This is a genomic window from Persicitalea jodogahamensis, from assembly GCF_014651615.1.
Lineage (GTDB): Bacteria > Bacteroidota > Bacteroidia > Cytophagales > Spirosomataceae > Persicitalea > Persicitalea jodogahamensis.
In genome coordinates this window covers 57,672-115,342 of record NZ_BMXF01000004.1, presented here as the reverse complement: position 1 = coordinate 115,342, position 57,671 = coordinate 57,672, and the positions used below count along the sequence as shown (strand labels likewise).

The following is a 57,671-nucleotide window of genomic DNA, read 5'->3' as shown; positions in this document are numbered from 1 at the left end:
CGGTCGGGGCTGTAAAGGGCGAAACGCTTAGGGAGCGCCCGGTTGCCTCGCTCAACCAGGCACTAAGCGGACGAATCACCGGGGTGAATGTTTCGACCAACTCGGGTCGTCCGGGGGGGCGGGCCAATATCCGTATTCGGGGCAATACGTCGGTGAGCGTGGCCAATAACCCGCTTTATGTCATCGACGGGGTCATCCTCAACGCCACCGACCTGGCTAACGGAAGTACCCCAATAGACTTCATCAACCCCAACGACATCGCTTCGGTGGAGGTACTTAAAGATGCTTCCGCCACGGCGATTTATGGGGCGCGCGGAGCCAACGGCGTAATACTGGTGACTACCAAACGCGGCAGCGATGGCGGCCGGGTGAGCTACGATACGGAGTTCAGCGTGGGCGTTTTACCGAAGAAAATCCCTTTACTCAACTCGGAGGAATTTTTGCTTGCCGAAGACATCGCCTACCAGAACGCCCAAAAGTACGATCCGGTGGGCTGGGCAGGCGGAAAATTCACCGATCCAAAGACCAAGCGCACTGACCCTTTACTGTTCGACGCCAATGGCAAGCCTTTGTACGATACCGACTGGCAGGATGAAGCGTTTCGACGGGCCAAAACCCAGAACCACCAATTGGCTTTTTCCGGTGGAAACAGCAAGGATAATTTTGGGCTGTACCTGGGGTACCGTAACGAAGAAGGACTGATGAAAGAATCTTTCCTCAAACGCTATTCGGGTCGTTTTACCATGGACAGTCAAATCAAGAAATGGCTGAAAGTGGGCGGCTCCCTGGGCTATAACGACCAGAACGAGAACCAGGTTGATCCGTTGGGCGGGGGTGGCATCATTCCCATGCGTCAGGTACTTGAAGAGCTTCCCATTATTCCGGTGAAATATCCCGATGGCCGCTGGGGCAGCAACGAAAACTACCCCGGCATGGAAGGCGGCGGCAGCCCTATCCAGGTGATTACCGAGCGGATCTACCTGGTGAAAACGCAGACGATGCTGGGCAGCGTGTACACCAACATTAATCTGGCGAAGGGACTCGAACTGCGCACCACACTTGGCACCAACATCATCAACCAGCGCATCGACTACTACGGGGGTCGGACGCTCAACTACATTTCGCGTAACCAGGGTGGCGATGCCTCCATCAACAACGCCCGTCACAATTCCTGGCAATTCGAGAATTACCTGACCTACAATACAAGAATCGCCAACATCCACTCATTCAATGCGCTGCTGGGCGTGGCCTGGCAGCACGTGGATCGATTCACTTCCCAGGCGCAGGCCCAACGATTCCAGGACGATTATTTCCAGTTCAACAATCTGGGCGCGGGTGCAGTTGCCGTGGCTCCCTCTTCCAGTACAAGTGCCTACGGACTGAACTCTTACTTTGGCCGTTTTAATTATGGATTGAAGGACAGGTACTTATTGACCTTTACGGGTCGGATTGACGGTTCCTCCAAATTTGGGTCCGCCAACCAGTACGCGCTGTTTCCTTCGGCGGCATTGGCCTGGCGGGTCACGGAAGAGGATTTCATGAAGAGTATTCCCGCGATCTCCAACCTGAAAGTCCGTACGAGTATTGGATCAACGGGCAATTCGGAAATTACAGCCTATCAGGCATTGGCTGGCCTGGGCAATTATTCGGTAATATTCAATGGGGCCCGTCAGGTGGGCATCGGGGTCAATCGCCTGGCCAATCCTGATCTGCGCTGGGAAAAAACCCTGCAAACGGACGCCGGCGTCGAGTTGGGGCTTTTCAATAACCGCATTACTTTGGAAGCGGATGTGTATAGGAAACTTACCACCAATATGCTGCTCAGTGCCCCGGTACCTTCCAGCAGCGGCTTCACTAATGTCAGCCAGAACGTCGGCAGCATGGTGAACCAGGGCGTTGAGTTTGCGATTAACACCGTCAATATTGCCACGCCAAAGTTTACCTGGAATTCCACATTCAATATCTCTGTCAATCGTAACCGGGTAAAAGCACTGACCGGCGGTGCCGATATTTTCACAGGGTCCACCATTATTCGTGAAGGCGAGCCCGTGGGTTCTTTCTTTGGCTTTGTGCACTTGGGTACCTGGAACACCAGCGAAGAATCGGAGGCCGCCAAGTACCTTAAAAAACCGGGTGACATCAAGTACCAGGACACCAACGGTGACGGAAAAATTAATGATAATGACCGGGTTGTAATCGGCAAAGGTATTCCCGATGGCTTTGGTACTTTCCTGAACACCCTTAGCTACGGCAACCTGGAACTGACTGTCGACCTTCAATTCATGTACGGCAACGACGTGCTGTTCCGTAGTAAGCACTCTGCCGAAGACCGGGTGGGTATTGCCAACAGCTTCAAAACCGTACTCAACGGCTGGACTCCCGAGAACCAGGACACACCGTTGGCGCAGCTTCGCCCTGTTTCGGCAGGATACAATACCAATAATGATACGTACCGGGTACAGGATGGCTCATTCCTGCGGGGAAGGAATCTTCTGCTGGCTTACCGATTCCCGAACACCGTCCTGGACAAGCTGCACCTGAACCGGTTGCGGGCCTTCGTTTCCGTGCAGAACTTCTTCCTGAGTACCAAATTCCAAGGCTACGACCCCGAGGTTTCCACCTCAGGAGCCGCCTTTGACCAGGGCGTAGACTTGTACGCTTACCCCAAGCCCCGCGTATTCATGGTAGGACTGAACATTGGACTATAACCTATAAATAACATTTCATTATGAAATTTAATAAAACCTTCGCCAAATTGGTGCTCAGCAGTACCTTGGTGTTTTTTGGAACAGGTTGTTCCGATTTTCTGGAAGAACCCGACCAATCCAATTTCACCCTTGAGAATTATTTCACCAAGCCCGAACACGCTGAGAGTGTGGTAAACTCTTGTTACGAGAGTCTCCGGGGCACCCTGGGAGGAGGCTTTGGCGGAGCCCCCTGGATGATGCTTGAATTCGGAACCGGCCTCGCCAATACGGAACTGGGCCAAGCCCAGAATAGTATTTTCGTTCGAAATCTGGTCAACAACTCCGACAACGGGTACGGGGCTACCTACTGGACGAACAACTATCGGGGTATTGCCAACGCCAATCTGGCGATTGCAAAAATCCCCGACATTCCCATGAACGAAGTGGCCAAGAAGAAGTACCTTGGCGAAGCCCGTTTTTTGCGCGCTTTGTATTACTACGAACTAGTCAGGATTTTCGGCAATATCCCCCTCATATCCGAACCGATCAACCTGAAATCCCCCGAGCTCTATCCCGATCAATCTACACCGGAGCAAATATACAAGCTCATTGAGGCAGATCTGATTGAGGCCGAAGCCTCTGGTCTTCCGGTCACGGATGTGACAGGGAGGGTCACCCTTGGAGCCATCAAATCACTTCTGGCGAGCGTATATCTGACTATGGCGGGATATCCTTTACAGAAAAAGGAATATTTTCAGAAAGCTGCCGATAAGGCCAAGGAAGTGATCGACTCGGGTAAGTTCAGCCTCTTCCCCTCCTACGACGACCTGCACAACCCGGCTAAGAAGAATCTCGGGGAAAATATCTTTATGGTTCAGTATGCCGCCTTCGTCCTGCCTTCAAACTGGCAGAGCTCTATCATTCCCTATAACCAGGGCATCTCGGCCTATACCGATGAAACCGGGGCCATTTTTGCCAACAAGGAGTTCGTAGAATCCTATCAGAAGGGGGATAAAAGAGCCGAAGAGAAGCAGTTTTACTACAAAACATTCTCCCTGCGCAGCGACCGCACTAAGACCCGCGACCTGGGCGGCTACTACATCTACAAGCTCTTCGATACCGAGGCGCAGCTCTCCACGACCAGCAGCAACCTGAACTGGTCGATACTGCGCTACGCAGAGGTGTTGCTTACCTACGCCGAAGCCGCCAATGAATCCACGGGCCCCACCCCTGCTGCCTACGACGCCATCAACAAAATCAGGTCGCGTGCCAACCTTCCGGCCCTTAGCGGCCTTACCAAAGAGCAATTTCGCGAAGCAGTGTGGAAGGAGCGCTGGTATGAAATGAGCTTTGAAAACAAAACCTGGTACGACATGGCGCGACTGCGGAAAGCGTTCAATGTAAGTACCCGATCCTTCGAGGATTTTGTGGGGCATAAGTTTTCCTACGGACCGGTATTACAGGCACGCGAGCTGTTATTTCCCATTCCGACCGCAGAAATCCGTAACAATGACAAGTTGAAGCAAAATCCGGGATATTGAGTCGCAATTCTCCTGGTATCAGTCGCATGACCCCCGAAAGCATCTTTTTTAAGGTGCTTTCGGGGTATATGGCGGGTGAAATTAACTTTATAATACGTAAGGCGCTAACCCATTGAACCGCGTCTGTAATAGTAAACAATTCAAAAATCTAAAAATGTCCAAACCAGTCAAGAAAGGCATCGGCGGCCTCCTCGCCCTATTTGCTTTGTCATTACTCACCTTTACGGCCTTCCGATTCATTGACGAGGATACTCTGCCTATCGACCGCGGCGAGCGGATTTTCCTGGTGGGCGGTAATCTGGGGTCGAGGATGATCAACTTCGGGCATTTCGAGACCGAAATGCAGGTACGCTACCCCGACCACATGCTATTTATCCGCAACATGTGCGATCCCGGCGATACGCCCGGCTTCCGGCCCCGCTCGGCGCGCGATTCCCCCTGGGCATTTCCGGGAGCAGAAAAATTCCAGACCGAGTACGCCAATCCTTCCGATAGCCGGGGCAATTTCCCTTCCGACGACCAGTGGCTCATCCGCCTGGGTGCTGATGTAGTGGTGGGCTTCTTCGGTTTTAGTGAATCGTTTCAGGGCGAAGCCGGGCTGGCCAATTTCAAAGCTGAACTCGACGCATTTCTCAAACATAGCCTGTCGATGCGCTACAATGGTATCACGCCACCTAAGATGGCCATCGTATCGCCGATTGCCTATGAGGATTTGTCGGCGATCATGAGCGTGCCGGACGGCAAGGACATCAATAAAAACCTGGCCCTTTACACCCAGGGGATGAAAGAAGTTTGTGAGGAGAACAAGGTACTTTTTGTGGATGCCTACACGCCTTCCAAAGCCTGGTATGAAGCCACAAATGAACCGCTCACCATCGATGGCTCGCAACTCAATGATGAGGGCTACAAGAAATTTGGCGTATTGCTGGCCGATAAGGTTTTTGGCAAGGAATCTGCCAAGTCGGGGACGAACCGGGATTTGGTACATAAAGCCGTGATGGAGAAAAACTTCATGTGGCTCGACGATTACAAGATACCTAACGGTGTCCATGCCTGGGGTCGTCGCTTCAATCCTTTCGGACCCGACAACTACCCCTACGAAATCGACAAGATCCGGCAGATGACGGCTATTCGTGACACAGCGGTCTGGGCTGCTGCCTGCAACTGCGAGGGATTCGCCATCGACGTGGCCGCCGCCGACAAGCGCACCCGCAAACTCCCCCCTGTTAAGACCAATTTCAACCCCGACGCCAACGGTAGTTTAACCTACCTGTATGGTCAGGAGGCTTTGGACAAATTGAAAGTACCGCCGGGCTATAAAATCGAACTCTTTGCGTCGGAAAAGGAATTCCCCGATCTGGCTAATCCCGTGCAGATGACCTTCGACAACAAGGGCCGGCTATGGGTCGTGACCATGCCTAGTTATCCGCATTATAAGCCAGGTGACAGCAAGCCTGACGATAAAATCATGATTTATGAAGATACCAACAACGATGGAAAGGCTGACAAGGAAACCATTTTTGTGAGGGGGCTGTCAGTGCCGGTTGGCTTTGAGATTACGCCCGAAGGAGTGTACGTATCGCAGGGCACTAACCTGATGCTCTACACCGATACGGATGGAGATGATAAAGCTGACAAGCAGACGATTATTATGAGTGGTTTCGACGATCACGACACCCACCACGAAATCAGCGCCTGGACCTCCGACCCATCCGGTGCCATGTATATGGGTGAAGGCGTGTTTCTGCACACAGATGTCGAGACATCTTATGGCACGGTGCGGGCTACCAACGGTGGTTTCTACCGCTTTTCCCCCCAATTGCATAAGCTGGAGCGCGTAGCCCAATTGCCCATACCCAACCCCTGGGGTATTGCCTTCGATGAGTGGGGACAACAGATTTATGCCGAAACTTCCAGCCCCGACGTGCGCTGGATGACGCCCGGCACGGTGAAGCCCATGTACGGCGAAAGCATGGACAAAGGAGTGCAGCTGATTCAACCCGATCAGCGTGTTCGACCCACCTCGGGATTGGAATTCGTGTCGAGTCGGCATTTTCCGGATGACGTGCAGGGGAATTTCCTGATCAACAATACCATCGGGTTCCTGGGCATGAAAATGCATACGCTCAAAGACGACGGCACCGGCTACAAAAGCAACTTTGTGATGGACCTGGTCAAAGGAGAAGACCGCAACTTCCGGCCGGTGGACATGGAGTTTGCGCCTGATGGCTCATTGTACTTCATCGACTGGCATAATATCCTGATCGGCCACATGCAGCACAACGCCCGCGATCCTTTGCGCGACCATGTCCACGGTCGAATCTATCGTGTCACCTACCCTTCTCGTCCGCTGGTGAAGCCCGCCAAAGTAGCCGGAGCCACCGTGGATCAACTACTCGACAACCTCAAACTACCCGAGTACCGCACCCGCTACCGTACCCAGCGCGAGTTGCGCGGCCGCAAGCCCGCCGAGGTTCTGCCCAAAATCACGAAGTGGGTAGCTTCCCTGAATAAAAAAGATCCCAAATACGAACACAATGTACTTGAGGCGCTTTGGACTACCTGGGGCCTTGACAAAGTGGATAGGAAGCTGCTGGATCAAATGCTCCACGCCAAAGACTACCACGCCCGTGCCGCTGCGGTAAGGGTGGTACGCTACGTGGGCCATCAAATCCCCAACCAGGCAGAACTTCTTACGGAAGCAGCCCGCGACCCGCATGGTCGGGTACGCCTGGAAGCCATTGTCGCTGCTTCCTGGCTTGACAAGGATAAAGGTCTGGCGATCCTGAATGAGGCGAAGAAGATGCCTGTCGATTCCTGGATGGAGAAATCGTTAGAAACCGCCGAGGCACATCTGAACGGCCAGTTCGTTCGGCAAAAGCAGGAGAAAAAGGCTGTAGCCACTATGAAAGCTCCCGAACTCGATGCTTTTGCCAAGGGCAAGGAGATATATAGTCGCGACGGTTTCTGCGCCACTTGCCATCAACCCGACGGACAGGGTCTTTCGGCCTCTGGCTTCCCGCCGCTGGCCGGAACCAAATGGGTCACCGGCAACGAGGATCGGCTGATAAAAATCGTCCTGAAAGGTCTCATGGGCCCCATCGAAGTCAATGGCAAAGACTACGCCGGGCAGGTGCCCATGACGCCATTCGGCGGGATGCTCAACGACGAGGAAGTAGCCTCCGTGCTGACCTACGTCCGAAAATCATTTGGCAACAATGCGTCAGCCATTACGCCCGAGAAAGTGAAGCAGGTTCGGGCCATGACCGAGAAAGACGGGATGTTTTACAAACCATCCGAGCTGCTGAAACAGTATCCGATGGAGAAATAATTGAAAATTATAAGTTGCTGGTACTTTTTTAAGCGCGCCCCGGATCGTCTCCTGGGCGCGCTTTTTTATTAAATTTTGTATAGTTTCCAACCTCAAAAAGTCAGCAGGGGTCTCCTGGAAGTTCATCTTTGATTCTCTCCCAACCAATGGTACTAAATACTGCCAAATACTACCTTTATTCAATGAAAAAATCCGCCAAACTCTTAGCCATATGCCTCCCTGTACTCTTCACTTCCTGCGAAAAACCACTCTGCAACGAAAAACCCAACGACGAAACGGCGGGTATCGTCGTCCGGGTACTTCCTGAAAACTACCTGGCCTATCGGCAGGAAGTAGGTGATTTAGCCAGGGATGGCATTCATCTAACCACAGAAGAGCAATATAGGCAGGTCTTTGACCATTGCTGTGCTGGAAAACTGGAGAGTGTGGATTTTAGCAAATATGATGTTCTGGGTGCTTCCACGATAAATCAAGGGGTGGGCAGTACTTATATGCGGGACGTTCAGGTGGATAGCCTGAGCAAGAAAATTAAATACACTATTACGGAGCGTTATTGCCGAAAATCCTCGCCCGTGGATGGGAAAGGCAACTTCGTAGTCGTTCCAAAACTACCAATTGGCTATTCGGTCGAGTACGTGCGAAAATAGTCTGAAAAAATTCGCAGGCTCACTCAATCCCAGCCTTCGCCGCCCCCACGATTCTTAAACCATCATTTTTTTGAACGTACGCGATTACCGATAAATCGATTGCTCCGCTATCGATATCGTTTAGAAGTACCTCTCCCGCTGATTTGGCGGGTACTTTGACAAACTGCCGCACGACGTTGTCGCTGCTGAGGGTACGGCCTCCGTTTTCACCGCGCTGAATGGCGGTGGTTTCGTGTTTAGAAACCAAGGCAAAATTTACCTGACAATTTTGGTAATCGCCTTCCAACTGGTATCTCACTTTCAATACTTTCCCGCTCGCCGGACTTGCACTCAGGGCTGTAAAGTTCGCCGGAGGCGTTCGCTGGGTAGCTTCGTTCAGGGCTTTTTTCAACGCCGCTTCGTTGGAGCCGACGAATTGGGCTTTGCCGTTCACGACCATCTGCGGCGTATAGACCGACCGGGAATTGAATTGTTTGGCGTAGGCATATTGCCGCTTGGTGTACGCTTTATCACTAAACGGATCAGCCCAGCCGAGATGATTCCAGTAGTCTACATGAAAAGAAAGGGCCATGATATTCTTGCCGCTTTCTTTCAAAGTTTTAGTGAGGAGGCGATCGGCGGCGGGGCAACTGGAGCAGCCCTGCGAGGTAAATAGCTCGATTACGGCAACGGGTTCAAATCGGGTAGTTTTGTCAGAATCCGTATGCCAGGTCGAACCGGCTAGTACCAGAAAAATTAATAGTACGTAGTTCATGCGTTTGAGCTTGGTCACCTACAAAACGCAAAATCTCAAATTTATTCTTTCTACTGATCGAATTGAGTTTCTTTTCCGTTGATGGTCAAGTTCTTGGAACTAATATCGGATGCATGGTTGAATTCGTAAGGTACTTTCACCCCATTGATTGTAACGTTGTTCAAGCGCACGTTCGTAATCGGTGACTCTTCGTATCCCTGCAACAGAATGCCGGTCTTCCCACCCTGCTTCACGGTCATGTTCCGTACTTCGATATTCCTGATCGTTGGCATATAGCTGCCAGTATCTTCGTACATCATGGTGGCAATGATAGTCTGCTCCTTCACCTGGCCGACTTCGATGTCTTTCATATAGATATTTTCAATCGTGCCTCCTCTGGCCGTATTGGTTTTAATCCGCAACGCCCGGTCCAGTTCAGGACTGTTCATCTGGCAATTCCGGGCAAAAACATTCCTCACTCCACCGGATACTTCGCTGCCAATCACCACTCCACCGTGGCCGTTTGCCATGTTGCAGTTCTCAATTAGTATGTTTTCACTTGGGACATTCAGCCGCCGTCCATCGGCATTTCGTCCCGACTTGATAGCAATGCAGTCGTCGCCGGTGTTGAAGTAGCAATTTTTGATCAACACATCCTTGCAGGATTCAGGGTCACACCCATCGTTGTTTGGTCCGTTACTCGTCATGGTCACCCCATCGATGGTCACATTGGTGCAAAGTACCGGATTCAGCAACCACATGGGCGAATTGACCAAAGTCACCCCTTCGATCAGGACATTTTCACAGCGGTAGGGCTGGACAAACTGCGGACGCAGGTACGAGCCCTCCCCAAACTTGCGGTCAGCCACGGGCACCCCTTGTTCGGCCATGCCAAAAAGCGCTGCCCGCTTATCCTTATCCAGTTGGCTGGGTGAGCCAGGCTTGAATCCGTAATGCTCGTTTCCTTTCCAGGGCCACCAATTGGTTTCGTTCGCCTGGCCGTCAAGTGTCCCTTCGCCCGTGATGGCGATATTCTTCTGTTCAAAGGCATAGATCAACGGCGAATAGCCCATGAGTTCGACGCCTTCCCAGCGGGTGTGAACCAGGGGCAAATAATCCGATGGTTTGGTAGAAAACAAGATTGTGGCTCCTTTTTCCAGGTGAAGGTTGACGTTGCTGAGTAAGTGAATGGCTCCCGTCAGGTAGTTTCCTGCCGGTACTACCACCCTGCCCCCACCTTCCTTATTGCACGTTTCGATGGCGGTTCTGAACGCCAGCGTGCAGTCGGTTTTACCGCCATCAATGGCGCCAAAATCGGTGATAGGGTAATCCTTATCGCGAAAAGTCGGCTTTACTATTCTTCCTTCAATCGCCGCCACGGCATCCCAGGGGTCTTTTTCGTCCCCCGAGGTACTTTCAGAATCGCCCGAACAGGCTGCCAGACTAAGTACAGCGAAAAATGAGCCAATCAGGATATTCAGGTAGTTGTATTTTCCCATCATTCTATTGTTTATTCGATTATGCCATAAAGTACCCAACCTCCCAGGTATCTTAGCCCGGTCCAATAAGGTATCAACGGCTTTCTTTTCTGACCATTTGGCGATTGAAAGCTTAAAGTCTGTGGATGACTTGAATTACCTATCCTGGCTGGTTCTCCGACGGTTTTTTAACCCGAAATGTAAAATATTTTTGCAGCAAGAAATTCAGGGTCAGAACGACCGTAGTTGAAATAATCTTTGCCACGGTCGGGTGCATGTCCGCGAACACTATGAGTGCTTTCAGGATCAGGTAATCACTGCCCAACCCCTGCGCAACGACAATAAAATACTTGCCAAGCTGCTTTTTCGCGACATCCGAATCATTTCCCGAATCCTTAAACGCAAAATTTTTGCTCAGCCAAAACCCGCTCACGATCGTCAACAGAAATGCGATGAGCAGAGCAATCGTGTAGGAAGCCACCAGGTATTCCTGAAAATAAACACCCGGCTGGGGCAGGATGAATTGGTAAAACAGTACGAACAGGACAATATTCAGTGCGGTGTTAGCCGCCCCGACTGCCAGGTAGGCATACACCTGAAAAGGAAGCCATCGCCGGAAAATCGGATAGAACGTTTGTAATCCCCAATTGATCAATTTGGTCAGGCCAGAGGTCATGCGCTCACTTGTTTTGTTCGGTCAGGAATTGAATATGGCTGAGATACCACTGGGCCAGTTCGTTCATGGGCAGCCCCCGGGCCGCTGCATAATTCTGATCTTCAATGGCGCGCCGCTCTTCGGGATGCTCTATCAGGTACGACACGGCGTCTGCCAGACTTTCGGCGTTATCGGTGTCAAAGTAAGCTCCACCGTAGCCCTCCTCCTCCACCACTCTTTCCAGATCATCGATCTTGGGCAGAATGCAGGCCCGCGCGTAGCTACCGGCCTGGTGCAGAATACCGGAACTGCCGGTTGTGGTGGTATAGGGAAAAATGATAAAAGTACTTTCCTGAAAGATATCCGCTACTTTTTCTTCGGGAATATAACCCGTATAGGTTACGTTGGGCAAATGGCGGTACCTTTCTCTGACGTCATCAATGTACCCTTTCACATTAGGGTTGTCAGTGCCAGCCACGGTGCTGATGAATTTGAGGTCGGGATATTTTTTTTCAAGGATCTGCATGGAGTCCAGCATCACCTCCACTTTCTTATAGGTTCCAAACTTACCGAATGCCATCAGATTGATATGCGGCAGCGGATCGGGCAAGTACCGCCGTTCGGGAAGCTCAAAATTGCCGTGTGGCAGAAGAATGACATTATCGGCGCGGTACTTTTCTCTCAGAATACCCACATATTGTGAAATGGTGACGCCCACCAGATCGGCTTTCAGAATGAACCGGGTCAACACCTCTCCAATCTTGAGAAACAAATCGCCTTTCCATTTGCTGTCGGCCATGCCGATCGTGTCCAGTTTCACCGTTTCAACAATATTGTGCAGTATCACCACCGTGGGAATTCCCAGGAGTTTACACGCCCAGGGAGTCAGCAATCCCAAAGCTGCGGGAATTTTCCCTTCTCCGAAGGTCATAAACTGAAGATTGAGAATCACGGCGTCCGCTTTAATTTTTTTCAGCTGGTTCCTGATATTCCAGAAGTTGAACAGGCCATCAAATTTCCAGCAGGGAATGATCTCGATGCCATCCATGGCATAGCGACTGTATTCACGATCGTCATTCAGGTGGTTTGTCAGCACATACACTGCCTCAACCTGCGGCTTGCCAACGAAACTACGGATGAGGTGATAACCGTATTCGTTGAGGGTGACCTGACTGGGCGGATAGGGGGAGACGAAGGCAAGTTTCATGGGTATATCAGTAGTTAGGAATTTCTATATTTCTTTTTCGTCGAGTACTCTCATGGCATCGATCCGCCAGTGATCGCCCTGAAACAGCAACACCAGAGCAAGCGAGGTGCGCACGCGACGGGTACTTCGATCAGGATAGGAATAGGTAAGTATGGCGTTGCTATCCACCGCAGCGCACACTAATCCGTCGCGCGACCAGTTCATGATTTGCAGGTGATGAAGCGAATCCGTCCTGCTGACGCGCGATTCTATTTCTCCTTCGTAATGTTTGCACAATTGCCGAAACCACTCCTCGGTGTAGTACTCTTTGCCAGCTTCCACATCATTGGTCGCGTAGAGGTGATTGAGATGCGCCCACAGGTCGGCATAATCATGGCGAAGTTGTTCCTGTTGCGCCATAGAAGGTGTTTTTTTGGAAAGTACGGATAACTTAATGGAAGTGTGGTGGGCAAGGGCAATGGTATCCTGGCGCAGGAATATGGGCAATTCGGGAGCAGGGGGCTGGGATTCGACCCGAAAGTAGAGAAAGACGCCAACCAGAAGCCCGAGAAATAATAAAAATAGTCTGAGCATTAGATGGATAGTTTTAAAGTTTTTGAAAAACGATCCTGCACGTTGGCCTGAACATCAAACCCGATAAACTTTTGGGCCGGTAGTGTCCGCGACACCAGTCCGTTCTGAAGATTCTCTTCAAGATGCCAGACTTTGCCTCCGCTTCTCAGCGTCAGTGTGACAAGTGTTCCGTCGGCTACCGTGTTGCCGTGCCGGTCAATAAGGGGGCCGACCACTACTTCAAAAGAATTATTACCCTTTTTATAACCCGCCTGAACCGGGACATTGACACAACTTCCAGGCTCTACGTAATAGGCAGTCAACGGTTTGTCGGCGTTGGCCCGGTAAACCGCAACAGTCGGATCAAGGGTCAATTCCTGCTCCAGAAAGTACCCCTTCCCCGGAAGTTCAAGCAGATTCCGTGCCGGATCGATGATGTGAACGATCCGCTGTTGCGCCAGAGCTGAGTCGGGATTAACCGTTTTGGGGGAACGGTAATCTTTCATCGAACCCGTCTTTACGACACTGTTCCTCACCGTGACCGGGTAGTAGAAGTGCCGATTTCCGGTGGCCAGCTCCAACCGGGCCGGCCCTTCCAAAATCCCCCCCTGCCCCGGCAACAGGAACACCATCAGCCGGCCATTGGCCTGGTGGGTGCGCATCTTCAAAGGTTGTATGTGTGTGTATAGCATGGCCTCCCATTCTGAATGGGAAGTGTTGAAGGACAACGTATCCGCCGGGATTGATACGATTTCTGATTTAGAAACAAGTACGGGTTTCTCAATGGGTACCTGCGAGCAGGCCCAAGTCATTAGTAGTAGTGGTACATAAAGAAGGTGAGTTTTCATTGGAGATATATTTCCTGAGCCATAAAACAATGGGGCAAAATCTGCAGGCCGTGGTTGCGGTTGGCCAGCGGGTCCGGAATGGTGGGGAGGACCCGGCGCCGTTGCCCATTGATGTATGCTCCGACAGGGTACTTTGTGATGTGTTGTGCTCTGCCATTTATTTTTTTAAAACCCACCTCAAAACTACCGTGCAGCCCACTGCGGATAGCCTGCGGATGTGTGTACAGCCGGGCTTGCCAGATGACTCCCGCCGAGTCTTTTTCAGCCAGCAGCAGACCGGGGATCGTCAGGTCGGTTGTGAGGTCATTGTAATATTCAGCCCTAATTTTCAATTGCTTTGTGCTTACGGCAGCTACGGTGTAGTTCAGAGCACCTCCGTGCAGATAGCCCCGTTCGCTGATGTCGGTGTCGGCGTAAATGGCCATTGAATCCACCTGTAAGGAATCCATTAACGATGTGTTGTCGAGTGCAATCTGAAAGAAAGTACTCCCCTTGGGCGAGTTGTTGTACAGGAATGCACTCCCCGGATAATAATTCCTTACTTCGTTATTATGATAATAAATCGAAACCCTTAGTGCGATATTCACCGGAATATCGTCCGCGTTCAGGATTTCGCCCGTCAGAAAGTTTTCTTGTCCCGACCGAATAAAATTCACCTGCTTAAAGGCCGCGAAAGGCTTTTTGATCCGATCATCCTTCACCGTCGGGAAGCTGCTGATTTTTCTTTTTCCCATTTTCCGGAATAAGGTGTAGGCATGGCTGATCACCTGTTCCTCCGGAATTTCGGGTTCGAATTCCGCCGGGACGATGTACCATTTCTTTTCCACCTTCTGCAGACTTAGCGTATCCGTTTTTTCGAGGTACCCCAGCGAGGTACGCCAGCGGGTGAACACCTCCGCTTTCACCGCGTCAGCATTATTTCCGTTTGGGTGCACTGCAATACTATCCAGCTTGGAATAGGAAGGCCACAATCCGCCATCAGTCATCGATTTTTCGAGCAGGTATCGGTCCAGCGTATATGCAGGCGAAGGCACAAAGAAGCCAAACGCCTTCTCGAACCGCTGAAAATCCAGGTGGTTGTAATAATTCAGCACCGTGTTTTCGGGCGTATCCTGCTCTTTGACCAGTAAAAGCTCATAAACCTGTTTGCCAATGAAAAAGGTAAAGAACAGTATCGGCAGCAGCGAAGCAGAATAGAGAATCACTTTCGGATACCGCTCGCCCGACCCGTTGCGGATTACATGGTATTCTTCCTCCTTAAATCGCAGGAGGTATACACTCGAAAGCAAAACCGCTACGACCAGGCTGGAAACGGGAAGAATCCCCCAGACTTTCTTGAGAAGCGGCGACAGTTCCGTGGGACGAAGCGGCTTAATGGTCGAGATATTTCCTTTTTCCCAAACCATTATGCCATTTTCCAGGCGGATGGTGCGGTTCCAGCCGTTGAAATACAGCAGCGGATCGTAAAACCGGTCGTTGCTGAAAACGTATTTCAGGCTGTATTTTTCCGAATAAGTCAGAAAATCATTGAGTGACGCCAGACCTTCTTCGCCGGAGTACTTGGCATTTTCGAGCCGCTCCACGGGCCGGGTAGTCAATTCAGGCAGCCGGCGCGCCGAGTGGTAGTTTCCATCCACAGTCGCTGCGAGAGTGTTGGTACTTAGCCAGGCCATCTGATCGCCAAAGCCTAGGGTCAGAAACCGCCAGCGCATGTGTTCATCGCGGTTCAGGAAATTGAGCATGGGTTCAATCTCGATTTCCTTAGGTTGGAGCGGACGAAAACTAGCCAGATGAAAGATGTATACCACGAAAAGAATATAAGACAGGCCGCTCAAACCCGACAGCACGAAATGCGTGGCGGAATCATACTTAGCTATCCAGAAGTCTTTGACCGAACCAGCCACAAACGAATGGATAAACTGGGCCATAAACGGAATGGCAATGACCGACGCCCAAAATCCAAACCGGTCCAGGGTAAGTATGTTGAAAGCGTTTTCGCCCAACATGAGTTTTGGGATGGGCGTGGTGCCACCACTCCCGAATAAGAGGCAAATAAAAAATGAAACGGCCCAGCCCAGATACCTTTTCTGCCGGGTGATGGAATAGGCGATGGCTGGCAAGAGGGCAATGATCAAGGCCAGCGGAATCACGTAGAATATCAGCCCGGAAGAGGTTACTTCCAGAAAGTTGTCCCGTGATCCGTGCGGAATGGATACCTGCGTAATCGGATCGGTCTTGCTCCAGTACCAGTAAGGAAAAATGAGGCCCAGCGCCAGCGATATCATCAATACTCCGAAAAGCAGAATTTGTTTGTAGCTACTGAGCGCCACCAGAACCATCTGTTGTACGAATCGCACCGGATGGAGTCCCGTCAGAGCAGGATTAGCATCAACGAGCGCCATCAGTATGGTCGGCGCGATAAAAAACACCATGCCAAAAATCGCCGTCACGTGGTGGGAGCTCACGGCCACAGCCAGTACTACGAGGGCCATCACGAGATATATGGGCTTTTTCTTGACAAAATATTGATACAGAAAGGGCAGCGAATTGAGCAGAAATGCCATACCGGTGAGCGTCGGAGCCTGACCATACACGTGCAAAGTCTCGATCATCGAGGAAAGTACCACGGTAAGAATGGCCGCTACGCCCGCTGTTGTTTTGCCAAAAAACAACTTGCTGAACCGATAAACCCCCACGATGAGAATCTCATAAATAGTGATGGTGTAAAGGCAGAACGCCACTTTTAGCGGAAACAGCTTGCTGATGAGAGCGATCATTTGGTGCACCAGCGGCGGGTAACTAATCGTCAAAAATCCAGTGTACCAACGATATTCCCACGGTTCGAACCAAAAACGAGCGTAGTGGTCAGCGAAAAATATGTGCACAAACGCATCGTAGGTCTGGGGAAGCGTAAAGTACAGGATCACTCCGTGGAGTAGAAGTGCAATCGACATGGCCACCAGCAGCAGCCTTTTGCCCTGCAGATTTTTCCAGATGTCGTATTGCAGGTTGTCCACAGAGTCCACTTTGAATTTTTGTGGGCAAATATAAGCCGGAGTTGAATCAGCCCACCACCATCTTCTTGGGCGAATCAAAATTCATGGTGGCAGGACGGCTGAATTTGCCTTCCAGATGGTACTTGTAATACAGTCTGGTCAACTGAAGCGGAATCTTGATGGTGTCCTTCAATTTGAGTCTTGAGTCACCTACTTCATCCCATTGCATCAGTGGAAATTCCAGAACTCCCTTCTGCAAGGTCGTCTTTCCGAATTTCTTCTGCAAACGGAGGAATATCTCCACGTCAAATAACCAGGGTGTCATAAAGGCCTGATTAAAAAGGAATGGCACCAGACTGCGGTGAAATATTTTGGCGCCACACTGGGTATCCTGAAAATTGGCTTTCAGAATGCGGCGAATAATCATTTTGATGATAGCGCTTACAAATGAACGACTATCGCCCCGGTTGATGGCCGCACCGAGCCTCGGAATCCGGCTGCCTACCACCGCGCCAAAACGCGGGTACTGCTCTTTGTATTTAGCCATTTGCAGCCATTCTTCGGGAGTCGTGGCCAGGTCGGCATCCAGAAAGCCCAAAAGCGGAATCTGGAAATTTTCGTGAACGTAAAGCATCCCTTCCCGCACGGCGGCCGACTTGCCACCATTCTGCTTCATGTTATACACGCAGATGTTCTGGGGTGACTCAACCTGAAGTCCGCGTAACAGGGGCAGCGTCTTATCACGACTGCCGTCATTTACAAAACATACCAGTACCTCCGGATGCTTCACCGCAAAGTCAAGAAATTTACGATAGGGAAGTCTTTTTTCCTCATTGTAACAGGGGACAATGATGGCATATTTTTCAATCGTAATAGTTTGGGTCTGACCTGGGAAGAGAGTAGAAGTGGAGTAAGGCATGGTGATTGAGGTATCTGGGAGTAAATTAAATGAGAATAATTTGTATGATAACTTGATATGCTTGGTTACTTGACAAAAGAATTACAATTTAAATACCAAATAACTATCGTTCTCACTATCAGTGTTTTAATAAAAATTAATTTCAATTTAATTCCAGATTTTGGAAAAAATTCCCATAATCGTACAGCCTTGAATACGTATTTAGTAACTTACACATATTTATAATATTCCGCTTTCTATCTTTGTCCCGTAGATTAATCACGTATGGCTGGATATCATATAGTTATTGTAGAGGATGATCCCTGGTATTCCAGGATTCTTGAATATCACCTTAGTCTGAATCCAGACTATAAGATTACCCTATTCGATTCGGCAAAGGATTTTCTGGCCAACCTCCATCTGCAGCCTGACCTAATCACGCTTGATTTGTCGTTGCCCGACATGTCAGGCGCTGCGCTATACGATAAAATAAAGGAAGTCAATCCCGGACTTCCCGTCATAGTCATTAGTTCTCAGGAGAATATTTCGGTGGCTGTTGACCTGCTGAAAAAAGGGGTGAATGATTACCTGGTAAAGGATGACAATACCAAAGACCTTCTGTGGAAAAGCATCATACGGATCAGGGAGAACCAGTCCCTGAGGAAGGAAGTGGAGCAACTCAGGGAGGAACTTGGCCAAAAATTCACTTTTGAGAAAACAATCATTGGGCAAAGCAACGCCCTGAAGAAGGTATTCTCAATGATGGAAAAAGCCATCAAGACCAACATAAACGTATCCATTACGGGTGAAACAGGTACGGGAAAGGAGGTCGTGGCTAAGGCCATTCATTACAATTCTGACCGTAGGAAAAAGAACTTTGTAGCCGTCAATATGGGCGCCATTCCTTCCGATCTTATTGAAAGTGAATTGTTCGGACACGAAAAAGGGGCTTTTACTGGTGCGGTTACACGAAAAGTTGGTAAGTTTGAGGATGCGAACGGAGGGACCATCTTTTTGGATGAAATAGCCGAGCTCAATCTTACGCTGCAAACCAAACTACTGCGGATACTGCAGGAGCGGGAAGTAGTGCGGGTTGGTGGTAATGAGCGGGTAAGTCTGGATGTGCGCGTAATTGTGGCTACCCACAAAAACCTGGCTGACGAAGTAGCAAACGGAAACTTTCGGGAGGATCTGTTTTACCGGCTTCTGGGCCTGCCCATAGAGTTGCCGCCCCTGCGTGACCGCGGCAATGACGTTATTATTCTTGCCAAGCATTTTGTGGATCAATTTGTGGAGGATAATAAACTAAAAAGTATCAGCCTGACGCCCGAGGCCAAGAAGAAGCTCATGGGTTACTATTTCCCAGGTAATGTTCGGGAGTTAAAGGCTGTCGTGGACTTGGCAGCCGTAATGTGTGATAACGGTGAAATCAATGCAGATGATATCACCTTTATGTCATCCCGACCCGAAAACATGAATTTCCTGCAGGCCAAGACTCTGCGGCAGCATACATGTGACATTATCAAGCATTATCTGGAGAAGAATAACAACGATGTGGTCGCGACAGCCCAAGCATTGGATATTGGTAAAAGTACCATCTACAAAATGATACAGGACGGAGAGATTGCCTAAAATCCATTTTCCAAAATATGGAAAAACAATCCAGATTTTGGAATACTATTTTTTATAGGAAAACTTAAAGTATTACAAGCCAAGGAATTGGTAAGTGTGTGAAGCTGAGGAACATCTTTTGATGTTCTGTTCAGATTAATCTCACTATACACTTATCAGTTCATGTACGGAATCATAAATAAATCGATTGAGGAGTTGGTCAAGGCCAATTTTGGGGATGAAAAATGGGACGAGGTGTTGGAGCGCAGCGGTGTGAAAACCGATTTTTTCCTTAGCCACGAAATTTATGATGACGAGATCACTTTCAAACTCGCCATAGCAGTGAGCGAAGTGACGGAGCTGACCCTGTCTGATGTATTGCAGGCCTTTGGAGAATGGTGGATACTCAAAACCGGTAAGGAAAAGTATACGGGGCTAATGGAGGCGGGAGGTAGTTCACTTCGGGAATTCATGATCAACCTACCCACCTTTCACAATCGTATCATGTTGATATATCCCAAACTTACTCCACCGGAATTCAAGGTGAGCCATGTGACGGATAACAGCCTGCATGTACATTATTTTTCCAAGCGGGAGGGGTTACAGGAATTCGTCCGGGGCTTGTTATTCGGACTGGGAAAAATGTTTGACACAAAGGTGGAGGTCGAACTCCTTCAAACCCGAAACAAGGGTGATTCGCACGAAGTATTTAAATTAAAATGGTAATCAATTTTGGAAACGCAATTCTGCTTTGGCACTGATCAGTTTAATCGGATTTTTCCATTTCATCTACTGATCGATACCTCTCTCCGGGTAGATTCCTGCGGCCCCACGCTGGAAAAACTATATCCGGGCAGCGTCGGCAATAAATTCTTCGATCGTTTCAGGATCAATCGTCCTCTAATAGCAGCAAACGACTACCCATCTCTTCTTTCCCTCTGTAACCAGCTGGTCATCCTCGAATGTTCGAATTCAAACAATACCATACTAAGAGGGCAATTTGAGTGTATCGACGAGTCCGAAGCATTGCTTTTCATAGGCTCGCCTTGGTTTGACTCCATGCAGGAGGTTTCTGAAAATGGATTGAACGTTCAGGATTTCGCACATCACGACTCGATGCTGGATTTGCTGCACGTGCTCAAAAACCAGGAAATCACTAACGACGAGCTGCGCCAGTTGCTCAAAACCGTTGGTAAGCAGAAAACCGAATTAAAGTTGGCGGCGGAAGAAATCAGCAAGATTGCCCTCTTCCCGATGCAGAACCCCGACCCCCTTATACGGCTTGACGCCGAGGGCAATATGCTCTCACTTAACCCGGTAGCGGAAAAACTCAGAGATTTCGTTCTGGATGAACAGCTCCTTCAGAGCGATGAGTTTTGGAAAAGGAAGGCCAAGCAATTGGACATGCACGCCGGGCGGCAGGCTTTTGAAGTGAAAGTAGGCAGCATTCTCTACTCATTCGTTGCGATTCCCCTTCCCGAAACTTCCTACTTTAACATCTATGGCAGGGACATCACCAAACAAAAGGAAAACGAAAATAAAATTGAACTACTCTCCCTGGTAGCCAGCGCCAACGCCAACGGCGTAGTTTTCACGGATGCCAAAGGGGTCATCACCTGGGTTAACGACAGCTATTGTGAGCTGACCGGCTACAATCACGATGAAATAATCGGACGTACCCCCCCAGAAATTGGCCAGGGCCCCCTCTCTGACAAGCAATCGGCTAAAACCGGGATGCTAGAGCCATTTCTTGCCGGCAAGAAATTTAGCGTCGAAATCATTCATTATCGTAAAAACGGAAGCTGGTTTTGGAGCCGCTGCTCCGGACAAGCCCTGTTTGACCATGACGGCAGGGTTGCGCAGTACTTTACGATGATCGAAGACATTACGGCAGCCAAAGAAACGCAAAAGAAACTCAGTGATTTTGAAAGCCGCTTCCGGCTAATGCTTGAAAAAATCGGTGATAATGTCTGGGAACATGATTTTCTGGCTGGTAAAACTACTTTCTCGAATAGCAACCTCAGCTTGCTCGGCATTTCTATCGATGAAAAAATACCGGTCGAGCAGACCTGGTGGTCGCGGGTACTTGAAGAGGATCTTCATTTGCTCATTGAGAACGACCGGAAATATAAACAGGGCGAAATTGATTTCCATTTGCTGGAATACCGATTGCGGCACGAAGACGGAGGGGTCAGGTGGGTGTTGGACCGTGGAGTGGTAATCGAAAAAGACAGCCAGGGTAAACCATTGAAAATAATCGGAACCCACACCGACCTGACACGCCAAAAAAAGGCCGAAGAGGAATTGCTGGATACCAAGGAGAGGCTGGAAAGCATATTTGATGAAATGTCAGACATCGTCTGGTCTTACAATTGGCAGGATTCCGATTTGCTGTTCGTTTCTCCTTCGGCCGAAAACCTGTTTGGTACTTTGGCAGGTACCGACCCGATTCAAAAAGACTGGTGGGAAAAGTTCGTTTATGTCGGAGATTCGGAATCTATTTATTTAATAAAGGATCACTTAGCCAAGCATGGTTCTTACAGCCAGGAGTACCGGTTTTTGGCACCCGACGGTTCTCTCAGATGGGTCAGCCACAGCGGACGCATCATCTATGACTCCGGTCAGCCCGTCAGGATGGACGGGATCATCCGCGATATTACTGAACGGAAAGAAGCAGAATCAACCATCAGGCACGAAGTGGAGCTTCAGAATATCCTGATTGATGTTTCGGCGGCCTACATAAATATCGATCTTGATCGCGTTGCTCCGGTTGTCCAAAAATCATTGCAGGAACTCGGCGAGTTTGTCAAGGCAGACCGGGCCTACATTTTCGACTATGATTTTATAGAAAATACTACCTCTAACCTGTACGAATGGTGCGGAGAGGGAATTACTCCCGAAATTGAAAATCTGCAGAACGTTCCTCTGTCTTTTCTGCCTGATTGGCTAGAAGTCCATAAAAAGGGGAATCCATTTTACGTTGACGACGTCGAGGATCTGCCCGATAGTGGACCGGAATCCCTACGCCAGCTACTTGAACAGCAAAATATCAAAAGCCTGATCACGCTACCTATGCTTCGCGATGGCAAACTGATCGGTTTTGTAGGTTTCGACTCCGTCAGAACAACACATCAATACGACGAAAAAGAAAAAAAACTATTGTTTCTTTTTGCTCAGATGCTCCTCAATGTCAACGAGCGCCGGGAGCGGGCGTTGCAGTTACAGCGGCAGGAGGAAAAATACCGGAATATCATCACCAACATGAATTTGGGACTGGTGGAAAGCGATAGCCGGAAGAAGGTACTTTTTGCCAACCAGAGTTTTTGCCTCATGTCTGGCTACTCGGTTAAAGAGCTGTTGGGCAGAAATAAATCCGAAATTTTCGATCTCGAAGAAGCTGTCGGCGAAGCAGGAAATGAAGCCATCCGGACTTTTGAACTCACGGTTAAAAACAAAGCCGGTGAACCTCGTTGGTGGTTTGTCAGCGAGGCCCCCAACTTTAACGACAAGGGAGTCCTGACTGGCACGATTGGCATTCACCTGGATATCACCGAGCAGAAAAACCTGCAAAGGGACCTGACTGTTGCCAAAAACAACGCCGAAGCTTCCACCAGGGCCAAAGAATTGTTTCTGGCCAACATGAGCCATGAAATCCGAACCCCCATGAACGCCATTATGGGGATGAGTAACCAACTGGGCAAAACTTCACTAAGCTCCGACCAGAAATTTTACCTCAATACAATCAATTCCGCCGCTGAAAACCTGTTGGTGATAATCAACGACATTCTGGACCTGTCCAAAATCGAAGCGGGCAAGCTCTCTCTCGAAAAGATCGGATTCGAACCCAAAATGATCGTGGGCCGTGCCATGCACGTTATGATGCATAAAGCCGAAGAAAAGGGCCTTGCATTCACCAACTCCCATTGTGACAAAAGGCTTTCGCCCGTGCTGATTGGGGATCCCTACCGCATGAATCAGATCTTGCTCAATCTGATATCCAATGCTATTAAATTTACTGAAAAAGGGAGCGTTGACCTTTCCTGCCTGGTAGTTGAGGATACGGACACACACCAGACCGTGCGTATATCCGTAGCTGATACCGGCATAGGTATGGAAGAGGAGTTTGTTCAGAACCTCTTTCAGAAATTCATTCAGGAAGATAGCTCCATCACCCGGAGATACGGTGGCACAGGTCTGGGCATGAGTATTTTCAAGGAGTTGGTCGAGCTCATGGACGGCAAAATCGAAGTGCAAAGCAAGAAAAACCTGGGCACCACGATTTCGTTCATAATCACCATGCAGAAAGGAAAAAGCACCGACCTGCCTGTACGGGATGCCCCTTTGATTAACACCGCCATACTTGCCAAAAAGAGAATCCTGATTGTCGATGATAACGAAATGAACCGGTTGGTAGCAGCTACCCTCCTGACCAACTACGGTGCGGAAACGTTTGAGGCAGGCAATGGTTCCGGTGCGATCGGACTGCTGCGTCGTGAGCCCATCGACCTGGTACTTATGGATGTACAGATGCCGGTGATGGATGGAATTGAAGCGACCCGAATCATTCGGGACACCATCAGCAAGGAGATTCCCATCATCGCGCTTACCGCCTACGCCATCAAAGGTGACGATACCCGCTTCATTGCCAGCGGCATGAGCGACTACCTTTCCAAGCCGTTTGAAGAAAATCAATTCATTCAAGTGATTTCCCGTTGGCTGGGCAGCGACAATTCCCTGCCCCTGCCCGTTGACATTCCGGCACCTACCAAAGAGCTGTTCAGTTTGAACAAACTCAACAGCATTGCCAACGGCAACCAGGACTTCATCAATAAAATGATCAACCTGTTTATCGATCAGTCCCAATTATCGCTAACTGAACTCAAGGCAGCTTTCGAAAAACAGGATTACGAGACCATCCGTAAAGTGGCTCACCGGCTGAAGCCTTCCGTCGATACGATGGAAATAACAAGTCTGAAAGAAAAAATCCGGGAATTGGAGAAATTCGATGAACACAGTGAATCCTTCCAGGAACTTGGGAAACGACTGCACTATCTTGAAGCCACTCTATCGGATATAGTTCAGAAACTTCGGGAACGCTAGCTTTCATGGCCCGGCTTGGTCTTGAATGCGACTTTCCAAAAAATGGAAAAACGTCTTATTGTTGGAAACACTCCTGGCCAAAATCATGCCTCACGTGCCTGAAATGGGGCTTTTCAGTTGTGGCACTCCAATTGTACCATAAGAGATAAACATAAATAATTATGAAATCTCTCATGGACAAATTAATCTTTATTATTGACGACGATCCCTTCTGGACTGCCATACTTACTCAGCACCTCAATGAAATGGGATATGCCAACATCAAGACTTTTGAGTCTGGGGAATTGGCCAGTGCCGAAATCACTTCAAACCCCGATCTGGTTTTTCTGGATTTCCAGCTGGGCAGCGAAGACGGCTTAGATGTGCTGCAACAAATCAAAGGGTATAACCCGGGAATCGGCGTGATTTTCTGCACCGGATATGAAGATTTGGGTGTGGCAATCAGCGCCATGGAGTACGGTTCCCTGGATTACCTGCTCAAAGGCAATGCCTCCAAAGAAGTAGTTGGCAAAATTATGGCCAGCTTATCCAGGAATCGGGCCTTTCAGGCATTTTGATCAAAGAACATTCATCCTTCTGCCGGAACCATCGCCGTCGTGACGAATTTGTCCAGTCCTGTGGTTTCAATCCATTTTTCAATAGTGGAGCCTTGTCGGTAAAGAAAAACCAGACTTTTACCGGTATTTTTCAAGGTGGCATCAGAATGGATAATTTCATTGACAAATGAGAGATCGAGCCCGGTAACCTCTCGCGTGTCAAGATAGATCACATCATAATCGCTGATCGAATAGCGCTCAACTTCCTGGCGAAGGGTAACTGAATCATTCCCTTGCAATTCGCCGCTCAACGAAATCTTAAAACAGTCTTTCTGATGGTCTCTAAGCTTGAAGGGTTCCCCGGATATAGTCATTGTATGGTCAATTTTCTTGGTAAGTATACGAAAATAAAAATGCACAATTTATACTTCTACTTGCTATTTTTTCTGGCCGGCACTGCTTCTCCCCTCTTTGCACAGACTGACTCCGTGGGATCGCTGAGTGCTGAGAAGCGGGAAAGTTACATTCAAAATGCGACACATTATCGGATGGAAGAAAATTATGGGCAGGCAATTCAGCAACTTGACTCGATTCTATCAGTCAATCCGGTTGATGGACAGATCCTGCTTTTCAGAGGAGATCTCATGCTGCAGAGCCGGCGCTTTTCGGAGGCGGTGAGCACTTACCAGAAACTTCTGCCCCTGAAATATGAACCTACCGTTAGTCAGATCAACCTTTCATACGCTTTATTCATGAACCATAAGCCGGCCAAGGCGCTCACCGTGGCCCGCAGCGCCTGGAAAGGCAACCCTGAAAACAGCAGCGCAGTTGTGAACTATTTCAATGCCATGCTTTGGAACCGGGATACCCGAAAGGCTGCGACTTTTCTGAATGAACAAAAGTCACTTTTGTCTCCTGATCAGTTGCTGGTGCTGAAAGCCCGTCTGCATACTACCTCCGGTGATTATACACAAGGCCTCATGTATTACGACAGCCTCGTGGATCAGCATGCCAATAAATACTATTTTCAGGAATACGCTGAAGTACTCCTGGGTAAAAAAGAGAATGAGGAAGCTGTTGCAATCATGGAAAAGGGCGACACGCTATTCTCGGAGAATGACAAAAATAGTTTTCTGGCCAAGGTGCGTGCCACTCAACTCCAACAGGCGGGGACAGAATTTGTGTATTTCAAAGACATTGGTCAAAATATCAGGATCGAAAATAGCCTGTGGTGGCTGCAAAGTGCCGACCGTACTTACCAATGGGGCGCCCGGGCAGGCATTTCAGAGATTACCTCCGGATCAGAACAGAAAACTTCCGCCTACTTCGGGCAAGTAACCCTGAACACCCGGTGGAGCAAAGCCTGGACCGGCCAGGGCGAACTTCGTTTTCAGAGCATCACGCCGAAAGGTCAGCCCTCCTTCGTGGGTATTACAGGTCGCGCCCTGCTGCAGTACCAGCCCAACGACAGAAGAATGGTTGGCTTTACGTATAGTTCTGACATCCTGAACTACACGGCCTCGCTGCTGGGCAAGAATGTGCACAGTAATAATTTTGGGTATACTACCCACCTGATGCTGAATGGCAACAACGGATTCTTTTCGCAGGGTAGTTTCGGAATGCTGAACGACCAGAATCAGCGGCTTCAGTTTTTCGGTTCGCTGTACCACCTTTTCCGCACGGAACCTACCTTGAAAGGAGGACTCAATTTTTCGGCTCTGCATTTTCGGGACAACAGCATCGAAACTTATTTTGCCCCCAATCAGTACCTGAGTACTGAAATATTCGCGGACTTCACCACGTCGCTGCCCCATCTGGCAAAGTGGTACTTTCAGATGCAGGCAGCTGGTGGAATGCAGAAAATCGAGACCGCCGAATGGAATCCCGCCTACCGGGTTCAGGGTGAACTGAGCTACCGGACGCTTCATTTTGAAACATCCATCAAATATCAAAACAGCAACGTAGCTGCCTCCACTGGCGCAGGGTACAAGTTTGACTGGCTAACGTTAAAGCTGGTATGGAAGTGGTGAAAGCACAAGTAGCCAAACACAAGGCCCCTAAACGGTCTTGCTCTCCAGCCGGGCTAACTCGATAATGTCCCGGCCTTCGACCACGTCTTTCTGCACCACATTTCTGGCCGAATAGATCATCGCCAGCCCAATCTCTTCATTTGTGCAAAAACCATTTCGAAACAGTTTCCTTCCGGCAGGAAACAACCAATTGATGTACTTGTAGTACTTATTCACGTGCTTCATCCCTTCCATGGGTTTGATAAATCCGGGACGAAAAGCATAGGCTTTTCTGAAGGGTAGTTTCCGAAGATCGTTCTCGGTTTTTCCCTTCACCCGTGCCCACATGCTGCGGCCCTTTTCGGTGCCATCAGTCCCCATACCCGACACATACGAGAATACCATTTCGGGGTTCTGCCGAACCATCGTTTCGGCTACGTGCATCGTTAAGGAATGCGTGAGGCGGAAGTACTCGGGCTCTTTCAAACCCACCGAGGATACCCCGAGACAAAAGAAACATGCATCGTATCCTTTAAGATGGTTTTCGATGGCCGACAGATCGAAAAAATCCTGGTGGATGATTTCAGTTAGTTTCGGATGTTTGACTCCATTAGGGCGACGATTGACAACCAATACTTTGTCGACATCCGGATGGTTCAGGCAAACGTGCATTACACCCTCACCAACCATCCCCGTGGCTCCCGTTACGATTACATTCATAGTCTTGTTTCTTGAAGATTTAATCAGTGAACGCACCTTGTGGGTCAGGAGGCCACTACTATGGAGATAAGCTATCTTTAAATAAGTAAGCTGCCGCTACTAGTTTCTTATAATGCTGGTACTTGTCCGTGCCACGATATCTTATTGTCAGCAATCATTTCACCCACTAGCCGGTACTTTATCAAATTTCAAATGCTCTTCAGCTCGAACCTCATTTGACTTCCAATATACCAATTTCAAAATTTGCATCACCAGCACTGATTGAGAATTACCACAAACCCATAGAATTTCACCGAAATCGTCTTTTGTTCTCATTTCCCATTTATTTACCCAAGCATCCGAAAGGTCCCATGAAACGAGCCCTGTATTTTTTATTGTTTGCAACAAGCACGTCTTTACCGCTTACCGCCCAGACTGATTTATGCCAGGGAGCCTACTTCACCGAGGCGCAGGGAGCGGAATTTTTGAAGACCAACGCTCCCATAACTCTGAACAATTGGAAAAGCAGAGCTGCCGAGATCCGAACGAATATGGTAGCCGGCATGGAGCTCTTGCCTCTGCCGCCCAAACCAACATCCAAACCGATTGTTCACGGCAAAAAAGTCATGAACGGCTACACGGTTGAGAATGTGGCTTTCGAGAGCATGCCGGGGATTTTCGTTACGGGTAACCTGTACCGCCCACTTAAAAAGCAGACATCCTATGCGGCCATCCTCTGTCCGCACGGCCACGGCAATGATCCGCGCTTCGCCGATCCGGCTCAAATCCGATCCGCCATGTTGGCCAGAATGGGCGCCATCGTGCTGACGGTGGATATGATCGGCTACGGGGAGTCCAAACAATGCGATCATAAAATCCCCAAAGCACTCAAACTACAGACTATAAACAACATTCGGGCCCTGGACTTTTTGATGTCGCAACCTGGTGTTGACCCCGAGCGGGTCGGTGTTACGGGCGAGTCAGGAGGAGGTACGCAAACTTTTTTGCTCACGGCCCTTGATGAGCGTGTAAAGGTCTCGGTCCCCTGCGTGATGGTGTCGGCTCATTTTTTTGGGGGCTGCACTTGCGAAAGCGGGATGCCAATTCACAAAAAGGGTAGTTTCCAGACCAATAATGTGGAGATAGCCGCTCTGGCTGCTCCGCGTCCAATGCTCCTGATTTCTGACGGGGGAGACTGGACATCGAACGTGCCTCAGGTCGAATTTCCCCATTTGCAGAAGATATACGCCTTATTCGGTGAGAAAAACAAAGTGGAAAACGCCCATTTCGCTGACGAAAAGCACGACTACGGCCCCTCTAAGCGTAAAGCCATGTACCCGTTCATGGCGCGTTACCTCAACCTTGACCTGAACCAGGTTACTGATAAAACGGGTTCGATCGATGAGAATCTGGTTAAAGTCCTGAATCGCGCTGATTTGGAGGTGTTCGATACGAGCCATCCCCGGCCCGAACGCGCCGTTAATGGGGATGAAGCCGTTATGGCCTTACTGAAATAGCGGTTCTTCTCAGGACCATTCCAAACTACCCTCCATGGCGTCCGGGCTTACAAGCCCCCACGTTCATCCCCGAACAAAACCAGCCGGGAGTGTAGATTTAATTTGCAATAATGATTTTTAGTTTTGAAAATTTGACCCATTCATTTGCCTTACGCGGGTATCTGTATCATTCAGAAAACAGAAAGCAATTACTATTCAACGATTATACAAATTCCATCCAGCCCACCTTCACTGGTTAAGTCTCGACGTAGTGGCAGGTGCTATCCTTTCTCACTTGGCAGCCAGTCGTTTGCCTGACAACCGAACGCCAATCAATGCCTGGGTTACGGTTATTTTAGGATTGGTTGTCCTGGGAATATACACGCTTGACCACCTGCTTGACAATCTCAAGGCCGAGCAACCCCGCACGCAAAGGCACTCGTTTATTAAGCAGTACGAGCCAATTATCTGGCGTCTTACATTGGGATCCCTCTTATTGGCTGGCTGTTTGTCCTGGCTGATACCCGAACCGCTATGGGAATTTGGCCTCGGGATGGTCGCCTTCGTGGGCCTATATCTCTGGGGTATTTCCAGAATGAAAGTCAAAAGTCACCAGCAAGCCTTAAAAGAGCCCGTCACCTCGCTGATTTATGCAGCGGGAGTATGGGGAAGTACCTGGTACTTGGGAATGGAGGTTTCGTGGGAAAGTGTTTGGCTGGGGGTGATTTTTTACCTGATCACGGTCCAGAGCCTGCTTCTGTTTTCTCATTTTGAAGCCATCAAATACCGTGAGGTTTTCAACCTGGCGCGCTGGCTGCAGCGAAAAAACACGCTGCGCGTCCTTAAAATAATTTCGCTCGTCATCCTGGTAGTTTGCCTTACCATCTGTTATTTGACTGAATACCACTATGTACAGCGGCTGTCGATCATCCTGATCGCGATGACGGCGGCGCATTACTGGATGATACTCAATCCGGAAAAAGTAGTGACCGATGAGCGGTTCCGGCTCGCGGGTGAACTTGTTTTCTTCCTGCCGGGACTGGTATTATAAGCTATCGCGTCTGGCAATCTGCCACTACTCTTCTACCCGATCCACCGTCAGCCGCACCAGCTCGATTCGGGTATCCTGCATGGAAATTATTTTAAAAGTATAGGGAGCAAAATGAATGACATCGTTGACTTTCGGCAGGTCGCCGTGAACGTGAATCAGCAGCCCGGCCAGAGTATCATAATCCCCCTCGGGAAAATTCCAGCCGTATTTCTCGTTCAGGTACTCCACTTCATGACGGGCGCTGAAGATGAACGTATCGTCATCTATCCTTCGTTCGGTCCAGTCTTCGGTCGAATCGTATTCGTCCTGAATTTCGCCAAATATCTGTTCTACTACGTCTTCTACACTCACCAGTCCCGACGTACCGCCAAATTCATCCACGACCAGCGCCAGGCTCTTGCGCACTTCCAGAAACCTGAGCATCAAATCACTGGCCGGCATCGCTTCCGGAACGATTAACATGGGAGTAACAATGGAGGCAATGTCTTTGGGTTTGCGAAAAAGGGCAAGCGAATGACAATACCCGACTACATCATCGATGGATTCGCGGTAAACGACAATTTTCGAATGCCCGCTGCTGATAAACGCCTGCCGCAAATCCTCGATCTCGTCGTCAAGGGCTACGGCAGTAATTTCGGTACGGGGTATCATGCAATCGCGAATGCGAACATCCTTGAAATCGAGCGCATTGATAAACATTTTCTCTTCCATCCGATGATCTTCTTCGTCGGAATCGTCGGCAGCCGTAGCATCATTGCGGACGTAGTTTGGCAGATTGTTCGCTGCATTAAGATCACCCCGCTTTTGACTTGACAGGAAGGGTTCGATCAGCCAGTATACAGGAGTCAGTGCCCACTCAGCAAATCGTACCGGGAAAGCTCGGATTGAAGCGATCCGGGGGAAAGCCCTGCCCAATCGCAGGCAACTTACGTAGGTAAAAGTCCAGATGAGTGCTGCCGCCGCGAACAGCCCGATCAAATATTGCCAAATCGGCATCTCTGCCATACCGGGAAGCAGAACGAACCCGGTAGCTACCAGAAAGAAACAGCCAAGGGCGATTAAAGATAAGCGGCTCATTCGCAACATGCGTCGCCAATAGGCCACCTGCTGGGCCCGGCTTTCTTCTTCCATGGGCTGGCGGTCGGCGTTCACCCGATCCAGGTTCAACCGTAGCCAATCGAGGGGTGAATCGAGCAGGATGGCACGCACGGCCCCGTAGTACCCTGCCAGCAAAAAAAAGAATATGGCCAAAACCGGATAGACAACAGTCATTTCTTTTTTCTGCGTTTAGGTGGACGGGGAGTTCGCTTCACGGACTGAGTTTCCCGTGATTTTGGGTTGGCTTGCGGTTGGGTTCGCAGCCGGTAATACTGATGTCCCAGCAATAATGTCAAGCTTAGCATAAGTAACCAATAGCTATTGCCCAGATCGGTGCGTATTATTTCGAAAATCCAAAGAATGAAAAATCCCAGAGCGGATGCAATCAAAAGAGATTTGATGAGTTTTGGAGACATTCAATTAGTCAAGGTGATTGTTCAGTTGTTTTCTCGCGGAGCTTCTATATTTCCGGACAAAATCAAAGGTAGCCAGATTAGCCAAAAAATGTTTGCCAAATACCGCTGCTCTTCCATTTATGGGTCAGCTCCGTCCCTATTAGCATAAAAATATTTAACTTGCATAATCAGTTCGCAACTACCCTGCTCTTTTTGCAAATACGCTTAATTTTTTCTTGAAATAATCATTTAAAACCAACTATGAACGATACAGCAACCCGCTTTCAGCCCGGTGTAGTAACTGGCGAAGGAGTTAGCGAAATTTTCCGTCATGCCAATGAAAACGACTATGCTTTACCAGCCGTAAACGTGGTGGGCACCAATTCGGTCAACGCTGTGCTTGAGACAGCCAAAGCAGTTAATAGCCCCGTTATGATCCAGTTCAGCAACGGAGGCTCTATATTTTACGCAGGTAAAAGCCTGTCCAACGAAGGTCAGAAAGCCGCCATTGCCGGGGGTATTTCGGGGGCCATGCACGTTCACCAGATGGCGGCGCACTATGGTGTTCCGGTTATTCTGCACACGGACCATTGCGCCAAAAAGCTCCTTCCCTGGATCGATGGACTGCTCGATGCCGGTGAAAAGTACTTCGACCAGCACGGAATACCTCTGTACAGTTCCCATATGCTCGACCTTTCGGAGGAACCCATCGAGGAAAACATCGAGATATGTGCCAAATATTTCGAACGGATGGCCAAGTTAGGCATGACCCTTGAAATAGAATTGGGGGTTACCGGAGGTGAAGAAGACGGAGTGGACAATACTGATGTGGACAGTTCCAAGCTCTACACCCAGCCCGAAGAGGTAGCCTACGCCTACGAAGAACTCAGCAAGATTTCGCCCAACTTCACCATTGCGGCCGCTTTCGGTAACGTACACGGGGTATACAAACCCGGTAACGTTAAACTCGAACCGAAAATCCTGAAAAATTCGCAGGAGTACATTCAGAAAAAATTCAACACGGGTTCTCTGCCCGTCAATTTTGTTTTTCACGGTGGCTCAGGTTCAGCGCGTGAGGAAATCCGGGAAGCCATCGAATACGGAGCCGTTAAAATGAACATTGACACCGATATGCAGTGGGCTACCTGGGAAGGAATTCTGAAATATTACCACAAAACAGAGCACTACCTACAGACTCAGCTCGGCAATCCCGACGGTGAGGGCTCCCCAAACAAAAAGTACTACGATCCACGCGTGTGGCTTCGCAAGGGTGAGGAGAGCATGGTTGATCGATTGAAGGTAGCCTTTGAGGACCTCAATTGCATGAACCGTCTGGCTTAAAAATTTTAAAAAACAGTAAAGCTAAAAAGCTGATTGGTATGAACCGATCAGCTTTTTTCATGGCCCGGATGCAACTAGAAAATACTACAACGGTGGCAGATGCATGGCCAGCCAACTTTATCCGCGGTAACGCGCTCAGTCCGTAATGACCTTAATCAGAATATACGTTACAGCTCCATTGCCATCCGTAAACGCAATCAATTCCCGGATACCATCATACCCTTTCCATAACAGTTTTCCGTCCTGAATGCTATCTGGCTTTTTATTCGGCAAGCCTAGCAGCGATGGCGTGAGTTCAGCCTTATTATTTTTCTCTGGCCAAATGATGATTCTATCCGCCATGTCATTGGTATACTCGATGATTATTCTGTCATTCTGGTAAGAGTACTTCTGGCAATTGGCACAAACTGCAGCTTTCGCATCTTCTGCGTTCAGACTACTTTGGGGCCCAAGAATCGTCGCAATGTCTTCCTGTGTCTGGTCGGCAATATCGTAAAGATGCAGGATCGGTTGGATGTCAATGGTACTTTGAGAATCCGTCTGCGCAAAGGCATTGCTACTCAGTACTATCAAAAACAGAATATTTCGCAGAGAGTTTATCGCAACCATGTAGAAGTATTTCAAAATCATTGGGCAATTCGCCCATGCCAGAGGTTGACAGCGTGAAAAATTTGATCCGTGAGTGCCTGGTAGTTGTCACCATAATGATGGCCACCGGGTAGGTGAACCTGATAAATGCCGGCAATCGTAAGCTTTCTCCCGATGGCAGCAAATAATGCCACATACATCATGCCCTGAATACCGATGCAGACTACGGTGAGGATAACACCCGCTACTACCCATTCTCCCACCGAGGTTGCGAGTAGCGTCCTGATCTGGACAAGTTCAGCTTGCTCATGTTTGATGAACCAGATTCCCAGGCCTACAAAAAAAATGGTGAGGATGAACTGACCGATTATTTTGGCATTTTCACGAAGATAATGGAACCCCTTCTGAGTAATAAAATAAAAGGGTTTCTTGATGAAAGCCATTGGGAGGGAAAAGATTATTCTTGCGACAAAGAAAGCGGAAAGCAAGGCCAAATTTACTTCTCTGCCTGAATTAGCCTGCAAACAATAAGCCCCCGAAGCATGATGCTCCGGGGGCTTCTATTCTATCGATGAAGTGTAAGCTGACAGCTTTTATAGATCAGCAATTTCTTTTTTGATCTCGTCTTTGGTTTTACCGACTTTCTGCTGGATTTTACCCCAAGCCTCGTCTTCCTTGCCTTCGGCATACGTTAGATCGTCATCAGTAAGATCGGCGTACTTCTGCTTCAACTTACCTTTCATTTCGTTCCAGTTGCCTTTTATTGTTTGCTCGTTCATGGTTACAGGGGTCTAAGTGAATGATTCTCGTTTAAGAGTAGTAAGATTTTTACTTCCTCAAATCTTACTACATGACGCTTAAAATACCGTACCAGGTCCCGAATGCAACTCACTTACGGCTTATCTTAAAAAACGAGCAAGATTTTACCCAAATCGGCACCGTTCCCCCTGATGTGCGGTACAGGCCGTTAGTTCTTTTTCAGATTTACATTGAAACCAGGGGCTTCATAATCCTTGTCAAGATAGTTTGCGGGAATCGTCGTCATGCTGCCATCCCTAGCGGCGCGGTAATGCGGCGAAAGAATTTCGATGCCTGATTCATTGCAGCAGTCCTGAATATTTTGGTGCAGGCTAGAGTATATGCCCGCCTGCCGGTTGGCTTCCCGCGTGTAGGCGTTTACTTGGTAGGCCACGTAGAAATCGTCCAGACTAGTTTGCAAAACAAAAGGCTTTGGCTCTTTCAGTAGCAGATCGGTACGATCCGCGGCCGTGAGTAATGCCTGATGAATGTCCTTCCAGGGCACATCATAGCCAATGGTGATCGTAGTATGCAGGATAAGGCCCTGATTGAGCGTCTCGCTACTGTAGTTTACCGTCGGACTACTCATCACCGTAGAATTGGGCACCGATACAATTTCGTTTTTAGGAGTTCTGATTCGGGTGACGAGCAGCGATTTCTCAATAACATCCCCCACTTCATCACCGATCTTGACCCGGTCGCCAAGTTTGAACAGCCGCATATAGGTTAGCACCAATCCGGCGATAATATTGGAAAGAGAACCTGCCGAACCGAACGTGAAAAGGAACCCCAAAAACACAGAAACTCCCTTGAATATGTCGGAGTCACTATTGGGCAGATACGGAAATACCAGGATGAGCATAAAGGCGAGCAAAAGTACCCTGACGATCTGAAACGTAGGATTGGCCCAGTCCGGGTAAAAACCCGTTAGGTGGATATCGCCATTTTCGACCTCATCTTTTAAAAACCTTAGCCCCTTCAAGAGGTAGATGAAAACAGTGACGATCACCAGGATAGTGAACAGGTTGGGAAGGTACCCCCAGACACTTCTTACTATATCTTTGAGAGGGTCCAGGATATAGCCGAATAAGGTGTTGGCCAATCCTTCGGTCCAGGGAAATATCCCAAACAGAAGAGGCAAAGCTATGTATATCAGCACGATCATCAGGATCCATTTGACAATAGTGTTGATATTGAGAAAGAAGTTTACCTGATGCCTAGCGTCAAATAATGAGTAATTGCGGATATTGAAACCATTAAAACGCTTGCCTTCCTGTGCCTGAATTTCGCTGGCCGTCCAGCGGAAAAGCCGGATGAGGTACATAATACAAATCCCCGCCCCGATTATTACGAGCAACGCCAAGCCAAACTCTTTCGCCAGGGTTACAAAGCTGGTTTCAGCCAGGTAGTTTTCTACCGCCTGCCCGATAATCAGCCGGTACTCCTCGGCGAGCTCTTTGCGTGGTTTGTTATTCCAAATGGCATCGTTTTCCGATACGCTCATCACAATGCTTTCGTCAAATACGATGTCATCGGTTGTTTCGGCCTCCTCGACTTTCAGCATGATCGTGCGAAAACCGTAAGTGTCTTTCAGCTTCTGAATACGGCTGCTAATCGCTTCCGCCCGATCTTTGGCCGAAAAGCTTCCGAATTTGCTATAAATCACGAACAAGGTGTCATCGAAAAATCCCTTTACCGGATATGATTTCACGGTCTGTCTCAGCGAGTCGATACGGGCTTTTTTCTGCGCGATCCGACGAATCTCCTTGTCGTTGAGGGCTTGCAGTTGTTGCTGCAGTTCCTCTTTTTTTAAATTATCGGTCGTTTTTAAAGAGTTAAGCCGTGCTTCCAATTCGACTCTCTTCAATGAATCCACCTGTCGCTGCTGTTCAACCTGCGCAAGCTTCAGATTATAATTCCGAAGGGCTGCGCTCGTCAGCGAGTCCGTTTGCTGGCTTGTGGAGTCGGTCTGCCCGAAAACACTCAGGCAGGTCATCATTAAGAGGGCAAACTGCTGAACGAATAGTTTTCTGATCATCGGGAGAATGGAGTTGGTCTTCACTTGACAAATATCAATATAATGCGTCGCGGTGCAATCTTGGCTAATTCACTCATTTGAATCATAAAGATTACACAAAAAAAATGTAGCCTACGTGTAAAACTTAAAGTACCCCTGCCGGAGAATTTGCCTGACCATTTTTATTCCGTCCATTTTTAAATCTATGAAAGCATGAAAGCAGCACTGTTCATTTTCTGCGTATTCGCCCTTTTCTCCTGTGCTTCCAGTGGAATTCAAAAAGTAAAGAATTTTCCAGCCAAAGAAGCAGGTTGTTTAATAGACTTTTACACCGAAGAAAAGGAAGTGGCCAAAAAGTACGTTTTATTTTGCCTGATCGATAGCAAGACAGGATCGACTTTGTTCGATAAAAAGACGACTGCCAGCGCTATTGATTTGTCAAAACGCAAAGCATGCGAATGCGGAGCAGACGCGGTCGTACTGGTTTCCTCTGATCGAAAAGGCACCAGTTTCTGGTCTTGGGGAGATGCTTATGTGGTGGTGAAAGCTGTCAAATACAGGTAAGAAACGCCGGAATGTGTGTCGGGAACGTGCGGTTACCCCACCGGCAAAACATCCACTTCCACCCTCAGCTTTTGCCTACCGGAGCTGAACAATATACCTTTCAATGGAGGCACGTCTCCGTAGTCACGGCCCCAGGCAGTGGTCAGGTGTCGCTCGCGGGGAACGACGTCATTTGTCGGATCGAAGTCGCACCAGCCAATGCCGGGGATATAGGCCGAAATCCAGGCATGAGAAGCATCTGAACCTTGGAGTTTTTTCTTGCCGGGCGGGGGTAAAGTTTCCAGGTAGCCGCTCACATAACGGGCCGGGAATCCCAGGCTGCGTAGTCCCGCAATGGCTAAATGCGAGAAATCCTGGCAAACACCTTTTTTTTCCCGTAGAACCGTTTTTATCGGGGTATTCACTGTGGAGAATTTGGAGTCGAAGGTAAATTCCCTGAATATCTTCCCACAAAAATCCACAACGGACTCGTAGAGTGATCTATCGGCCGGAAAACAATCGCGCGCATAGCGACGGATATCATCATCCCAATAAACGAACGGACTGGGTAACAAATACTGCAACACCTCACTCTTCAGGCCAATGTCCATTTGAAATGCCCCAGCAGCTTCCCGGCAGGTAGCAGACTTGACAATCGGAAGCTCAGGATTCAAATAAATACTCTCAACGCTGCTCTGCGCAATGACGCGAAGCTGTCTGTGGGGTTTTTGTATCGAAAAGTAATGCACCGTATTCCCGAAAAAATCCGTTCGCTCGGTCAGCTCGGCGGGTTCAGGCGTAACGGTCAACGTAAATTCTCCCAACACCTGATTCGGTGTCGTGCGCGGACACAGGCAGGTAATGCTGTGATAGCTGCTGACTGACTGTTTGTACTCATAAAGAGTACTGTGGATCAGATTATACCTCATGCTTATCGCTGGGATTACCACCCCCGAAAAAAGAGGATTGAATGGCTACGTGACTGAAATAAAGGTTGGAAATGCTTTCGGATGCGGTAAAAGTCAGCGCCGTGATCTCCCCCATCAGGTCATCCAGGTTTTTCCGGAAGTTGGACTCTTCGTCGTATTCACAAAGTTCGACCACATTGGCCAATTTGATTTTGGCAGTTGCTTCAAGTACAGCCTTCTGAGCATTATTGAGACGCTCTTGGCTTCCAGGCAACCGATCCAGACATCTCCCCAACGCATCGAATTGGTAAGCCAGGGCATAAGGCGAATTGGCTTCCATAAGTACCATGTCCAGTGCCGCGCTCAAGGTAATCTGGGAGCGGTAGGTATTGCGGAATCTGCCAAGCAGATGGTGGTAGTTGAGCAGGGCTTCCAGCAACTCATTTTCGACGTATTCGGGATTACGAAAGGCAAAAGAAGAACGGATGACGCTCACCCGGGAAAGGATGCGCTCAATGAGTTTGCCGCTCTTTAGGAGGTAGTAGGCATTGTCGCGCGACATGGTTTCCGACACTGTTCCATAAAACGTAAACATTCTGCCATACAGGCGGTCCAGGTCTTTCTGAATGGCGCGGTGGTCGGCCTGTTCCTTTTTCAAGGTCTTTATCCTGACCAAACTACCTTCGACCAGGTCGATGGCCCGCCAGATTTCGGGATTCCACTGATCGCGTACTGACTTTATGGCCCGTAAAAATCGTTCTACCGATGAGCCAATGCTACCCGCCCGCTTCACATTCAGTACCAAATCGTTGAGCTCGCGAATCGGATTTTCCAACAAAGTAGCTTCGGCCTCACCGTCAACCACAAAGCCAGGGTAGGTAAGCGTAAGATGCGTCAATGACCGCAGCAGCCAGGCGATGTGCTCGTTTTGCCCCCCATAATTTTGGTGAATGTTCAGGGCGTTCAGCACAATGTTGATAAAAGCATTAGTGGCAAGTACCCGCTCGCCGTAGCGGCCTACCCAGAAAAGATTATCGGCGCTACGACTCGGTAACGAACTGGCCTTGCGGTATTGAGTTGAAGTGGGGAGTACGATGTGCTCCTGAGCGTGTTCTACCTCATCGCCCACGATCCAGGTATCTTTGGAAATCCCCCCGTATTGGTTGGAGAATGTAAACCGCCCTGCTTCGGGGGAGCTGCGCGTCAGGCCGCCCGGCATCACCTCGTAGCCATTCTCCGTGCCAATAAGGTACGCACGAAGGGCAGCGAAGCGCGGCTCAATAGTTCCGTCTACATAGGCTGGCGTCGTGGAGAAACTGACCTCTTCCTGTGCCACGTACTGGGTTGGGTTGGCCCTGATTTCGCGTTTGAGCTGGTCAAGTTGCGCGTCAGAAAGTTGATGGCCATAAATCGATCGGTTATCCCGATGTCGATTCACTTTTTTGACAATAAGCTGTTCAAGATTGTCCAGAACAAAATTTTGCTCTTTTACCTGCCCACACCACCAGGTAGCCACCGAAGGGAGTATCAGTTCCTGCCCCAGCAAATGGCGGCTGGCGTTGTGCATAAATGCCATGAAGGCATTATTTTCCAACAGTCCGGTGCCGGGAGGATTAATGACAGCCACTTTTCCCATCCTGATCGCGTGAAGCAGCCCAGGCACCCCCAGCCGGGAGTCGGAGCGCAATTCGAGAGGATCGCTAAAATCATCGTCGATACGGCGCAGGATTATATCTACTTTGCGTAAGCCTTCAATTGATTTAAGCCACACGTTACCGCCACGCACCAAAAGGTCATCACCCTGGGCTAAAATATAACCGTAGTAGGCCGCCAGGTACGCATGCTCGAAATAGGTTTCGTTATTGGGACCGGGCGTAAGGTACACGATGGTCAAATCCTCCTTGCCTTTCCCATAGTTGCGAGCCAGAGCCTGCTGGGTACTTAGGTAAAAAGGGGAAAGTCGCCGCACGAAAAGATTTTCGGCCAGATCAGGCAGTACTTTGCTCATCACCGTTCGGTTTTCCAGCGTGTAGCCCGCACCGGATGGAGCCTGCGTACGGTTGTCAAGTACCCACATCCGTCCATCCGGCCCCCTGGCCATATCGACGGCATACTTCACCAATTGATGGCGCCCTGCCAGCTTCACGTCGTGACAGGCCCGCAGAAAGCCCGTATTGTCATAAACCAGTTCAGGCGGAATAACCTTTTCTTTGACTAATGTCTGCGGACCGTAAAGGTCTTGCAGGATTAAGTTCAAAAGCTCAGCCCTCTGGCGTAAACCCTTTGCGATTTCCTGCCACTCGCTCTGATGAATCAAAAAAGGAATGGGGTCGAGCTGCCAGGGACGGTTGAGTCCATCCGAGCTTTCATAAACGCTATACGTGACCCCATTCTCCTGCAACTTGGTGATAATTTCCTGATTCCGAACCCCTACCTCTTTTATCCCTAATTTTTCCAGCGCCGCAAACAGCAACTGCCAATGGGGTTTCAACGCTCCATTCCGATCCAGGACTTCGTCATAGGAGCGAACTTTCAGGCGGTAATCTTGTAGCAGCGTGGTGTGGGTGGAAACCAGGGACATTCTTCTTTAAAATGTTTAAACGATTTGGTAGTTGGTAGTTGCCTTTCCGACAACCCAATGACCAGACGAATGCAGCTGAAATATCAGAAAATGAATTGCCGTAAAACTACCGCCCCTTCCACGCCTGTCGTAAATCCAGCAGCGTCGGATATTCCAAATTGACCAACTCCACGGGGGTATCAGGGCTGAGGTCTTTCTTGTGTTCTGCCACAAAGCGCGAAATCGTAGGCGTGTACTTCTGAGTGATCGGCACTTCCTCATTCTCTGCGGGTGTATGTCCAAAATTCCAAAAACGACTGATGCGGCGCGATTCGGCTTCGTAGCTATTGACCGGGTAGGTATCGAAACTACGTCCACCGGGATGCGAAACGAAATAGGTACAGCCACCCAATACGCGGTTGCTCCACGTATCCACGATGTCGAAAACGAGCGGTGCATCCACGCCAATGGTTGGGTGCAGGGCCGAAGGCGGATTCCATGCTTTATACCGGATACCCGCGACATACTCGCCCTTGGTTCCACTGCTACGGAGTGGTACACGACAACCGTTACAGACCAGTATGTGCCGGTTTTCAACAAATCCACTCACCTTGACTTGCAGGCGTTCCAGCGATGAATCCACAAAGCGGGCCGTGCCGCTATTGGAAAGTTCTTCGCCCAGCACGTGCCAGGGTTCGATACCCAGGCGAATCTCCAACTGAATATTGTCGACCGTAATGGTACCGTAGTGCGGAAAGCGGAACTCGAAGAAAGGATCGAACCAGGAAATGTCAAAGGCGTAGCCTGCGGCTTTCAGGTCGTTGACTACATCAATCATGTCGAGGTAGGCAAAATGCGGTAGAAGGAAGCGGTCGTGTAGTTCAGTACCCCAACGGACCAGCTTTTTCTCGTAGGGCTCACGCCAGAACTTGGCTACCAGCGCCCGCACTAGCAGGCTTTGTACCAACGCCATATGCTTGTGCGGCGGCATATCGAACGCCCTAAATTCCAAAATACCCAGCCGTCCGGTGGAAGAGTCCGGCGAATATAGTTTGTCGATGCAGAATTCCGTCCGGTGGGTATTGCCCGTGATATCTACTAATAAATTCCGGAATATCCGATCCGTCATCCAGAAGGGTACTTCGCCATGCTTGGGGATTTGATCAAAGGCAATTTCGACTTCGTACAGCCGCTCATCCCGTCCTTCGTCAATACGCGGAGCCTGACTCGTAGGGCCTACGAACGAACCCGCGAACAAGTAGCTCAACGCCGGATGGTGCTGCCAATAAGTAATCAGGCTGCGCAGCAGATCAGGTCGCCGCAGCAGCGGGCTGTCAGCGGGTTTAGCGCCTCCGATAGTAACGTGGTTCCCTCCCCCGGTCCCGGTATGGCGGCCATCGACCATGAATTTTTCGGTACCCAGCCGCGCCAGGAAGGCCTCTTCGTACAACGCGTTGGTATTGTCCACGATCTCCTGCCAGGATTTAGCAGGGTGAATATTCACCTCGATAACGCCGGGATCCGGCGACACCACGAGTTTTTGCACCCGGTAGTCACTTGGTGGCGTATAACCTTCGATACGGACAGGCATTTGAAGTTTCTGCGCCGTAGCTTCAATGGAAGCGATCAGATCCAGATAATGTTCAATGTAATCAAGCGGCGGGAGGAACAGGTAGATGATACCTTCCCGTGCTTCAATGCACAATGCCGTACGAATGGTTTCTATTTCATACAGTGGGGCTTTTTTCTTCTTATCTTCCTTTTTACCATCTTTTTCATCATTGAGCTTCACGGCATCCGCCCCGCCTGATGCATTGGCTACATCATATGGAGGCTCGATGGTCGGTTGCGTGGTACTGCTGTTTACGTTTTCTTCGTAACGTTCGCTTACCGATTCTCCGTAGGTTTCGAGTTCCGGCAAATCTTCAAATAATGAGCGATCTACCGATTCGGGCGTTTTTTCTTTGGTCACAAAAGGGATAGACTCCAAAGGCAGACGCATACCCATTGGGGAATTGCCGGGAATCAGGAAGCAGTGATTGCGTCGGAATTCCCAGGGCGCACTTCTCCAGCCATCATTGGTGTGATCCCAGGTCAGCGGCAGAACGTAACCGACCGGTTTGTTTAGCCCGCGTTCGAGATGAGCGGCCAGAGTACGCCGCTCTACCGGATCAGACAGGTCCATGGCTAGCGGGTCTAGGTTGACGGGAATTTTGCCTTCTTCCAGAGCCCAATATAATGGGTCTTCGTAGCCGGGCGAGAGTGCATTCGCGTTCACAGCCAGGTACTTGATCAGCTCATCCGAAAACGTTTTGGCATCTTCGTGGGTGAAACGATTGTCCGTTTCCTGAGCAATTAAGTCATTGTTATTCCAGATCGCCTCCCCGTCGGTGCGCCAGTATAGAGCATACTGCCAACGCGGAAAAGGTTCCCCTGGATACCATTTCCCTTGGCCGAAATGCAGCAGACCACCGTGAGCAAAACGCTTTTTGAGACGCAGGGCCAAATCGTAGGATAGCTTGCGCTTTAAAGCTCCATCGGCGACCGAGTTCCACTCGTCCGACTCGAAATCATCAATGGAAACGAAAGTCGGTTCGCCGCCCATGGTCATTCGAACGTCGTGGTATTGCAGGTCATTTTCGACCGTATTTCCCACTTCCATCACCTTCTGCCATTGCGCTTCGGAATAGGGCTTGGTTACGCGTGGGTCTTCGTGAATGCGGAAAACTTTATTCTCAAAATCGAATGTCACCTCGCAAGGGTCCATCGCGCCCGTGACCGGAGCGGCGCTGCTGTAATGGGGCGTGCAACACAGGGGAATGTGGCCCTCGCCCGCAAACAGCCCTGAGGTAGGATCAAGGCCGATCCAACCCGCACCAGGGAGGTAAGCCTCGGCCCAGGCGTGCAGGTCGGTAAAGTCTTCTTCCGGGCCCGACGGACCATCGAGCGACTTGATGTCAGGTGTCAATTGTACCAGGTACCCCGATACGAAGCGAGCCGCAATTCCCAATTGTCTCAGGATTTGCACTAAAAGCCATGCCGAGTCGCGGCAGGAACCGCTGCGGGTAGTGAGCGTATGCTCAGTGGATTGCACCCCCGGCTCCATGCGAATATTGTAGCCAATATCGGCGTTGAGTTGCTGGTTAAGACGCACGAAAAAGTCGGTGGTCCGAAGCGAGCCTTCCAGCTTGTGGGTGGCCATCCACTCGGCCAGTTTAGGACCCATTTCCTCCTTTTCGAGATAAGGAACGAGCTCTTTTCGCAGGCTTTCGTCGTAAGTGAAAGGGTGCTTTTCAGCGTATTCTTCTACAAAAAAATCAAAGGGATTGATTACCTTTAGCTGGGCGATCACTTCCACTTCAAGCCGCAACTCGTCGGTCTTCTCCGGAAAAACTACCCTGGCCTGGTAGTTGCCAAACGGATCTTGCTGCCAGTTGATGAAATGGTTTTCGGGAAATACCTTAAACGTATAGCCTTCAATGGGCGTCCGCGAATGGGGGGCGGGCCTTAACCGGAATATGTGAGGTGAAAGGTTGACTGCGCGGTCGAATTTGTAGGAGGTTTTGTGGGAAATCGCAATTTTTATAGCCATTTTTTATTTCAGCTTTCTTAGTATTAGGTTGGATTTTGGGTCATGCAGCCTTTATAAAACCCATTTATTTTTCAAGTTGGCGAAAATAAATGGTTTTACGTTAGGGAAGGGAAAATTTGCGATGATTTGTAGCTGTGAAGCCAGAAACTACAGATTTTTAAATGGGAATCGAAATTTTCGCTGTCCCTGCAACTTTTTGAAAGTGGGGGGCGTATATAATATTAGTTTTATACAAAAACCCAAATACACCCTACCCTTCTCGCATGACCAAATAGCTTTACCTCTATTTTTTTCTAAACCATCGATTTAACTCAAAACCGTTCTAAGAATGAATATTGGTAAAAGATCTGGCCTGGTCGCTTTGGCGCTGCTGCTTTTGTTTACGACCAGCTGTAAAAAGGACAACGTCGACCCGGTTTCTCCCGTCGGCGACACTCAGTATAGCTCAATCAATTCCTGGGTTTACGGGGAGATGGCCGATGCCTACTTTTGGTCAGGCAGTATGCCTGCTCAGGCGACGCTCGACCCGACGGCCAATCCAGCTGACTATTTCGAGAAATTAATATATAAGCGCGCCACGGTCGATCGCTTTTCGGGCATTACCGACGATGTGACGGCTTTGCAAAAAGAATTCAACGGAGTCAGCAAGATTTTTGGCATTCAATACCAGATCGCTGCTCCCAACCAGAGTGCGTCCAATGTCGGGCTCTACCTGAGTTACGTCGTGAAGGGCAGTCCCGCCGAGCTGGCCGGTTTGAAGCGCGGCGATATTATTACGAAGGTAGACGGCCAGTTGCTGACCACCGCTAACTACGCCACCCTGTTGCGCAACAGCGACACGCACAGCTTTACCCTCGGTACTTTGGATGGAACTACGCTGGTATCTGATGATTTGAAAACGTTCAGTATCACCAAAGCGGAGGTGAATGAAAATCCGGTTGGTTTTTCCACAATCATAGATAAATCCAAATACGGCAAGAAGATTGGCTACCTTGTTTACACCCAGTTTGTGCCCGGTACTGATGCCTCCCCCAAAGCCTACGACGATCAACTTCGAAAAGTTTTCGGGGAGTTCAAGGCGCAGGGTGTGAATGAGCTGGTGCTTGATTTGCGTTTTAATGGTGGTGGGTACATCAGTTCTGCCGAAACGCTTGCTTCGTTGATTGGGAAAAATATCTCGGCTTCCAAAGTTTTCTACAAAGAACAGTGGAACGAGAACTATACTGCCATTCTGAAAAAACAAAACGGTGCCAACGCCTTAGATCACAACTTCCTGGCGGAGCCCAATAATATTGGCAGTCAGCTTGATCGGGTTTTTGTTCTCACTTCCCAGGGAACAGCCTCCGCCAGCGAATTGGTCATCAATGGTTTGCGACCTTACATGAACCTATATACAGTTGGGGATCATACGTATGGCAAAAACCTGTTTGGTACCCTTGTCAGCGACGAGCAAAAGCGCTGGAACTGGGGCATATACGTGATGCTTGGCCAGACTGCCAACGCCAACAACGAGTCGGATTATGGCACTGCCAGCGGAATAGCCGCCAACTACCAGGTAGATGACACCGTGATCCCTTATCGCTCTTTCGGTGACGACAACGAGACGCTTTTCAATAAAGTACTCAATGTCATGGGTGTTCCTGTCGGCCCCAACGCCCGGCTTGGGGTTACCGCCCAGGTTAAGCCAATCGCCAGTGAATTCCTGAAAGACAACCTACAAATAAGTGATAAGCGAATGATAAAGGAATTTTAGAATCATTCAGTTAATTATTGTAGAGGCGTTTATCGCGAAATTATTAAAAGAGAACTGCGCACGAGGTAGTTCTCTTATTTTTTGAAGTGATCCCCCCCGCCAATCCTTCCCGGCACGGATGTTTTGGTCCCCTAAACTTTGAACAAACTTTAAACCCAATAATAATGAGTGATACAATCAAAACTGCATTAGTAACAGGAGGAAGCATGGGAATAGGCTACGGTGTGGCCGAAGCTCTGATAAAACAGGGAATAAAAGTGGCGATCACCAGCCGCTCGCAGGATAACGCGGATAAGGCAGCCGCCTCTCTCAATAATATTAAAGCCGACTACGCAATGGGTATAGCAGCCGACGTACGTAGCCTGACCGCCCAGGAGAAAGCCGTGGCCGAAGTCGTAGAGAAATGGGGCCGTCTGGATTACCTCATCGCCAACGCCGGTGTAGGTCATTTTGCCAAAATCCAGGATATGACCGACAAGGATTGGCACGAAACCATCGACATCAACCTGACGGGCGTTTTCCATAGTGCCAAGGCATCGCTGGATGCCCTTAAAAAATCGCAGGGCTATTTCATAAGCATAGCCAGTCTGGCAGGTACTAACTTTTTCGCGCAGGGTGCGGCCTATAACGCCAGTAAATTTGGTCTGGTGGGCTTCACGCAGGCGATGATGCTGGATGTACGCGACGATGGAATCAAGGTGAGTACGATCATGCCTGGCTCGGTTGCCACACATTTCAACGATCATGAGCCCAGCGAGAAAGATGCCTGGAAAATTCAGCCTGAAGATATTGGCCAGATTGTAGTCGACCTGATCAAAATGCCCGCCCGGACGCTGCCCAGCAAAGTAGAGGTGCGGCCTTCGATGCCACCTGGCAAATAATCGTGTGGTGAGAATCGTCTCTTTTTTTTTGTAAGCGTGAGCCAGATTTTGGCTTACGCTTTTTTTTAAAATGTTAAAATCTGCAATTCGTCCGGCGTAATTTGAAGAGTGGAAAATGCTGAGCTTTACCCATCCAGCAATCCCGCATCATTTGCACCCGCCGTTTTCCAGGCCAATTCTTTCGTGGGATCGATTACCAGCCATAGCATACTACTGATTCCCAGCAAAGTACCTATAATGTATAGCGGGTAGTTGTAATCCCCTGCCCAGTCCACGATTTTGCCAAAGAATACCGCCAGGAAAAAGCCCCCCAGCTGTCCGATCATATTCATGGTACCGGAAACGGTTCCAGCGCGGCTTTTCCCAATATCCACACAAACGGCGAACGACACGGGCAGCGTGAGATCTTTGAAAAGCATTCCCGCGGAAAGCAGGTAGGCAGCCGTAACATTGTCGGTAGTGAGAGCCGAGGTCCACATCACGACGCTCGAAAGCCCCATCCCCACCAAACCTACACTTGCGCGACCGATGCGCAAACCGTAGCGCTTTACCAGCCAATCGCTCAGAAAGCCTCCCGTAAAGCAGCCCACTGCTCCTGACAAAAAGGGCAGAGTGGAAAAAAGCTGCATTTCGGATTCGGAAAAATGTCGCCCCTCCTGTAAGTAGATCGGCATCCAGCTGTAAAAGAAGTAAGCTCCATACATGTAAAAATGGAACATGACGACCAAAGCCCATAGATTTCGGCTGCGCAAAAGTGCGCCCCAGGCCAGGCCATGCGCCTGCGGCCGGAAACGGCGGCTCTCCTGAATATAGGCAAGTTCTTTTTCAGAAATGCCCTTTTTCTCTTTGGGAAAATCCCGAAACCACCAATACCAAACCCCTGCCCACACCACTCCCACCAGACCCATTGCCCAGAAGGAGGCCCGCCAGCCTGCGCTTGCGGCCAGGGGCACCATCACGACCGGAGCCAATGCACCGCCCAATCGTCCCGCTCCCCAGATAAAGGCCTGTGCCCGCCCCGTCTCGACCGCCGGGAACCAGCGGGCAATAACAATAGAGCTATTGGGATAGGCCCCCGCTTCACCCATTCCAAATAAAAAACGAATGACAATAAGTGCGATGAGCCCGGTAGCGACTCCTGTTAGCGCGGTGAATAGCGACCACCAAAGCACGACCCTCAACAGTACTCTTCTTGGTCCAAGGCGATCTCCCAAAGCCCCCGTGGGCATCTCGAACAAGGCATAGGCCAGCGAAAAAGCGCCCAGGACCCAGCCAAATTCTTCGTTACTCAAACCGAGATCAGCTTTCATGCGCACACCTACCACCGAGATGCAAACACGGTCGAGGTAAGTGATCATGGAAAGAGAGAAAAGGAAAAAGAGGACGCGATAGCGGTAAAGCAAGTTTTGAGGGCGGAAAGATGAATAATGGTTTTGGAAAGGCTGGGAAAAATAGGGAGGAAATGCGAAAACAGCGCAGTTTTTGTCTAAAAATCGTCGTGCGGGGAGGGCTTTTACTATCTTTGCGCGATTTATTGGGAAGTTTTTCCAGTATTGGGTTAACCGTTGCAGGATCCAACAAATTTTCTGCATCCATATTCCAGCATTCAATATCCCTCTTTTAATGAAAGTTCTAAAGTTTGGCGGCACGTCGGTGGGTTCGGTTGAGAGTATTAAGTTGGTCATCGAGATCCTTGAAAAAAGTATTTCCAAAGGCGAGCGAACAGCAGTCGTTTTTTCGGCGATGGGTGGGGCCACCAACCGACTGATCGAGATTGGCCGCATGGCCGCTGCCGGTAATCAGGAGTACTTCGAACTGCTGAAGGTCGTGGAGGAAAGACACTTCGCTACTATTCGCGGCTTGATTAACGTAAAGCAGCAGAGCGGTACTTTTGCCAACATAAAAGGCCTGTTCAATGAGCTCGAGGATATCCTGCGGGGCGTGTCACTCATTCGTGAGCTAACCGACCGCACCATGGACCTGATCATGAGCTTCGGCGAGCGTCTGTCAACCAACATCATTACCGAGGCCTTAAAAAACATAGGGGTCAAGGCGGAGTTTTGCGATGCCCGGCAACTGGTCCGTACGAACGACCACTTCGGTATGGCTGACGTGGATTTCGCCACCACGAACCAGCTGATCCTCGAGCATTTTGCCAAATCTTCCGCTTTGCAGTGCATCACGGGGTTTATAGGGGCTACCGCCGAAGGGATAACCACCACCCTGGGGCGCGGAGGGTCGGACTACACGGCTTCCATCTTCGGTGCGGCCCTAGACGCCCAGGTGATCGAAATCTGGACTGACGTGGACGGCATGATGACGGCGGACCCCCGCAAAGTACCCAATGCCTTCACGATTCCGGCAATTTCCTACGCCGAGGCCATGGAGCTTTCCCACTTCGGGGCCAAGGTCATTTATCCGCCCAGCCTGCAACCTGCGTTTGCAAAGAATATTCCTTTGAAGGTACTTAATACCTTTAATATTGGCTTCGAGGGCACCCTGGTGGACCGCTCGGCGAATCACAAACAGTACGCCATCACGGGCATTTCGTCTATTGATGACATGGCTTTGGTAAATATTCAGGGCAGCGGTATGATCGGCGTAGCGGGTATCTCGGCGCGCCTTTTCACCACATTGTCAGAGAATAATATCAGTGTCGTACTTATTTCGCAGGCATCTTCGGAGCACTCGATCTGCTTCACCATCGACCATCAGCTGGCTGAGCGGGCGCAGCAGGTTCTGGAAGCGGCCTTCGAGGTCGAGATAAAAAGTGGTGATATAGACAGCATTGCTATTGAAAAAAACGTCTCAATCATCGCCATAGTAGGCGAAGGAATGCGGAAGAGTTCAGGCGTAGCGGGTAAGTTGTTTTCGGTTTTAGGGAAAAACGGCATCAACATCATCGCCACAGCGCAGGGATCTTCGGAGTTGAATATCTCGGTAGTTATTTCCAAGAATGACCTTTCCAAAGCCCTCAATGCCATTCACGGAGTGTTTTTCCTATCCGAAACCCGCTCCTTGAACTTATTTATCGTCGGGGTGGGCCTGATCGGTGGCACCTTACTCGAGCAGGTAGGCAGCCAGTCGGCTTTTCTGAGTGGTCAGAGGCTGCTGAAGCTTAACATTGCGGGCCTTTCCAATACCAAGAAAATGCTGCTCGAACCCGGGGGCATTGCTCCCGACCGCTGGCGTGAGGAATTGGCCGACAACGGTGTCAAAACCAGCATTCCTGCCTTCGTAGATCGTATTATCGAGCTCAACCTGCCCAACAGTGTTTTTGTAGATTGTACGTCTGACAAAGACATAGTACGCCATTATGGAAAACTACTGGACGCCAGCATCTCGGTCGTTACGCCCAACAAAGTGGCCAACTCGGGTCGTTATGATGAATACCAGCGCCTGCAAAGGACCGCCCTTCAGCGGGGCGTTAAATTCCTGTACGAAACCAATGTGGGTGCAGGCCTGCCTATTATCAATACCATTCAGGGCTTAATGGACAGCGGGGATAAATTTATCAGGATTGAAGCGATTCTATCGGGTACTTTATCCTACATCTTTAACACGTTCGGCCCCGGTGTTCGTTTTGCAGACGTGGTTCGGGAGGCCAAGGCCAAAGGGTATACAGAACCCGACCCGCGCGATGACCTCAGCGGCACCGACGTGGCGAGGAAGATTTTGATCCTGGCTAGAGAAGTTGGCGTTCCGATGGAGCCGGAAGAGGTAAAAATTGCCCAGCTTCTGCCCGACAATTGCCTGCAAGCGCCGACAGTGGAAGCCTTTTTTGCCGAACTTGAAAACTCCAATTCCTTTTTTGAAGGGTTATTGGACGGTGCAAAGGCCAAGGACGGTGTTCTGCGCTATATCGCCACGCTCGAAAACAATAAAGCCACCGTTGAGCTCCGGGCCGTGGATGAGAAACACCCTTTCTACAATCTTTCCGGTAGCGACAATATCGTGTCATTCACCACAGATCGCTACAAAGATCGCCCGCTAGTGGTCAAAGGACCCGGTGCTGGTGCCGAAGTTACCGCTTCGGGTGTCTTTGCCGATATCATGAGTATTAGTAGTTACTTGGGGTAGTTTGGGGCAGGGCGGTCTTGATTCAATAAAGGGACAGAGGGCGGGGCGCCCCGTGGCGCAAAGTTTCAGAGTGAATTAAGACTGTAAACGCTCATTTTATCTACAATCATTTTGCCGCTTAGGAACTTTGCTACTTAAAAAATGAACTACATCAAAGCTTTTGCCCCCGCCACAGTAGCTAATGTGGCCTGCGGGTTTGACATCTTCGGTTTTGCCGTGGACGAACCTGGCGACGTGGTGGAATTGCGCCGCCGGGCGGAGCCCGGCATTGTCATTTCCGATATAACCGGCGATGGTGGACGCCTTCCCCGCGATTCAGCCAGGAATGCGGTAACGGTTGTGATGCTGCGATTGCTTGAGCATCTGGGCAATACGGAATTTGGCGGCGAAGTGATTTTGCACAAAAACATGCCCTTAGGCAGTGGCATGGGGTCAAGTTCAGCCAGTGCCGTGGCGGGTGTATACGCCCTGAACGAAATGCTGGGGCAGCCACTCACCCGGCAACAACTCCTGCCTTTTGCTATGGAGGGCGAACGCATCGCCTGCGGATCGGCCCACGCCGATAACGTAGGCCCGGCGCTCATGGGCGGTTTTCTGGTTGTGCGCAGTTACCAGCCTTTAGATGTGTTTCAGATTCCGGTGCCGGAAGAGTTGTACTGCACGCTGGTCAACCCGGATATCGAAGTCAATACGAAAGACGCTCGATTTATTCTGCGCAATGAGGTATCGTTGAAGAACGCCATTTCGCAGATGGGAAACGTTGCCGGACTCATCGCCGGCCTGATGCAGGAGGATTACGACCTCATCAGCCGCTCCATGGTGGATGTCATTGTCGAACCCATCCGGGCTATTCTCATTCCTGAATTCAATGAGGTAAAGCAAGTTGCAATTGCGCATGGCGCTCTGGGATGCAGTATTTCGGGCGCAGGTCCGTCAATGTTTACCCTCAGCAAAGGTCGCGAGACTGCCGAGCAAGTTGGGAAGGCTATGCAAGAGACATTTGCCACGGCCGGAATCGAGAGCAATGCATACGTTTCGGCCATCAACCGTCAGGGGCCGAAGGTTCTGGAATTTAATTAACTGGACCACACAGAGGTTCTTTTTAACGCAAGTGGGCGTATAGCAGCAGGTTAGTTTCAACCAATATTTCCATAAATCACACCATCTTTTTAATGGGGAGTCCCGCTGAACTTTCCCATTGCCAAAAAAGTTAATACCAGTGAATCCCAAAAGAAGAAACTATGGTAACGGTAACAGATAAAGCCAAAGACAGAATCGAGACCCTTCGCCAGGAAGAAGGCCGCACCGACGAAAACCACATCCGTGTGGGCGTTGAGGGCGGTGGTTGCTCTGGTCTCATGTATAATTTAGAGTTCGACACGAATACCCAGCCAACCGATATGGTCTTTGAAGATAAGGGCATCCGGATTGTGGTGGACAAGAAAAGTATCTTGTACCTGGCCGGCACCATTCTTGATTTCAGCGATGGTCTGAATGGTAAGGGCTTTCAGTTTGTGAATCCCAACGCTTCCCGCACCTGCGGTTGCGGTGAGAGCTTCGCCGTTTGATTTTAGAAAAAGGTTTTGGTTAAGTGAGAATGATTAAAGCGTCGCGAGCTTCCACGCGGCGCTTTTTTTATGCCTGAGTCTTTAAAAAGAGTTTATCGTTATTTGACCTAGAATCCCTTTCTTTAGAATCCTTTTTAACAGCTTTTGTAGCCTCAAAAATTAGATTTCCGCTGACAATTTGCGTTTTTTGTAATTGTGAAGATCAGGACAGCCTGCCGTCTTCGGGGGCTATTATTCTGCCATTCACTCAATCACTCATCCATAATTGACTCAAATGAAACCCACATTATTAATTCTTGCTGCCGGCATGGGCAGCCGCTATGGCGGTGTCAAGCAGCTTGACCAGTTTGGTCCTCACGGTGAAACAATCATCGATTACTCCCTTTACGATGCCATTCGCGCCGGTTTTGGCAAGGTGGTGTTCATCGTCCGGGAAGAAATCAAGGACGATGTGGAAGCGACCTTTGCCCCTCGGCTTCGGGGTAAAATCGAATACGATTTTGCGATACAAGGCATTCAGTCCTATGTACCTGAGGAGTTAGGCGAGGTAACGCGTTCCAAGCCCTGGGGAACCGGCCATGCCACACTGTGCGCCTGGCCCCAGACCAGCGAACCATTCGCAGTGATCAACGCAGATGATTTTTACGGTCGTGAATCGTTTGCAAAAATGGCAGAGTTCCTGTCTACCGATACCGATGACACGCAGCATGCCATGATTGGCTATGAATTGAAGCGCACGCTGTCGGAAAATGGAACCGTGTCTCGTGGCGTGTGTATTGTGAAAGCCGACGGCAACCTTTCGTCGGTCACTGAACGCACCAAGATTTTTCCCGATAAAGTCGGCAATATATACTTCGAGGAAGACGATATTCTCACTGAGCTCCCGCCTTACACGCCCGTTTCCATGAATTTCTGGGGCTTCAAACCCGCTGCATTCCCATTAATGGAAGCACAATTTCATGATTTCGCACTCAGGAATGCAGACAACCCCAAGGCTGAGTTTTACATCCCCCTGATTGTCACAAACCTGATCTATCACAATCAAGGCAATTGCCGCGTATTCACCAGCCAATCCGATTGGTTCGGCGTGACGTATCCCGAGGACAAACCTACGGTACAGGCGGCATTGAGTGCTCTGCACACTGCCGGGGAGTACCCCGAGGCGCTGTGGGACTCTGCATCATAAATCGCAGGATGCTTGAACCATAGAGGAAGTAGTTTTACAATAGCAACACCCCCGATTTTTAGTTTTCGGGAGTGCCTGTGGTTTCTGGATAGAAACTACGATGACATCATGCATCGGGTATCGGACAATTCTGTCATCAAACCCTTCCGCGTGGGCGAGCGGGTTGCATTGCTGGAAGTGTCTCAGCAGCACGATCAATTGCTGGTAGAGTTTCGGGGAGGTGACCTGATTGAAGAAGGGACTTTGCGAGAGCAAGTCGTCGCCTTTTTTGATCTGGAAACCGACCTATCTGCCTTTTACAGATACCTGAAAGCTGATGCCGATCTGGCCTATATGGCCACCGACTACTACGGTTTGAGACTCATGGGCATTCCTGACTTATTTGAGGCACTTTGCTGGAGTATTATCGGACAACAGATCAATTTGTCGTTTGCTTATTCTCTAAAAAGGCGAATCGTCGAATTAGCCGGAGCACCCATTGCATGCGATGGCCACGTCTTTCACGCCTTCCCTACCCCGGCTTGCCTGGCGGCACTAACCGTGGAGCAACTGCGCCTGCTCCAGTTTTCGGGCCGTAAGGCCGAGTACCTGATCGGGGTGGCGCAGGCTTTCGAGGCGGGTGAGATTTCCAAAGCGCAACTAATGGCCTTGCCAACGACTGAGGAAAAGGTGCAAAAACTAACCTCGCTTCGTGGGGTGGGCGAATGGACGGCCCATTATTCACTGATGAAATCCTTGAAAGTACCCACCTCGGTGCCCTACGGTGATGTTGGCCTTTACAACGCTCTGGCCGCCTTGAAGGGCTTACCGAAGCGCCCCTCTCGCCTAGAAATAGCCAGTGTCTTTGATCACTTCAAAGGCTGGGAAGCCTACCTGACAATCTACCTCTGGCGAAGCCTGGCAATACAGTAACTACATCTCAATCAGCCTTCTTGTAAAAGTACTTCATGATTGCAAAATAAGTCAGGAATCCCACGCCTGCCACAATAGCAAGCAATCCAAAAATGATGGGCCCGTTGTTTTCCAGGTTCATGCCATTTACAATGACGAGCCCCGCACCGACACTCACGAGTAAGATTCCGTATTTCAGATTTGCGTAGGTGTCGGCCACGCTGGCCGTTTTTTGGGTTATCCACTGTTTGTCGGGCTCGAGATGCCCAAGCTCCACCATTCGGGCCTTTATATTGGACTCTTTTACTATGCGGAGGATATTAATGATACCCCAGAATAAGATGAATGTAGTAGCGATTGGAATTGTCACTGCGATGATACCAGCCATGATTCTATAAATTAAATTGTTGAAATTCGTTTGTCCTCCGTTGGACGCCGCCGACTTTTGAAAGGTTGCAGCTTTTCTTATTTTTTAAGAAAATGTTTTTTTCTGCAACTCTGTAGCCAAAGTCTGCGTCGAACGGAAAAATATGATCGACGACAAAACCCTCATCAAGCGAATTCAGGCGGGTGACCGCCATGCCTTCCGGTGGCTCATCAAGTCAAATGAGCGGCTGGTTTACGGCGTGATATGGAAAATTGTCAGGAACGGGCCGGATGCGGAGGATATTTGTCAGGAGGCATTTCTTAAAGTTTACGAAAAGCTGGGTACTTTCAACCATGAATCCAAGCTTTCGACCTGGATCGTTAAGATTGCGTACAATCAGGCTCTGAGTCACCTGCGGAAACGGGATATTTTGCAAGATACAGCTGACATTCAGGATGAGGCACTAGGTGAAAATTTGACGAGTTTCAGCGAGGAAACACCCGCCAACTACCTGGAAGAAAAAGAGTTGAAAGCGGTAGTTCATGAAGCTATCGAAAAGTTACCTTTACCGTACCGAACGCTAATTGATTTATTCCACATTCAGGAAATGAGCTATGCCGAATTGGTTGAAATAAGTGGCTTTCCGGAGGGCACGGTGAAGAGCTACCTGTATCGCGGCCGGAAAATGCTAAAAGATGCCATTCGCGGCAAAAAGCATTTGTTAAGGTGAATAATTTAAGGAGAGAAGATGAATTGAGTGATCACCTTTACCGGGCGGAACATCCTGCCTGGCAACCACTGATTTTAAGTTAAAGAAAGACTGATGAAAAACTGGACTGATGAAGAATTGCAGGATCTGTTTGAAAACGATCCGGAGGCTTTTGAAGAACTTGCCCGCACCAATGAGGACGCCCGTCTTTACGCCCTGCTATTCGCAGCTTTCCCACTGCTCGATGCCGTTGAAGTTCCGGTTGGTTTCAGCCAAACGGTTATGGCACAGCTGGAAATAAAAGAGGCCAGAGCGAAGAAATGGCAGAATCTATTGCTTGTTGTAGGTATATTTCTCAGCGTGCTGCTCGGCTTTTTCATGTCCTGGATCTTATCTCCCGAAATGGCAAAGTCGTTTCAGGCATTCAGTTCCTACCTTCCTTACATCGCGGCAGCGGTGCTGATATTTTTTGGGGTTGAACTACTGGATCAAAAGGTAGTGTGGGGTGATGGAACCAAAGGCCCGCTTTCGGCCTAGGCATACATTCTGCCCGGGCCGAAAGCAAGGTGACTATTTTTTCAATAGGCCCGCCATCATTTCCTCCGCCACAAACTTATCCCCCGCCTCGGTGAGGTGAACCCGGTCGCGGGTCAGGATGCCTTTCTCCACGTTGTCTTTGTTGTTTTTCACCAGGTAGTTCTGAAAATCCTTCCGCAAGTCCACCAAACCCAAATCGTGCTCTTTAGCCAGGTCACGAATGGCATTGGCGTAGCGATTCAGGTCGCCATCCTGTTGGTTGGAGTAATCGGCACGCTCTCCAATGACCGAAGGCGTGCAGAGTATCGTCCGGATGTTGTTGTCCTGCAATTTCTTGATAATGGCTTCGTAAAATTTCACAAACTTATCGTAATCAGTGCCTGTACCATGGGTCGCTTTGTGCCACACATCGTTGATACCCACATAAATAAAAACCACATCGGGCTTTTTAGCCAGCACATCTTCATCCATCCGCAGGTAGAGATCATAGACCTTGTTGCCCCCTATGCCTGCACCCATAAGTTCGTATTGATCCCCCAATCCCTTTTCTTTCAGCATACCGCGAAGCTGGGTGATATAGCCGGTTTCGCCGACCCCCGCTTGCGTGATGGAGTCTCCGAAGAACACCACACGCAGGGGTTTGTCAGCCCGCATGGCCAGGAGCGGTAATAACAGAGCCAGAATAAGGAAGAGGGGGTTTAGTGATTTAAAAGAAAGCATCGATTAGCTGAATTTTGGAGAAAAAAAGGAATAGGTAAAACGAATGTACTACTTTTAACCTATCGTCGCAATCCTTTATTAACCCAACTATCAGGACTACCCTGTCCCACACTGAATTGGAGAGTATTTACGAAGAAACCGTGGAAGGTATGTCGGATGCATTCGTATCCGTCGATTTTTCCTGGGTCATCCTGCATCTGAATAGCAAGACAGCCGACTGGAGTGTCCTGCCTAATGACGAGATCAAAGCCCGCTCCCTGTGGGAGGCGTTCCCGATGCTGCTGGACTCGCCATTGTACGATTTTTGCCAACGCTGCATGGAATCCCGCCAATCGGATGCAATAGAGTATTATTCCGAAGTAGTGGACCAATGGTACTACGTGCGGGCGAGACCTATTTCGCGGGGCATGAACATTTTTGTTTCCGACATTACCAATAATAAGAAAATCGAAGAAGGTCAGACCCAATTTCTGACTATGGTGAACGCCATCCCGCAGCTGGGCTGGATGGCCGACCGCGAGGGTTATATCCATTGGTACAATGACCGTTGGTACGAATACACCGGTACTACCCTTGAAGAAATGGAGGGATGGGGTTGGCAAAAGGTGCACCACCCGGAACACGTGGACCGGGTAGTGGCATACGCTACGGAATCATGGCAACAGGATGATCCCTGGGAGTTGACATTTCCACTGCGGGGAAAAGACGGAAACTACCGGTGGTTTCTGACCAGGGTGTTTCCGGTAAAGGACAGCGCGGGAAAGGTTCAGCAGTGGATCGGCACAAACACTGACGTTCATGACCAGGTCAAGGCCGAGGAGGTGCTGAAACAGAGCGAAGCACAGCTCCGGCAGATGTCCGATTTTATGCCTCAGCTTGTGTGGACGACGGACGCCACGGGATACCACGATTTCTACAATGAGCGCTGGTATGAGTTTACAGGCCTCACCTACCAGGAAACCAAGGACACGGGATGGGCGAAACTGCTGCATCCGGACGACGTCGACCGGACCTGGCAAATATGGAATCATTCTCTGAAGACTGGCGAACGCTACGAGACAGAG

46 protein-coding genes (2 of these 46 cut by a window edge) are annotated in these 57,671 nt (G+C 49.6%); 24 read left to right on the top strand and 22 right to left on the bottom strand.

Translation table 11 applies throughout. The annotated features are described in order from the left end of the window. From IE117_RS18900 to IE117_RS18885, 4 genes are all read left to right on the top strand, one after another. Positions 1–2,708, top strand: partial view of a SusC/RagA family TonB-linked outer membrane protein gene (locus IE117_RS18900; RefSeq protein WP_229581147.1) — the 3' portion only. The gene continues 775 nt to the left of window position 1, outside the view; only the last 2,708 of its 3,483 coding nucleotides appear in the window; the start codon falls outside the window, past its left edge; the stop codon is at positions 2,706–2,708. 20 nt (positions 2,709–2,728) lie between these two features. Beyond that, the gene (locus IE117_RS18895; RefSeq protein ID WP_189566078.1) at positions 2,729–4,228 is read left to right on the top strand and encodes a RagB/SusD family nutrient uptake outer membrane protein; all 1,500 of its coding nucleotides are present in this window, start codon (positions 2,729–2,731) and stop codon (positions 4,226–4,228) included. 154 nt (positions 4,229–4,382) lie between these two features. After that, positions 4,383–7,559 (top strand): PVC-type heme-binding CxxCH protein, encoded by a 3,177-nt coding sequence (locus IE117_RS18890; RefSeq protein ID WP_189566077.1) that lies wholly within the window; start codon positions 4,383–4,385, stop codon positions 7,557–7,559. Positions 7,560–7,741: 182 nt separating this feature from the next. Next, positions 7,742–8,206 carry a hypothetical protein gene (locus IE117_RS18885; RefSeq protein ID WP_189566076.1) on the top strand — a complete coding sequence of 155 codons (465 nt, stop codon included), beginning with the start codon at positions 7,742–7,744 and terminating at the stop codon, positions 8,204–8,206. 19 nt (positions 8,207–8,225) lie between these two features. On the opposite strand, the gene IE117_RS18880 is transcribed toward IE117_RS18885, so the two are convergent. From IE117_RS18880 to IE117_RS18845, 8 genes are all read right to left on the bottom strand, one after another. After that, on the bottom strand, positions 8,226–8,960 hold the full coding sequence (locus IE117_RS18880; protein WP_189566075.1) for a DUF1223 domain-containing protein: 735 nt from the start codon (positions 8,958–8,960) through the stop codon (positions 8,226–8,228). A gap of 50 nt (positions 8,961–9,010) precedes the next feature. Continuing rightward, positions 9,011–10,441 carry a glycoside hydrolase family 28 protein gene (locus IE117_RS18875; protein ID WP_229581144.1) on the bottom strand — a complete coding sequence of 477 codons (1,431 nt, stop codon included), beginning with the start codon at positions 10,439–10,441 and terminating at the stop codon, positions 9,011–9,013. 136 nt (positions 10,442–10,577) lie between these two features. Further along, the gene (locus IE117_RS18870; RefSeq protein WP_189566074.1) at positions 10,578–11,093 is read right to left on the bottom strand and encodes a GtrA family protein; all 516 of its coding nucleotides are present in this window, start codon (positions 11,091–11,093) and stop codon (positions 10,578–10,580) included. A 4-nt stretch (positions 11,094–11,097) separates the two neighbouring features. Beyond that, complete coding sequence (locus tag IE117_RS18865) at positions 11,098–12,279, bottom strand: glycosyltransferase (RefSeq protein ID WP_189566073.1); 1,182 nt, start codon at positions 12,277–12,279, stop codon at positions 11,098–11,100. A gap of 24 nt (positions 12,280–12,303) precedes the next feature. Continuing rightward, positions 12,304–12,852, bottom strand: a complete 549-nt coding sequence (locus IE117_RS18860) for a hypothetical protein (protein WP_189566072.1) — start codon at positions 12,850–12,852, stop codon at positions 12,304–12,306. Then, on the bottom strand, positions 12,852–13,679 hold the full coding sequence (locus tag IE117_RS18855) for a hypothetical protein (protein WP_189566071.1): 828 nt from the start codon (positions 13,677–13,679) through the stop codon (positions 12,852–12,854). The genes IE117_RS18860 and IE117_RS18855 overlap by 1 nt, the downstream gene beginning before the upstream one ends. After that, entirely contained in the window at positions 13,676–16,696 is a 3,021-nt protein-coding gene (locus IE117_RS18850; protein WP_189566947.1) for a putative glycosyltransferase family protein, read from the bottom strand. The genes IE117_RS18855 and IE117_RS18850 overlap by 4 nt, the downstream gene beginning before the upstream one ends. A 46-nt stretch (positions 16,697–16,742) precedes the next feature. Then, entirely contained in the window at positions 16,743–17,594 is an 852-nt protein-coding gene (locus tag IE117_RS18845) for a glycosyltransferase (RefSeq protein ID WP_189566070.1), read from the bottom strand. A 264-nt stretch (positions 17,595–17,858) separates the two neighbouring features. Between IE117_RS18845 and IE117_RS18840 the strand changes: the two genes are divergently transcribed. From IE117_RS18840 to IE117_RS18825, 4 genes are all read left to right on the top strand, one after another. Next, positions 17,859–19,205, top strand: a complete 1,347-nt coding sequence (locus IE117_RS18840) for a sigma-54-dependent transcriptional regulator (protein WP_189566069.1) — start codon at positions 17,859–17,861, stop codon at positions 19,203–19,205. A 162-nt stretch (positions 19,206–19,367) separates the two neighbouring features. Then, complete coding sequence (locus IE117_RS18835) at positions 19,368–19,910, top strand: heme NO-binding domain-containing protein (protein WP_189566068.1); 543 nt, start codon at positions 19,368–19,370, stop codon at positions 19,908–19,910. Between the two features lie 6 nt (positions 19,911–19,916). After that, positions 19,917–24,284: a PAS domain S-box protein gene (locus tag IE117_RS18830; RefSeq protein WP_189566067.1), complete on the top strand. Its 4,368-nt coding sequence runs from the start codon at positions 19,917–19,919 to the stop codon at positions 24,282–24,284. Positions 24,285–24,445: 161 nt separating this feature from the next. Then, on the top strand, positions 24,446–24,841 hold the full coding sequence (locus IE117_RS18825) for a response regulator (protein WP_189566066.1): 396 nt from the start codon (positions 24,446–24,448) through the stop codon (positions 24,839–24,841). Positions 24,842–24,852: 11 nt separating this feature from the next. On the opposite strand, the gene IE117_RS18820 is transcribed toward IE117_RS18825, so the two are convergent. Beyond that, on the bottom strand, positions 24,853–25,194 hold the full coding sequence (locus IE117_RS18820; RefSeq protein WP_189566065.1) for an STAS domain-containing protein: 342 nt from the start codon (positions 25,192–25,194) through the stop codon (positions 24,853–24,855). Between the two features lie 39 nt (positions 25,195–25,233). On the opposite strand from IE117_RS18820, the gene IE117_RS18815 reads away from it, so the two are divergent. Beyond that, on the top strand, positions 25,234–26,850 hold the full coding sequence (locus tag IE117_RS18815; protein WP_189566064.1) for a tetratricopeptide repeat protein: 1,617 nt from the start codon (positions 25,234–25,236) through the stop codon (positions 26,848–26,850). 27 nt (positions 26,851–26,877) lie between these two features. On the opposite strand, the gene IE117_RS18810 is transcribed toward IE117_RS18815, so the two are convergent. Then, positions 26,878–27,549 carry an NAD-dependent epimerase/dehydratase family protein gene (locus IE117_RS18810; RefSeq protein WP_189566063.1) on the bottom strand — a complete coding sequence of 224 codons (672 nt, stop codon included), beginning with the start codon at positions 27,547–27,549 and terminating at the stop codon, positions 26,878–26,880. Positions 27,550–27,708: 159 nt separating this feature from the next. Next, positions 27,709–27,864 (bottom strand): hypothetical protein, encoded by a 156-nt coding sequence (locus IE117_RS18805; RefSeq protein WP_189566062.1) that lies wholly within the window; start codon positions 27,862–27,864, stop codon positions 27,709–27,711. A gap of 35 nt (positions 27,865–27,899) precedes the next feature. Between IE117_RS18805 and IE117_RS18800 the strand changes: the two genes are divergently transcribed. Together IE117_RS18800 and IE117_RS18795 are read left to right on the top strand one after the other, a co-directional pair. Then, positions 27,900–29,045 (top strand): alpha/beta hydrolase family protein, encoded by a 1,146-nt coding sequence (locus tag IE117_RS18800; protein WP_189566061.1) that lies wholly within the window; start codon positions 27,900–27,902, stop codon positions 29,043–29,045. 289 nt (positions 29,046–29,334) lie between these two features. Next, on the top strand, positions 29,335–30,075 hold the full coding sequence (locus IE117_RS18795) for a UbiA prenyltransferase family protein (protein ID WP_189566060.1): 741 nt from the start codon (positions 29,335–29,337) through the stop codon (positions 30,073–30,075). Positions 30,076–30,099: 24 nt separating this feature from the next. Here IE117_RS18795 and IE117_RS18790 read toward each other — a convergent pair whose 3' ends face one another. Further along, positions 30,100–31,347 (bottom strand): hemolysin family protein, encoded by a 1,248-nt coding sequence (locus IE117_RS18790; RefSeq protein WP_189566059.1) that lies wholly within the window; start codon positions 31,345–31,347, stop codon positions 30,100–30,102. A gap of 186 nt (positions 31,348–31,533) precedes the next feature. Here IE117_RS18790 and IE117_RS18785 point away from each other — a divergent pair, with 186 nt between their 5' ends. Then, entirely contained in the window at positions 31,534–31,737 is a 204-nt protein-coding gene (locus IE117_RS18785; RefSeq protein WP_189566058.1) for a hypothetical protein, read from the top strand. A gap of 92 nt (positions 31,738–31,829) precedes the next feature. Further along, the gene (gene fbaA / locus IE117_RS18780) at positions 31,830–32,909 is read left to right on the top strand and encodes a class II fructose-bisphosphate aldolase (RefSeq protein ID WP_189566057.1); all 1,080 of its coding nucleotides are present in this window, start codon (positions 31,830–31,832) and stop codon (positions 32,907–32,909) included. Between the two features lie 135 nt (positions 32,910–33,044). Here fbaA and IE117_RS18775 read toward each other — a convergent pair whose 3' ends face one another. The 4 genes from IE117_RS18775 to IE117_RS18760 all read right to left on the bottom strand — a co-directional run bounded on the left by IE117_RS18775 (position 33,045) and on the right by IE117_RS18760 (position 36,333). After that, on the bottom strand, positions 33,045–33,518 hold the full coding sequence (locus IE117_RS18775) for a hypothetical protein (protein ID WP_229581142.1): 474 nt from the start codon (positions 33,516–33,518) through the stop codon (positions 33,045–33,047). 17 nt (positions 33,519–33,535) lie between these two features. Then, the gene (locus IE117_RS18770; protein ID WP_189566055.1) at positions 33,536–33,940 is read right to left on the bottom strand and encodes a hypothetical protein; all 405 of its coding nucleotides are present in this window, start codon (positions 33,938–33,940) and stop codon (positions 33,536–33,538) included. A gap of 150 nt (positions 33,941–34,090) precedes the next feature. Continuing rightward, a complete protein-coding gene (locus tag IE117_RS18765) occupies positions 34,091–34,276 on the bottom strand; it encodes a CsbD family protein (RefSeq protein WP_189566054.1) in 186 nt (61 codons plus the stop codon). Between the two features lie 188 nt (positions 34,277–34,464). Further along, on the bottom strand, positions 34,465–36,333 hold the full coding sequence (locus tag IE117_RS18760; protein WP_189566053.1) for a mechanosensitive ion channel family protein: 1,869 nt from the start codon (positions 36,331–36,333) through the stop codon (positions 34,465–34,467). A gap of 192 nt (positions 36,334–36,525) precedes the next feature. On the opposite strand from IE117_RS18760, the gene IE117_RS18755 reads away from it, so the two are divergent. Further along, on the top strand, positions 36,526–36,876 hold the full coding sequence (locus IE117_RS18755) for a hypothetical protein (protein ID WP_189566052.1): 351 nt from the start codon (positions 36,526–36,528) through the stop codon (positions 36,874–36,876). 32 nt (positions 36,877–36,908) lie between these two features. On the opposite strand, the gene IE117_RS18750 is transcribed toward IE117_RS18755, so the two are convergent. The 3 genes from IE117_RS18750 to IE117_RS18740 form a co-directional block, all read right to left on the bottom strand. Beyond that, entirely contained in the window at positions 36,909–37,784 is an 876-nt protein-coding gene (locus IE117_RS18750) for a transglutaminase family protein (protein ID WP_189566051.1), read from the bottom strand. Beyond that, on the bottom strand, positions 37,774–40,344 hold the full coding sequence (locus tag IE117_RS18745; protein ID WP_189566050.1) for a circularly permuted type 2 ATP-grasp protein: 2,571 nt from the start codon (positions 40,342–40,344) through the stop codon (positions 37,774–37,776). Before IE117_RS18745 ends, IE117_RS18750 begins: the two co-directional genes overlap by 11 nt. A 106-nt stretch (positions 40,345–40,450) precedes the next feature. Beyond that, on the bottom strand, positions 40,451–43,915 hold the full coding sequence (locus tag IE117_RS18740) for a transglutaminase family protein (RefSeq protein WP_189566049.1): 3,465 nt from the start codon (positions 43,913–43,915) through the stop codon (positions 40,451–40,453). A gap of 328 nt (positions 43,916–44,243) precedes the next feature. Between IE117_RS18740 and IE117_RS18735 the strand changes: the two genes are divergently transcribed. Together IE117_RS18735 and IE117_RS18730 are read left to right on the top strand one after the other, a co-directional pair. Further along, the gene (locus tag IE117_RS18735) at positions 44,244–45,668 is read left to right on the top strand and encodes a S41 family peptidase (RefSeq protein WP_189566048.1); all 1,425 of its coding nucleotides are present in this window, start codon (positions 44,244–44,246) and stop codon (positions 45,666–45,668) included. 164 nt (positions 45,669–45,832) lie between these two features. Further along, complete coding sequence (locus IE117_RS18730; protein WP_189566047.1) at positions 45,833–46,549, top strand: SDR family oxidoreductase; 717 nt, start codon at positions 45,833–45,835, stop codon at positions 46,547–46,549. A 125-nt stretch (positions 46,550–46,674) separates the two neighbouring features. Here the strand turns inward: IE117_RS18730 and IE117_RS18725 are convergent, their stop codons facing one another. Next, positions 46,675–47,952, bottom strand: a complete 1,278-nt coding sequence (locus IE117_RS18725) for an MFS transporter (protein ID WP_189566046.1) — start codon at positions 47,950–47,952, stop codon at positions 46,675–46,677. 220 nt (positions 47,953–48,172) lie between these two features. Between IE117_RS18725 and thrA the strand changes: the two genes are divergently transcribed. The 5 genes from thrA to IE117_RS18700 all read left to right on the top strand — a co-directional run bounded on the left by thrA (position 48,173) and on the right by IE117_RS18700 (position 54,295). Next, positions 48,173–50,629 carry a bifunctional aspartate kinase/homoserine dehydrogenase I gene (gene thrA / locus IE117_RS18720; protein ID WP_189566045.1) on the top strand — a complete coding sequence of 819 codons (2,457 nt, stop codon included), beginning with the start codon at positions 48,173–48,175 and terminating at the stop codon, positions 50,627–50,629. Between the two features lie 141 nt (positions 50,630–50,770). After that, the gene (locus IE117_RS18715) at positions 50,771–51,709 is read left to right on the top strand and encodes a homoserine kinase (protein ID WP_189566044.1); all 939 of its coding nucleotides are present in this window, start codon (positions 50,771–50,773) and stop codon (positions 51,707–51,709) included. Positions 51,710–51,870: 161 nt separating this feature from the next. After that, positions 51,871–52,197 carry a HesB/IscA family protein gene (locus IE117_RS18710; RefSeq protein WP_189566043.1) on the top strand — a complete coding sequence of 109 codons (327 nt, stop codon included), beginning with the start codon at positions 51,871–51,873 and terminating at the stop codon, positions 52,195–52,197. Positions 52,198–52,471: 274 nt separating this feature from the next. Then, a complete protein-coding gene (locus tag IE117_RS18705) occupies positions 52,472–53,383 on the top strand; it encodes a nucleotidyltransferase family protein (protein ID WP_189566042.1) in 912 nt (303 codons plus the stop codon). A 12-nt stretch (positions 53,384–53,395) separates the two neighbouring features. After that, a complete protein-coding gene (locus IE117_RS18700; RefSeq protein ID WP_229581140.1) occupies positions 53,396–54,295 on the top strand; it encodes a DNA-3-methyladenine glycosylase family protein in 900 nt (299 codons plus the stop codon). Positions 54,296–54,302: 7 nt separating this feature from the next. On the opposite strand, the gene IE117_RS18695 is transcribed toward IE117_RS18700, so the two are convergent. Beyond that, positions 54,303–54,662, bottom strand: a complete 360-nt coding sequence (locus IE117_RS18695) for a DUF6249 domain-containing protein (RefSeq protein ID WP_189566041.1) — start codon at positions 54,660–54,662, stop codon at positions 54,303–54,305. A 142-nt stretch (positions 54,663–54,804) separates the two neighbouring features. On the opposite strand from IE117_RS18695, the gene IE117_RS18690 reads away from it, so the two are divergent. Continuing rightward, complete coding sequence (locus IE117_RS18690; protein WP_189566040.1) at positions 54,805–55,371, top strand: RNA polymerase sigma factor; 567 nt, start codon at positions 54,805–54,807, stop codon at positions 55,369–55,371. A 93-nt stretch (positions 55,372–55,464) separates the two neighbouring features. Continuing rightward, on the top strand, positions 55,465–55,887 hold the full coding sequence (locus tag IE117_RS18685; RefSeq protein ID WP_189566039.1) for a hypothetical protein: 423 nt from the start codon (positions 55,465–55,467) through the stop codon (positions 55,885–55,887). A 33-nt stretch (positions 55,888–55,920) separates the two neighbouring features. Here the strand turns inward: IE117_RS18685 and IE117_RS18680 are convergent, their stop codons facing one another. Beyond that, positions 55,921–56,607, bottom strand: coding sequence for an SGNH/GDSL hydrolase family protein (locus IE117_RS18680; RefSeq protein ID WP_189566038.1), 687 nt, complete (start codon positions 56,605–56,607; stop codon positions 55,921–55,923). A 116-nt stretch (positions 56,608–56,723) separates the two neighbouring features. Here IE117_RS18680 and IE117_RS18675 point away from each other — a divergent pair, with 116 nt between their 5' ends. After that, positions 56,724–57,671, top strand: the 5' portion of a protein-coding gene (locus IE117_RS18675) for a PAS domain-containing sensor histidine kinase (RefSeq protein ID WP_189566037.1). It continues 912 nt past the right edge of the window; the window shows 948 of its 1,860 coding nt (coding positions 1–948); the start codon lies at positions 56,724–56,726; the stop codon falls past the right edge of the window.

What these genes read in the sequence shown, in the direction of transcription:
- IE117_RS18895 (WP_189566078.1), top strand. Translation starts at nt 2,729, where the DNA reads ATGAAATTTAATAAAACCTTCGCCAAATTGGTGCTCAGCAGTACCTTG.
- IE117_RS18890 (WP_189566077.1), top strand. Translation starts at nt 4,383, where the DNA reads ATGTCCAAACCAGTCAAGAAAGGCATCGGCGGCCTCCTCGCCCTATTT.
- IE117_RS18885 (WP_189566076.1), top strand. Translation starts at nt 7,742, where the DNA reads ATGAAAAAATCCGCCAAACTCTTAGCCATATGCCTCCCTGTACTCTTC.
- IE117_RS18880 (WP_189566075.1), bottom strand. Translation starts at nt 8,960, where the DNA reads ATGAACTACGTACTATTAATTTTTCTGGTACTAGCCGGTTCGACCTGG.
- IE117_RS18875 (WP_229581144.1), bottom strand. Translation starts at nt 10,441, where the DNA reads ATGATGGGAAAATACAACTACCTGAATATCCTGATTGGCTCATTTTTC.
- IE117_RS18870 (WP_189566074.1), bottom strand. Translation starts at nt 11,093, where the DNA reads ATGACCTCTGGCCTGACCAAATTGATCAATTGGGGATTACAAACGTTC.
- IE117_RS18865 (WP_189566073.1), bottom strand. Translation starts at nt 12,279, where the DNA reads ATGAAACTTGCCTTCGTCTCCCCCTATCCGCCCAGTCAGGTCACCCTC.
- IE117_RS18860 (WP_189566072.1), bottom strand. Translation starts at nt 12,852, where the DNA reads ATGCTCAGACTATTTTTATTATTTCTCGGGCTTCTGGTTGGCGTCTTT.
- IE117_RS18855 (WP_189566071.1), bottom strand. Translation starts at nt 13,679, where the DNA reads ATGAAAACTCACCTTCTTTATGTACCACTACTACTAATGACTTGGGCC.
- IE117_RS18845 (WP_189566070.1), bottom strand. Translation starts at nt 17,594, where the DNA reads ATGCCTTACTCCACTTCTACTCTCTTCCCAGGTCAGACCCAAACTATT.
- IE117_RS18840 (WP_189566069.1), top strand. Translation starts at nt 17,859, where the DNA reads ATGGCTGGATATCATATAGTTATTGTAGAGGATGATCCCTGGTATTCC.
- IE117_RS18835 (WP_189566068.1), top strand. Translation starts at nt 19,368, where the DNA reads ATGTACGGAATCATAAATAAATCGATTGAGGAGTTGGTCAAGGCCAAT.
- IE117_RS18825 (WP_189566066.1), top strand. Translation starts at nt 24,446, where the DNA reads ATGAAATCTCTCATGGACAAATTAATCTTTATTATTGACGACGATCCC.
- IE117_RS18820 (WP_189566065.1), bottom strand. Translation starts at nt 25,194, where the DNA reads ATGACTATATCCGGGGAACCCTTCAAGCTTAGAGACCATCAGAAAGAC.
- IE117_RS18815 (WP_189566064.1), top strand. Translation starts at nt 25,234, where the DNA reads ATGCACAATTTATACTTCTACTTGCTATTTTTTCTGGCCGGCACTGCT.
- IE117_RS18810 (WP_189566063.1), bottom strand. Translation starts at nt 27,549, where the DNA reads ATGAATGTAATCGTAACGGGAGCCACGGGGATGGTTGGTGAGGGTGTA.
- IE117_RS18805 (WP_189566062.1), bottom strand. Translation starts at nt 27,864, where the DNA reads ATGAGAACAAAAGACGATTTCGGTGAAATTCTATGGGTTTGTGGTAAT.
- IE117_RS18800 (WP_189566061.1), top strand. Translation starts at nt 27,900, where the DNA reads ATGAAACGAGCCCTGTATTTTTTATTGTTTGCAACAAGCACGTCTTTA.
- IE117_RS18790 (WP_189566059.1), bottom strand. Translation starts at nt 31,347, where the DNA reads ATGACTGTTGTCTATCCGGTTTTGGCCATATTCTTTTTTTTGCTGGCA.
- IE117_RS18785 (WP_189566058.1), top strand. Translation starts at nt 31,534, where the DNA reads ATGAAAAATCCCAGAGCGGATGCAATCAAAAGAGATTTGATGAGTTTT.
- fbaA (WP_189566057.1), top strand. Translation starts at nt 31,830, where the DNA reads ATGAACGATACAGCAACCCGCTTTCAGCCCGGTGTAGTAACTGGCGAA.
- IE117_RS18775 (WP_229581142.1), bottom strand. Translation starts at nt 33,518, where the DNA reads ATGGTTGCGATAAACTCTCTGCGAAATATTCTGTTTTTGATAGTACTG.
- IE117_RS18770 (WP_189566055.1), bottom strand. Translation starts at nt 33,940, where the DNA reads ATGGCTTTCATCAAGAAACCCTTTTATTTTATTACTCAGAAGGGGTTC.
- IE117_RS18765 (WP_189566054.1), bottom strand. Translation starts at nt 34,276, where the DNA reads ATGAACGAGCAAACAATAAAAGGCAACTGGAACGAAATGAAAGGTAAG.
- IE117_RS18760 (WP_189566053.1), bottom strand. Translation starts at nt 36,333, where the DNA reads ATGATCAGAAAACTATTCGTTCAGCAGTTTGCCCTCTTAATGATGACC.
- IE117_RS18755 (WP_189566052.1), top strand. Translation starts at nt 36,526, where the DNA reads ATGAAAGCAGCACTGTTCATTTTCTGCGTATTCGCCCTTTTCTCCTGT.
- IE117_RS18750 (WP_189566051.1), bottom strand. Translation starts at nt 37,784, where the DNA reads ATGAGGTATAATCTGATCCACAGTACTCTTTATGAGTACAAACAGTCA.
- IE117_RS18745 (WP_189566050.1), bottom strand. Translation starts at nt 40,344, where the DNA reads ATGTCCCTGGTTTCCACCCACACCACGCTGCTACAAGATTACCGCCTG.
- IE117_RS18740 (WP_189566049.1), bottom strand. Translation starts at nt 43,915, where the DNA reads ATGGCTATAAAAATTGCGATTTCCCACAAAACCTCCTACAAATTCGAC.
- IE117_RS18735 (WP_189566048.1), top strand. Translation starts at nt 44,244, where the DNA reads ATGAATATTGGTAAAAGATCTGGCCTGGTCGCTTTGGCGCTGCTGCTT.
- IE117_RS18730 (WP_189566047.1), top strand. Translation starts at nt 45,833, where the DNA reads ATGAGTGATACAATCAAAACTGCATTAGTAACAGGAGGAAGCATGGGA.
- thrA (WP_189566045.1), top strand. Translation starts at nt 48,173, where the DNA reads ATGAAAGTTCTAAAGTTTGGCGGCACGTCGGTGGGTTCGGTTGAGAGT.
- IE117_RS18715 (WP_189566044.1), top strand. Translation starts at nt 50,771, where the DNA reads ATGAACTACATCAAAGCTTTTGCCCCCGCCACAGTAGCTAATGTGGCC.
- IE117_RS18710 (WP_189566043.1), top strand. Translation starts at nt 51,871, where the DNA reads ATGGTAACGGTAACAGATAAAGCCAAAGACAGAATCGAGACCCTTCGC.
- IE117_RS18705 (WP_189566042.1), top strand. Translation starts at nt 52,472, where the DNA reads ATGAAACCCACATTATTAATTCTTGCTGCCGGCATGGGCAGCCGCTAT.
- IE117_RS18695 (WP_189566041.1), bottom strand. Translation starts at nt 54,662, where the DNA reads ATGGCTGGTATCATCGCAGTGACAATTCCAATCGCTACTACATTCATC.
- IE117_RS18690 (WP_189566040.1), top strand. Translation starts at nt 54,805, where the DNA reads ATGATCGACGACAAAACCCTCATCAAGCGAATTCAGGCGGGTGACCGC.
- IE117_RS18685 (WP_189566039.1), top strand. Translation starts at nt 55,465, where the DNA reads ATGAAAAACTGGACTGATGAAGAATTGCAGGATCTGTTTGAAAACGAT.
- IE117_RS18680 (WP_189566038.1), bottom strand. Translation starts at nt 56,607, where the DNA reads ATGCTTTCTTTTAAATCACTAAACCCCCTCTTCCTTATTCTGGCTCTG.